General features: G+C 44.2%; 50 protein-coding genes (2 of these 50 cut by a window edge). 29 read left to right on the top strand and 21 right to left on the bottom strand.

Annotated features, from left to right (window positions below; translation table 11 throughout):
- From KUV50_RS13000 to KUV50_RS12985, 4 genes are all read left to right on the top strand, one after another.
- Positions 1-1,540, top strand: the 3' portion of a protein-coding gene (locus KUV50_RS13000) for a glutamine synthetase III (protein ID WP_222580594.1). The gene continues 653 nt to the left of window position 1, outside the view; 1,540 of the gene's 2,193 nt are visible here — the last part of the coding sequence; the start codon falls outside the window, past its left edge; it ends in the stop codon at positions 1,538-1,540.
- 420 nt (positions 1,541-1,960) lie between these two features.
- A complete protein-coding gene (gene tpiA / locus KUV50_RS12995; RefSeq protein ID WP_222580593.1) occupies positions 1,961-2,713 on the top strand; it encodes a triose-phosphate isomerase in 753 nt (250 codons plus the stop codon).
- 73 nt (positions 2,714-2,786) lie between these two features.
- Positions 2,787-3,650, top strand: coding sequence for a helix-turn-helix transcriptional regulator (locus KUV50_RS12990; RefSeq protein ID WP_222580592.1), 864 nt, complete (start codon positions 2,787-2,789; stop codon positions 3,648-3,650).
- On the top strand, positions 3,628-3,840 hold the full coding sequence (locus tag KUV50_RS12985) for a hypothetical protein (RefSeq protein WP_222580591.1): 213 nt from the start codon (positions 3,628-3,630) through the stop codon (positions 3,838-3,840). The genes KUV50_RS12990 and KUV50_RS12985 overlap by 23 nt, the downstream gene beginning before the upstream one ends.
- A 110-nt stretch (positions 3,841-3,950) precedes the next feature.
- Here the strand turns inward: KUV50_RS12985 and KUV50_RS12980 are convergent, their stop codons facing one another.
- Positions 3,951-4,844, bottom strand: coding sequence for a glycosyltransferase (locus KUV50_RS12980; protein ID WP_222580590.1), 894 nt, complete (start codon positions 4,842-4,844; stop codon positions 3,951-3,953).
- Between the two features lie 200 nt (positions 4,845-5,044).
- Between KUV50_RS12980 and KUV50_RS12975 the strand changes: the two genes are divergently transcribed.
- Together KUV50_RS12975 and KUV50_RS12970 are read left to right on the top strand one after the other, a co-directional pair.
- Entirely contained in the window at positions 5,045-6,532 is a 1,488-nt protein-coding gene (locus KUV50_RS12975) for a magnesium chelatase (protein ID WP_261395190.1), read from the top strand.
- A gap of 12 nt (positions 6,533-6,544) precedes the next feature.
- Entirely contained in the window at positions 6,545-7,162 is a 618-nt protein-coding gene (locus tag KUV50_RS12970) for an L-threonylcarbamoyladenylate synthase (RefSeq protein ID WP_222580589.1), read from the top strand.
- Positions 7,163-7,922: 760 nt separating this feature from the next.
- On the opposite strand, the gene KUV50_RS12965 is transcribed toward KUV50_RS12970, so the two are convergent.
- The 5 genes from KUV50_RS12965 to KUV50_RS12945 all read right to left on the bottom strand — a co-directional run bounded on the left by KUV50_RS12965 (position 7,923) and on the right by KUV50_RS12945 (position 12,084).
- On the bottom strand, positions 7,923-8,099 hold the full coding sequence (locus KUV50_RS12965; RefSeq protein WP_222580588.1) for a hypothetical protein: 177 nt from the start codon (positions 8,097-8,099) through the stop codon (positions 7,923-7,925).
- A gap of 198 nt (positions 8,100-8,297) precedes the next feature.
- Entirely contained in the window at positions 8,298-10,361 is a 2,064-nt protein-coding gene (locus KUV50_RS12960) for a T9SS type B sorting domain-containing protein (RefSeq protein WP_222580587.1), read from the bottom strand.
- Positions 10,362-10,455: 94 nt separating this feature from the next.
- On the bottom strand, positions 10,456-10,932 hold the full coding sequence (locus KUV50_RS12955) for a c-type cytochrome (protein ID WP_222580586.1): 477 nt from the start codon (positions 10,930-10,932) through the stop codon (positions 10,456-10,458).
- A complete protein-coding gene (locus KUV50_RS12950; RefSeq protein ID WP_222580585.1) occupies positions 10,929-11,588 on the bottom strand; it encodes an SCO family protein in 660 nt (219 codons plus the stop codon). Before KUV50_RS12950 ends, KUV50_RS12955 begins: the two co-directional genes overlap by 4 nt.
- A gap of 64 nt (positions 11,589-11,652) precedes the next feature.
- On the bottom strand, positions 11,653-12,084 hold the full coding sequence (locus KUV50_RS12945; protein WP_222580584.1) for a hypothetical protein: 432 nt from the start codon (positions 12,082-12,084) through the stop codon (positions 11,653-11,655).
- A gap of 87 nt (positions 12,085-12,171) precedes the next feature.
- Here KUV50_RS12945 and KUV50_RS12940 point away from each other — a divergent pair, with 87 nt between their 5' ends.
- Entirely contained in the window at positions 12,172-13,470 is a 1,299-nt protein-coding gene (locus KUV50_RS12940) for a deoxyribodipyrimidine photo-lyase (protein ID WP_222580583.1), read from the top strand.
- 17 nt (positions 13,471-13,487) lie between these two features.
- Here the strand turns inward: KUV50_RS12940 and KUV50_RS12935 are convergent, their stop codons facing one another.
- Positions 13,488-14,153 carry an ABC transporter ATP-binding protein gene (locus KUV50_RS12935; RefSeq protein ID WP_222580582.1) on the bottom strand — a complete coding sequence of 222 codons (666 nt, stop codon included), beginning with the start codon at positions 14,151-14,153 and terminating at the stop codon, positions 13,488-13,490.
- Positions 14,154-14,230: 77 nt separating this feature from the next.
- Here KUV50_RS12935 and KUV50_RS12930 point away from each other — a divergent pair, with 77 nt between their 5' ends.
- From KUV50_RS12930 to ribB, 3 genes are read left to right on the top strand one after another with little or no spacing between them, the layout of a single operon-like run.
- A complete protein-coding gene (locus tag KUV50_RS12930) occupies positions 14,231-15,466 on the top strand; it encodes a glycosyltransferase (RefSeq protein WP_222580581.1) in 1,236 nt (411 codons plus the stop codon).
- Positions 15,467-15,521: 55 nt separating this feature from the next.
- A complete protein-coding gene (locus tag KUV50_RS12925; protein ID WP_222580580.1) occupies positions 15,522-16,745 on the top strand; it encodes a glycosyltransferase in 1,224 nt (407 codons plus the stop codon).
- On the top strand, positions 16,717-17,829 hold the full coding sequence (ribB, locus tag KUV50_RS12920) for a 3,4-dihydroxy-2-butanone-4-phosphate synthase (protein WP_410000056.1): 1,113 nt from the start codon (positions 16,717-16,719) through the stop codon (positions 17,827-17,829). Before KUV50_RS12925 ends, ribB begins: the two co-directional genes overlap by 29 nt.
- Positions 17,830-18,201: 372 nt before the next feature.
- Here ribB and KUV50_RS12915 read toward each other — a convergent pair whose 3' ends face one another.
- Positions 18,202-19,266 (bottom strand): PorP/SprF family type IX secretion system membrane protein, encoded by a 1,065-nt coding sequence (locus KUV50_RS12915; protein ID WP_222580578.1) that lies wholly within the window; start codon positions 19,264-19,266, stop codon positions 18,202-18,204.
- A 167-nt stretch (positions 19,267-19,433) separates the two neighbouring features.
- Positions 19,434-20,804, bottom strand: coding sequence for a pyridoxal-phosphate dependent enzyme (locus KUV50_RS12910; protein ID WP_222580577.1), 1,371 nt, complete (start codon positions 20,802-20,804; stop codon positions 19,434-19,436).
- 487 nt (positions 20,805-21,291) lie between these two features.
- Here KUV50_RS12910 and KUV50_RS12905 point away from each other — a divergent pair, with 487 nt between their 5' ends.
- Entirely contained in the window at positions 21,292-21,633 is a 342-nt protein-coding gene (locus KUV50_RS12905; RefSeq protein ID WP_222580576.1) for a hypothetical protein, read from the top strand.
- Between the two features lie 415 nt (positions 21,634-22,048).
- Here the strand turns inward: KUV50_RS12905 and KUV50_RS12900 are convergent, their stop codons facing one another.
- Positions 22,049-23,071, bottom strand: coding sequence for a LysM peptidoglycan-binding domain-containing protein (locus KUV50_RS12900; protein ID WP_222580575.1), 1,023 nt, complete (start codon positions 23,069-23,071; stop codon positions 22,049-22,051).
- A 71-nt stretch (positions 23,072-23,142) separates the two neighbouring features.
- Between KUV50_RS12900 and KUV50_RS12895 the strand changes: the two genes are divergently transcribed.
- Entirely contained in the window at positions 23,143-24,501 is a 1,359-nt protein-coding gene (locus KUV50_RS12895; protein ID WP_222580574.1) for a hypothetical protein, read from the top strand.
- 617 nt (positions 24,502-25,118) lie between these two features.
- On the opposite strand, the gene KUV50_RS12890 is transcribed toward KUV50_RS12895, so the two are convergent.
- Genes KUV50_RS12890 through KUV50_RS12880 form a run of 3 tightly spaced genes read right to left on the bottom strand, consistent with a single transcriptional unit; the run spans position 25,119 to position 27,555 of the window.
- A complete protein-coding gene (locus KUV50_RS12890) occupies positions 25,119-25,739 on the bottom strand; it encodes a rhomboid family intramembrane serine protease (protein ID WP_222580573.1) in 621 nt (206 codons plus the stop codon).
- Positions 25,740-25,744: 5 nt separating this feature from the next.
- Complete coding sequence (locus KUV50_RS12885; RefSeq protein ID WP_222580572.1) at positions 25,745-26,209, bottom strand: 23S rRNA (pseudouridine(1915)-N(3))-methyltransferase RlmH; 465 nt, start codon at positions 26,207-26,209, stop codon at positions 25,745-25,747.
- On the bottom strand, positions 26,209-27,555 hold the full coding sequence (locus tag KUV50_RS12880) for a hypothetical protein (protein ID WP_222580571.1): 1,347 nt from the start codon (positions 27,553-27,555) through the stop codon (positions 26,209-26,211). The genes KUV50_RS12885 and KUV50_RS12880 overlap by 1 nt, the downstream gene beginning before the upstream one ends.
- 130 nt (positions 27,556-27,685) lie before the next feature.
- On the opposite strand from KUV50_RS12880, the gene KUV50_RS12875 reads away from it, so the two are divergent.
- The 4 genes from KUV50_RS12875 (at position 27,686) to KUV50_RS12860 (ending at position 30,736) form a co-directional block, all read left to right on the top strand.
- The gene (locus KUV50_RS12875; RefSeq protein WP_222580570.1) at positions 27,686-28,174 is read left to right on the top strand and encodes a SixA phosphatase family protein; all 489 of its coding nucleotides are present in this window, start codon (positions 27,686-27,688) and stop codon (positions 28,172-28,174) included.
- The gene (locus KUV50_RS12870; protein ID WP_222580569.1) at positions 28,167-28,508 is read left to right on the top strand and encodes a hypothetical protein; all 342 of its coding nucleotides are present in this window, start codon (positions 28,167-28,169) and stop codon (positions 28,506-28,508) included. The genes KUV50_RS12875 and KUV50_RS12870 overlap by 8 nt, the downstream gene beginning before the upstream one ends.
- A gap of 471 nt (positions 28,509-28,979) precedes the next feature.
- Positions 28,980-29,675, top strand: coding sequence for a response regulator transcription factor (locus KUV50_RS12865; RefSeq protein ID WP_261395189.1), 696 nt, complete (start codon positions 28,980-28,982; stop codon positions 29,673-29,675).
- A complete protein-coding gene (locus KUV50_RS12860) occupies positions 29,672-30,736 on the top strand; it encodes a sensor histidine kinase (RefSeq protein WP_222580568.1) in 1,065 nt (354 codons plus the stop codon). The genes KUV50_RS12865 and KUV50_RS12860 overlap by 4 nt, the downstream gene beginning before the upstream one ends.
- Positions 30,737-31,477: 741 nt before the next feature.
- On the opposite strand, the gene KUV50_RS12855 is transcribed toward KUV50_RS12860, so the two are convergent.
- The 8 genes from KUV50_RS12855 to KUV50_RS12820 form a co-directional block, all read right to left on the bottom strand.
- A complete protein-coding gene (locus tag KUV50_RS12855) occupies positions 31,478-32,239 on the bottom strand; it encodes an endonuclease/exonuclease/phosphatase family protein (RefSeq protein WP_222580567.1) in 762 nt (253 codons plus the stop codon).
- Positions 32,240-33,278: 1,039 nt separating this feature from the next.
- The gene (locus tag KUV50_RS12850; protein ID WP_222580566.1) at positions 33,279-35,060 is read right to left on the bottom strand and encodes a MutS-related protein; all 1,782 of its coding nucleotides are present in this window, start codon (positions 35,058-35,060) and stop codon (positions 33,279-33,281) included.
- Positions 35,061-35,388: 328 nt separating this feature from the next.
- Positions 35,389-35,862 (bottom strand): OsmC family protein, encoded by a 474-nt coding sequence (locus tag KUV50_RS12845; RefSeq protein ID WP_222580565.1) that lies wholly within the window; start codon positions 35,860-35,862, stop codon positions 35,389-35,391.
- Positions 35,855-36,217 (bottom strand): hypothetical protein, encoded by a 363-nt coding sequence (locus tag KUV50_RS12840; protein ID WP_222580564.1) that lies wholly within the window; start codon positions 36,215-36,217, stop codon positions 35,855-35,857. Before KUV50_RS12840 ends, KUV50_RS12845 begins: the two co-directional genes overlap by 8 nt.
- 283 nt (positions 36,218-36,500) lie before the next feature.
- Positions 36,501-38,273, bottom strand: coding sequence for a signal peptide peptidase SppA (sppA, locus tag KUV50_RS12835; protein WP_222580563.1), 1,773 nt, complete (start codon positions 38,271-38,273; stop codon positions 36,501-36,503).
- Positions 38,274-38,360: 87 nt separating this feature from the next.
- Complete coding sequence (locus KUV50_RS12830) at positions 38,361-39,011, bottom strand: deoxynucleoside kinase (protein ID WP_222580562.1); 651 nt, start codon at positions 39,009-39,011, stop codon at positions 38,361-38,363.
- Positions 39,008-39,550, bottom strand: a complete 543-nt coding sequence (gene folK, locus KUV50_RS12825) for a 2-amino-4-hydroxy-6-hydroxymethyldihydropteridine diphosphokinase (protein WP_222580561.1) — start codon at positions 39,548-39,550, stop codon at positions 39,008-39,010. Before folK ends, KUV50_RS12830 begins: the two co-directional genes overlap by 4 nt.
- Positions 39,551-40,001: 451 nt before the next feature.
- Complete coding sequence (locus KUV50_RS12820) at positions 40,002-41,627, bottom strand: alanine/glycine:cation symporter family protein (protein ID WP_222580560.1); 1,626 nt, start codon at positions 41,625-41,627, stop codon at positions 40,002-40,004.
- 236 nt (positions 41,628-41,863) lie between these two features.
- On the opposite strand from KUV50_RS12820, the gene KUV50_RS12815 reads away from it, so the two are divergent.
- The 13 genes from KUV50_RS12815 to KUV50_RS12755 form a co-directional block, all read left to right on the top strand.
- Positions 41,864-42,658: a thymidylate synthase gene (locus KUV50_RS12815; RefSeq protein WP_222580559.1), complete on the top strand. Its 795-nt coding sequence runs from the start codon at positions 41,864-41,866 to the stop codon at positions 42,656-42,658.
- 127 nt (positions 42,659-42,785) lie between these two features.
- The gene (locus KUV50_RS12810) at positions 42,786-44,198 is read left to right on the top strand and encodes a c-type cytochrome (RefSeq protein ID WP_222580558.1); all 1,413 of its coding nucleotides are present in this window, start codon (positions 42,786-42,788) and stop codon (positions 44,196-44,198) included.
- Between the two features lie 63 nt (positions 44,199-44,261).
- Positions 44,262-47,465 (top strand): 4Fe-4S dicluster domain-containing protein, encoded by a 3,204-nt coding sequence (locus KUV50_RS12805; RefSeq protein WP_222580557.1) that lies wholly within the window; start codon positions 44,262-44,264, stop codon positions 47,463-47,465.
- Positions 47,466-47,491: 26 nt separating this feature from the next.
- Entirely contained in the window at positions 47,492-48,925 is a 1,434-nt protein-coding gene (gene nrfD / locus KUV50_RS12800; protein ID WP_222580556.1) for an NrfD/PsrC family molybdoenzyme membrane anchor subunit, read from the top strand.
- Between the two features lie 20 nt (positions 48,926-48,945).
- Positions 48,946-49,470 carry a DUF3341 domain-containing protein gene (locus KUV50_RS12795; protein WP_222580555.1) on the top strand — a complete coding sequence of 175 codons (525 nt, stop codon included), beginning with the start codon at positions 48,946-48,948 and terminating at the stop codon, positions 49,468-49,470.
- A gap of 7 nt (positions 49,471-49,477) precedes the next feature.
- Positions 49,478-50,308, top strand: a complete 831-nt coding sequence (locus KUV50_RS12790) for a c-type cytochrome (RefSeq protein WP_222580554.1) — start codon at positions 49,478-49,480, stop codon at positions 50,306-50,308.
- A gap of 39 nt (positions 50,309-50,347) precedes the next feature.
- Positions 50,348-51,673 (top strand): hypothetical protein, encoded by a 1,326-nt coding sequence (locus KUV50_RS12785; RefSeq protein WP_222580553.1) that lies wholly within the window; start codon positions 50,348-50,350, stop codon positions 51,671-51,673.
- 13 nt (positions 51,674-51,686) lie between these two features.
- Positions 51,687-53,183, top strand: coding sequence for an OmpA family protein (locus tag KUV50_RS12780; RefSeq protein ID WP_222580552.1), 1,497 nt, complete (start codon positions 51,687-51,689; stop codon positions 53,181-53,183).
- An 18-nt stretch (positions 53,184-53,201) separates the two neighbouring features.
- Positions 53,202-55,052: a cbb3-type cytochrome c oxidase subunit I gene (locus tag KUV50_RS12775; protein ID WP_222580551.1), complete on the top strand. Its 1,851-nt coding sequence runs from the start codon at positions 53,202-53,204 to the stop codon at positions 55,050-55,052.
- Positions 55,053-55,086: 34 nt separating this feature from the next.
- Positions 55,087-55,980, top strand: coding sequence for a heme o synthase (gene cyoE, locus KUV50_RS12770; protein ID WP_222580550.1), 894 nt, complete (start codon positions 55,087-55,089; stop codon positions 55,978-55,980).
- Positions 55,981-55,992: 12 nt separating this feature from the next.
- Positions 55,993-56,574 carry a heme-copper oxidase subunit III gene (locus tag KUV50_RS12765; protein ID WP_261395185.1) on the top strand — a complete coding sequence of 194 codons (582 nt, stop codon included), beginning with the start codon at positions 55,993-55,995 and terminating at the stop codon, positions 56,572-56,574.
- Between the two features lie 10 nt (positions 56,575-56,584).
- Entirely contained in the window at positions 56,585-57,430 is an 846-nt protein-coding gene (locus KUV50_RS12760) for a cytochrome c oxidase subunit 3 (RefSeq protein ID WP_222580549.1), read from the top strand.
- Between the two features lie 15 nt (positions 57,431-57,445).
- Positions 57,446-57,671: the 5' portion of a cytochrome C oxidase subunit IV family protein gene (locus tag KUV50_RS12755; RefSeq protein ID WP_222580548.1), read on the top strand. 203 nt of this gene lie beyond the right edge of the window; 226 of the gene's 429 nt are visible here — the first part of the coding sequence; it begins with the start codon at positions 57,446-57,448; the stop codon falls past the right edge of the window.

The raw sequence follows: 57,671 nt of genomic DNA, 5'->3' as shown, positions 1-57,671 counted from the left end.
TGTGACCCTGGGATGGGAACAGGAGTATTTTTTGGTCGATGAGGCGTTGTTTTATGCCCGGCCTGACCTGATGTTGACGGGACGGACCCTGATTGGGAAAAATTCCCCGAAAGGGCAGCAACTGGATGATCATTATTTTGGATTGATTCCGGACCGGGTATATGCCTTTATGCGAGACCTTGAAAAAGAATGCCATAAACTGGGTATCCCGGTGCGGACCCGCCACAATGAAGTCGGGCCGGGTCAGTATGAACTGGCACCGATGTTTGAAGAGGTGAATGTGGCTATTGATCACAATCAGCTTTTGATGGATCTTATGGATCGGGTGGCTGCCCGACATCAACTGCGTGTGTTGTTGCATGAAAAACCATTTGAAGGGGTGAATGGATCAGGCAAACACAACAATTGGTCTTTGTCTACCAATACAGGGAAAAATCTGCTATCCCCGGGTACTTCACCGGGAAAAAGTCTTGAATTTTTATCGTTTTTCGTGACCACCATACGTGCGGTACATGAATATGCAGATATTCTCCGTGCCAGTGTGGCGTCTGCATCCAATGATCACCGGCTGGGCGCCAATGAAGCGCCACCGGCTATTGTTTCTGTATTTATCGGAGAGTTCCTGACCAAGGTGCTGAATGATATCGCCGAAGAAAAACTATCGGATGAAGATGGCGTCAAAGACATCATGGAGCTCTTGGCTAAAATTCCAGAACTCAAAAAAGATAATACGGACCGGAACCGAACTTCACCGTTTGCGTTCACCGGCAATAAGTTTGAAATCAGAATGGTGGGGTCCAGACAGAACTGTGCGGCGACGATGACCATTATGAATACCATCGCCGGACACCAACTGGTCGACTTTTATGGCCGGGTTAATGATCTTCTGGAGAAGGATATTCCCAAAGAAACTGCGATACTTAAAGTGATCAAGGAATACATCATAGAATCCAAAGCGGTTCTTTTTGAAGGGGATGGATACAGCGAAGAATGGCGGCTGGAAGCCGAACGAAGAGGTCTGCCCAATCTGGCTAAAACACCAGAAGCATTGCATTCGTACACCACGGAAAAATCGAAAAATTTATTTTCAGAAAGTGGTGTAATGACGAACAGGGAGCTGAAGGCTCACTATGAAGTGATGATAGAGAATTACATCCTGCAGCTTCAAATTGAATCCAGAACGCTGGGAGAAATTGTGATTAATCATATTCTGCCGGCAGCGATTAAATATCAAAGCGACGTGTTAACCAATATGGAAAAACTCAAAGGTTTGGGTTTTGAAGTTCAGAAAGCGCAAACAGAATTGGTCAACGATATTTCAGAAAATGTATCCAAAATATATGATTTGGTGCACGAAATGACCACGGTCCGTCGGAAGGCAAATGAACTCGATAAAGCTGAAGATATCGCCAATGAATATTGTTATAAGGTTGCTCCCTTGATGGAAGATATTCGTGTTCACACCGATCGATTGGAATATCTGGTTGCAGATAAAGATTGGCCAATGGTGAAGTACAGAGAACTCATGTTTATGAAATAGGGCAGGGACGCTGCGCTTTGGGTCGCTACGCTTTGGGACGCTGTGCTGTTATGGGATGGCACACTGCGATCCACTTTGTGCTGGATGAAAGACCTGAAGGGTCGATGTTATAATAGCGATGGGTGCAGCCCATCGGATAAGGTTAGCGAGGAAATTTGAGCCCTGAATGGGCGATGGATTCGCCGATAGTCGATTATCGATGGGTATTAATGAATGGACACCCCGTATAAAACCTGCTGTAACCCATAAAACTATATACTTTCATTCCCTCAGTGATTCACTTATTCATGCATTTACACCGGTCTGTTGCGAATGCAGCGATTGAAATGTCAGATCACTAAATCAGATTTCCAATCTGAATTTTATATCTTTGCTCCAAATCTTGGTAAGTCTACTACCTAACATCTAACAAATCAAATTATGCGTAAAAAAATAGTTGCCGGAAACTGGAAAATGAATACGACCCTGGAGGAAGGGCGCCGATTGATAGAAGCCATTGTGGATCAGGAAAAACCTGAAGATGTCACGTTAATTGTCGCTCCGCCTTATACGCATCTATCAATGGTGAACAATGTCATTGATGGACAGGAAGGGATTTTACTGAGTTCACAAGATTGTTATCTGAAGGAGTCTGGCGCATATACTGGCGCAGTAGCACCTGCGATGATCCGAAGTACGGGCGCGACGTATACCATACTGGGGCACTCAGAACGACGAAGTTATTTCCAGGAGGATAATGCCACAGTTTTTCAGAAAATGAGGGCTGCTTTTTCAGAGGGGTTGAAGGTGATTCTTTGCATAGGCGAAAAGCTGGATCAGCGTGAAGTTGGTGATCACTTTAAAGTGGTACAGAATCAACTGGAAGAAACGATATGTAAATTTTCAGCCAAGGAAGGGAAAGATGTCATCCTGGCTTATGAACCCGTCTGGGCAATAGGCACAGGAAAGACAGCTACCGCAGATCAAGCGAATGAAATGCATGGCTTTATACGTGAAGTTATTGCGCAAAATTTTGATAATCAGTTTGCCGAACAAATTCCGGTTTTGTATGGAGGAAGTTGTAAACCAGGCAATGCAAAAGAATTATTTTCACAATCCAATGTCGATGGTGGATTGATTGGCGGCGCCTCACTTAAAGCAGAAGACTTTCTGGCCATTGCAGGATCGTTCTGATGAATTTATTTGCATTTCAGGTTATTATATATTATAATTGTTCTTAAATTGCAAGAACAACCTGCCCAGCAACATGATAAGCGATGTAACCAAACGATTTATCCAGTGCCATGATTTTCTCAAAGAATCAGGGAAGGTACGGTCAAGTCGACAATTTGCATTGGAGATCAATTACCTTCCTCAGAATCTCAATAAGGTCTTGAAAGGCGAACGGGACATTCCTATGGAACCCTTGCGGTCTGCCGTCGAAGTATTCCGCATCAATCCAACTTTCCTTTATTTGGGAGAAGGAAAGATGTTTATGCGGTCCGAACAGGAAGAGCATTTTCGGTTGTTGACCGTAGTCACAGATGACAATAATGAGGAGAAAATTCTGCACGTTCCCGTTCCGGCCATGGCAGGATATGCCGCCGAAGTGATGGATCCTGATTTTGTCAGTGAACTGCCGTCATATCGGTTGCCCGGGTATGACTTTCAGTATGGCACATTTCGTTCCTTTGATATTTCAGGCGATTCCATGATCCCTTATCTGGAACCTGGTGATAAAGTGGTTTGCCGGTTTATTGAACCCCAAGACTGGATCACCAACATTCGTGACCACCATGTATATGTGATCGTATCAAGAGGCAATGTCGTGGTTAAAAGAGTAGTTAACAATCTTCACCGTCACCGGCATTTGTTATTGATTTCAGATAACAAAGAGTTTAAACCCTACCGGCTAAATGTGAATGATATTCGTGAAGTATGGTACGTGAAAAATCGGATTACGACCTTTGATCATTCCAGAAAGGATCAAAATACTGCCCTCCAAAACCAAATGGAAACCATGCAAACGGCATTTCAGAAGCAGCATGAAATGCTGAAAATATTGCTGGAAAAAGAAAAGCACCAAAACAGAGAAAATCACATGACCTATGAGAATCAGGGGAATAGTTAGATACATCACATTGGAGACCGGATTTTGGGGGATTGAATCAGAAGATGGAGAAAAATATATACCGGTCAACATGCCAGAACAGCTTAAAAACGAAGGACGTCAAGTAGAAATAGAAGCAGAAACGGTAGGCAGTATGAGTGGACTGCAGATGTGGGGTCAATATGTGAAAGTACTTTCGTTCGAGACATGATGTACAAAACATGGATCGGTGCGCTATGATCAGTGGAAGCCCTGTTAATCGGATTTGTGAAGAAGAAACCTTTTATCGGGGAGCCGATAGGAGTAGAAATATGAAGAGCCTCATTCATTATCTGAAATTACACTCAAAAGTTCATTCAATTTAAGTACATCCAGTAAGGCCAATCGATCCGGATATTGAAGTAACTTTCTGATACACCAGCGCTTTAACTTTGCATTGGGTAGCCATTTAGTTGCTACCGGTAGCTTATCAATCCGCTGAGCCCAACGGACTAATTGACTTCGGTATTGGGGGTATTGCACGATTACCTTTTGTAAATTCCGGACGGCCGTCAATTGTTTTTTAATAAAATCTTCGTTTGAGCTTAAGCCACCATGTACCGCTTTCATACCCGTACGCTGTACCGAAAATCCTTTTTCTTGAATCAATAATCCAAAAAGCGTGTCCTCATGACCATAGGACCGGATAGAAGAATCAAATTTTAGCGTTTTAGCCAGGACGGAATGCAAGGCAAATATCCCGGTCGAGAAATGGACATAAGGAGCTTTGTACTGTGCGGGAACTTCTCTTCGTCTACCATAGTTCCAATGCAATAGCAGGTTATCTGCTGGTACATCATGTTGATAGTAATGAATTCCGGTATAAATGATCTTCCTACTATGCAAAGACGAAATCATTTGGTTGATAAAATCAGAATTGGGAACCATATCCGAGTCGATCGATAGCATCCATCCTTTCGAGTCGTGATCCAGAATTTTTTGTCGCATCGCTGCCCGACCGACATTGGTCTGCCTTAATTCCCAATTAATGAAAGGGAAGTCGTATTTCTGGGCCATCTCATGAAGTAGTGGTTGATATTTTTCATCCGATCCATCGTCCCAAAACTTCAATTTAATATTTTCATTTCGGGGTAGAATTTGTTCTATCAGCCTGGATATAAGACGATCCGGAATGAAGTTGTGATTGAGAATGTGGATGGTGTAACTTTTGATCATGGATGGTATTCCTCCGTATATTAAAAGTCCAAATTACGATAAATTCAAAATAATTTCAGCGCATCCATTCAATTTCGTCCGCTATAAAGTGCTCAATCTGAAACCATAAAATTTTTTCAAAAATATATGGCTGGGAATTCGTGATTGTCATACAACAATGTGATATTTATTTGGTTCCTTCTTATAAGAAGTTGAATTTAATGACAGGAAATAATGGAAATAAGATGGATTTGAAGTCAAAGAATGAGATCACTACTCTGGGAGCGCTAAAGAAGTCAGGCTATCAACCCCGGAGTATTAAACAAGAAATAAGAGAAAACCTGATCCATAAAATCAAAAACGGCGAGTCGGTTTTTGAAGGCGTCGTGGGGTATGATACCACGGTAATTCCAGATGTCGAGCGAGCATTGTTAGCAAAACACAACATATTGCTACTCGGTCTGCGAGGCCAAGCCAAAACACGAATCGCACGACAGATGACTGCTTTATTGGATGAATACATGCCCGTCGTAGCCGGAAGTGAAATCAATGATGATCCCCTGGATCCTATCAGCCGGTTTTCCAAAGACCTGATCGCTGAAAAGGGTGATGACACCCCAGTGGAATGGGTTCATCGGTCTGCGCGATTTGTAGAAAAACTGGCTACGCCGGATGTGACCGTTGCGGATCTGATCGGAGATATTGATCCCATCAAGGCTGCTACGCTAAAACTGCCTTATTCGGATGAACGGGTTATTCATTTCGGACTGCTTCCAAGAGCTCATCGTTCTATCTTTGTGATTAACGAGCTGCCAGATTTACAACCCCGGATCCAAGTTGGACTTTTCAATATTCTTCAGGAAGGAGATGTTCAGATTCGGGGATTTAAGATGCGGTTGCCTCTCGATATTCAATTTTTATTCACCGCTAACCCGGAGGATTACACAAATCGTGGAAGTATCGTGACCCCATTAAAAGATCGGATTGGAAGTCAGATTTTGACCCACTATCCCCGTGATATTGAAGATGCCAAAAAAATCACAAAACAAGAAGCCCGGCTCAATGAAAACCGACCTGAAATAAAGGTACCGGAAACCATATTCAATCTGATTGAACGAGTCGGGTTTATCGCCCGAGATTCTGATATGGTTGATGAAAACAGTGGAGTTTCCGCTCGCATGCCCATCTCCGGTTATGAAAATATTATCAGCGCCGTAGAAAGACGGATGTTCAAGAACAATGAAACGTCCAGCACCGTTCGTCTGGCAGATGTATACGCCATGATTCCCGCCATCACCGGGAAAATTGAGCTGGTTTATGAAGGGGAACAGGAAGGACCTTATCAAGTCGCTGTCGATTTGATCGGTGAGGCTATAAAAGAAGAATTTAAAACCTATGTACCAGATCCGGCTGAAGCCTTTGACGGTGATCCGCATTTTGTGGAATTACGGGCATGGTTTTCGACCGGGCACATCGTGGAGCTCGAGAATGATGTGAACGATAAAGATTTTGAACGAGCTTTGAACGAGGTTCCTTATTTGGACGAGATCGTGTTTGATTATATTGATCAACCACAAGATCGTATTTTTTGGAAGGAGTTTATACTCCATGCCTTGTCTGAATACAATGTTTTAAACAAAGAAGTGTGGGATGGTCATATGAATTTCAATGACCTTCTTGCGAATATGCTTGACGATTTAGATGAATAAATGTAATAAAAAATGGTATTAAAAATTAACGCCGAGAACCCTCAGGGGAGTAAGATTCAAAAAGTGATTGATATCCTCAACGATGGGGGAATTATGATCTATCCAACCGATTCAGTGTATGCTTTAGCCTGCCTTGCCAACAATAAAGAAGGGCTTAAACGCATCCACAGAATCAAAGGAACACAGCGAAATCAGCATTTTATGACCATTATGAGTCCGGATATTAGTGTTTTGTCCAAATTGACCATGCCGATACCCAATGATGTTTTTAAGCTGATGAAAAGGAATGTGCCTGGACCATATACTTTTATTCTAAGAGCGAATAGTAAGGTTCCCAAAGTGGTGCAAAGCCGACGAAAAACCATCGGTTTCAGAATACCTGAGAATCCGATTGCCCTGGATATTATATCTGGGCTGGACAACTACCTGGCAAGTACTTCATTGAAAGTAGAAACTGATGAGGGACCGGAGGTATATTATTCTGATCCGGAAGAAATTCAAGAACGGTTTGGAAAACTGGTCGATGTAATTGTCGATGGAGGAATCCAGGAAACACATTTGTCCAGCGTTATTGATTGTACCGATGAAACGCCTGAGATTATCCGTGAAGGTGTCGCACCGGTGATATAAAAAACCCTGTCAGGTTGACCTGTCCGTGTTAATTGGGTTCAATAAAGGTATAGGTTTCACTGGGGTGAAGATTTTTGCCTTTTGAGAATCCGTGTCTGCACGGCCAGGTCTTTCCATTTATTGCGTGAGAATTGATCGGTTATTCCATGGGAGTGGACACTTCAGAGCACTGGTGGACGAACTCATTAATACTACACACAATCTATGAACAAAATTCTTTTTTTTCAGCTCTTCATTGTCAAGAGCCTGATCTCGCTTTATTCACCACGTCAAACTATTATGATGCATAACACGCAGTTTATCAATTGCTTAAATTCCAAAATTGGGCATATTGCATAGCCCAATTTTGGGTGACGTTTGACTTTTGATTCATACATTATCCTCGGGACAGAGCCCTCCCACAGCCAAGGCGGGGAATGTGGATTGACCACATTCGGTCTTGCCCTTGGCGATATTTTGCTCAGTCATACTGAACTTTCTGTCTCAGCTCGGCTTTACCGAGATGAGACTTTATTCGCTTCTATGACTAACTCCTTGAAATAGAATACTATTCCGGCAGCTATAAGATTATAGATTTTAAAGTGCAATGAATGCTTACCCGCCCGAAACAGGGATGTTTCGGTTCCTTCATCAGAAATCAGGGTTCGAACCCGGGGTGCTCGAATTCCATATGAAAAGGGGGCTCATCGGACCTTTAAACTCAGCATGGAGTAAAAGATTACGGCTCAAAAACATAGAATGATCGAGGAAAAATCAATTTTCATTGAGGCTTGCTAAATACCCGCTTGATTTTGGCATTTAGACCATTGGAGCCTGAAAACGGCTCTGTAAGCAACTCCAGTTGTTTCTTAAGAGTACGGGAAATTGTCTTGGGCAGACCAACTAGAACTTCTTTTTCTTTGGCATTCAGTACTGATATTTGTTTGGTTTTTTGCATTGGGATAAATGATATAAAAATGAGTTAGTGGTTACGTTCATATTAAGAACGAATTGGACGCACATTCGTTACGACTTTGACCGAAAATAAAATGTTAAATAACGTGAAAAACGGAGTTGGATTCAGATAATAAAAATCCGTATCACATCGATGACCAGGTTCATAGATCGCTCCTGTTAACAAAAATAAAACACGGAATTAATTGATAAGCGTCACCTCACTTGTTTCTTCGATTTTCTGACCGTCGGGCAATGTCAATTCGATCATGTACACATAGGTGTCCGAAGGCATTTTTTTGCCGTTTTGCGTTCCATCCCATCCTTCGCCGCTCTCATCCGTATAGATCAACTGACTCCAACGGGAGAAAATGCGCATGCGGTTCACAGTGATGTTGCCTTTGGTGATGACCCGAAAGATGTTATTGGATTGGGCATTGGGCGTAAAAGCATTCGGAATGGTATAAGATGGCGGGGTAGCATTGACCGTGATGGTGGCCATGACCGGACAACCGTCTTCTGTTCGTGCAGTGACAGTAATCATGTTTTCTTCAGAAGCCATAATCAAATTTGCTTTCATCGTCGTTTCGTCGGTGATGTCTCCGTTGACTTCCCATACAATGTCCGTAAACTCTTCAGATTCATCCGTTAGCAAACTAGCCGTGATGGTTTCACCCTGTGCAACCTCCAAAGGTTCGATGCCGATAGAAACGGCGGGTACCTGGTGGATCGAATAAACAAAATTCCCGGTGCCCAGACAGCCATTGGCGTCAACCGCTGTCAATGTAGCTGAATTGATTTCATCGGATTTGATCGTCGGATTGGGGCAGTCGGTACATGAAAAATCTACGGAACCGGCCCAGCTGAATGATTCATATTGTTCGCTTTCTACAGCCGTCAACTGAATGTCTTCGCCTGGACATACTGGTCCATCTCCCTGGATGGTGATGGGGTTTGGCGGTTTTACATTGATGTTGACGCTTGCGCTGGTGGGGCAATGCTCGGTTTTAAGGTTGAGTGTGATTGTCGAAGATTCTTGGACGGTGGCTTTTGTTTTAACGCATTCTGTGCAACTTACTTTTTCTTCGGGGCCCCATTCATAGGATTCGAAGCGTTCTGGGTTGAGAAGCTCGATTTCTACGGTTTGATTAGGGCATATTAAAGTATCTGTGAAGTTGAGCTGAATAGGTGGGTTGTCAACATTTAAGGTGACGCTGTCATGACTTATGCATGCATTGTTGGTGGTGGTCCGCACAAAAGTAATGGTGTCAGTGGTCGTCACTGTGAGATTTGCTTTTTTGACATCAGAAATTACGCCCGTTTCTGGAGACCACGCATAGGTCACGTCGGGATAACGGTCTTGTTGCAGTTTCATTCCGTAAATCGTTACGATCTCACCGGGACAATATGGATCTTTATTTGGAATGGTGTCGAATGTTATTTCAGGAAGACTGTCTACCTGGACATATACCGTGTCCGTGACCACACAACTGCCGGCTGAGACGGTCGCATAGAGCCAGCCAGACGACACCGGATTAATTTCGATGGTATTTCCGGCACCCTGGGCAAACTGAAAGCCTTGTGAAGCCCATTGGACCGTGTTGGTATTCGTTAACGTGGCCGTGACTATTTCCGGTGCATCTTCTTCGCAAAGATACAAAGTGTCCGCTGTGTTTATCTGAACGTTGACTTCAGATTCGATCGTGAAGTTAGCTGACTCCATGCAACTTCCCTGATTGGCGGTCACCGTCATTTCCGTGTTGTCCTGAAAAGAAAAAAGCAGCGTATCACTTACTACATTACCGGGCATCCAAGTGACATTTCCGTTGCTGGATGCCGTGAGAACAAGTTCGTCTCCGGGGCAAGCGGAAAAATCCTGCATCGCCGAAGCTTCGAGGAACAATTCGTCCTCCAGGCTAAGAGTTTCCTCATGAAGGATAGCATTTCCAGACGTGATCGTGATCGTGACGTATTCGTCCGATTCGATTTGATCATCCTTCACAGCCTCGATTACAAAAGAATAAGCTTCTCCGGGTTGGATGGTTACATTGGGCAAGACATCGGTTGATAAATCATCATCATCATAGTTTCCGTCCAACGAAATGGATAAATCGGCGGCGGTACTTCCTTCATTGGTCAGAATAAACTCCCCCTGCCCGCAGTCTTCGATCAATGTGTTCTGTGGTCGGTTCGACGACCAGGTAATATCCTGAGCCCATGAAGAAGCGGCCAGAAGTAGAATTAAGAAAATGAAGTTGATTCTCATAGAGTGATTGATTCTACCATAATAAAGGGCTAAAATAAATAACTTACTACAAATACCCGATTAATCACGGACAATTAATATTTGAAACTTCTTATCAGGGTTCGCACTTTTCGAGATTGCGCATGACAGATTCGATCGTATGCTGCGTTTGCTTCCCGAACTCCCAGGAGAGATAATTGACAATATTCAATACTTCCACGGAGGTCAGGTGTTTATTCTCAGGCATAAGAGGGTCTGCTGATTTGTGACTGTTCTGATCCAGAAAAGTACTTCCATAAACTATGACGCAGGCCAAATTTAGGTTTTTTTCATGCAGATAGGGTGATTCCCGGATCCCTGGATACAAATTCTCAAATCCTTGACCGTCCGAGCCATGGCATCGGCTGCAGTTTGCTTCATAAAGCGCCTTTCCCTGCGTAAATGGACCGGTACATCCATCAAATAAGAAGAAGATAAAAAATAGGGCGAAGATTGACCCAAAAGTAATTTTAATCCGGTTCAACCCGGGCGGTAATTCGTACGTCGATTTCCAGCCCGCTCTTACAATGGAGGAACCTCGGTTTGGTTTCATTGATGCGTGAGTTGGTTTTGTCTCTTCTTTTCTTCGTTCAACAACTGGGCGATATCCTTCATGAATTCATCGACCGATTCGGGATCGGTCCCATCGCAGAATGACCGGATATGACCCTGTGAATCGACGAGGATCAGTTTGCCAGAATGATCATAACCGCCGGGAGCATCTTCGTCCTCGTAAGCCACATTAAAATAGTCATTGGCCAGTGCATATATTTCTGATTTGTCACCGGTGACAAACCGCCATTTGTCATGGTTTATATTAAGTCGGTCTGCGTAAGCTTTCAGCACAGGTACACTATCGTGGCGTGTGTCAATCGAATGACTGAGAAACATCAACTTGTTTTCATGTTCAAATTGTTCATAAATCCGTTTCATTTGTCTGGTCATAATGGGACAAATGGATGGACAGGATGTAAAGAAGAAATCAGCCACATAAACTTTATTCTTAAATGTCGAATTCGTGACCTTGTTGCTATCCTGATCAACCAGGCTAAATTCCGGGATGGTATGAAACAAAGTATCTCCGTTTTTCTGAATTTCAGGAATCCCGAGAATGGGCAACGGGGCCTCTTGGTTGGATTGGCATCCTAGGATTTGGAAAAACAGCATACAAAAAATAAAAATCGATCCTTTCTCTGAAAGTAATTTCATGATATTTCGCCTTTTGTGATTCAATTTGGATTTAATCGCACGTGGTACTTATCCTGAGAACGGCTTATTGGGCAGGTTTATTCTCCAACTGATCTTCGGCCATTCCGATCCCGCCGAGCATCAGACCTTCCATGTGTTCCACTTGAGAAAATTGACTTTTAATATAATTTAGTTTTTGGTCCTCGGCCACTGTGTCCGGTTTGAATCCATTCATCCAATCAAACATGGCATCTTCAGCTTTGTTGAGTTCACCGAGTAATCTGTTGATTTTGCGAAATGTATTGGGGTCTGAATTAATGACGTCTTTACGTTCTTTTTTGAGTTGGCCCCGTAAATCTTCGATTTTACTCATCAAAGGCATGGTTCGATCGTGGATAACCATGATGCTGTCATAATAGAGATCGTACTGAATTTCAGCTTCTGATTTTTTTTCACCCTGACAGGCAAACACAGCCCAAATAGCCATGGAGAAAAATAAAAGTGTCTTCTGTGTCATCTTTCCTTGATTTTGATTGTAAATATAAAGGTCATAAAATGGATTTGTTGATTATTATATGTAATTTAGATCTATTATAAATAGAGTATGAAAAAAGAGTTAGCGATTTTATGGTTTCGCCATGATTTGCGATTGCATGATAATGAGGCATTAAAGGAAATATCAGCTGCTGCACAGACCATTTTACCGGTCTATGTAATAGACTCCAGGTTGGTAAATGGCGAATTGCCGGGCGGGATACCCCGGATGTATCGAACCCGGATTCAGTTTTTGCTGGAATCAATTCGTGATCTGCGACGCTATCTGAGGGAAATTGGGTCTGATCTTGTAGTGCGGGTTGGTAAGCCGGAAGATGTGATTTATAATCTCTCGGAAAAATACGGAGCTGCCGGTGTATACTGCAATCGGGAGCGGATGCCCCATGAATCATCGGTGCAGGATGCACTGGAAGAACGGTTGTGGAGCCTGGGCCAAGAGATGCATTATTACCGGGGCAAAATGTTAATACATACAGCGGACTTGCCCTTTCCCGTTCGACGAACCCCCGATAAATATGCCTCATTTCTCAAAGAAACAGAGCATTTCATCACGGTCAGGGATCCACTTCCTAGCCAGGATCAAATTCTTCCCTTTCCTGATCTGGATCTGGATCCGGGACCCATTCCCAAGCTATCTGCCTTTGGCTACGATGATGCTTATACCAATCTGGATTTTACTGGCGGACAAGTCGCCGGTGAATCCCAATTGATGAAAAGTCTTTATGAAATCACTAACCAGGGCGACGAACAGTTGCGGATATCACCGTGGCTTTCCAATGGAAATTTATCACCCAAATTTGTGTATCATCAAGTGGAGGCGCACGAAGGTCTGAGCAACTTATTCAAACAGACTTTCAAACGGAAATTAATTCTTCGGGATTATTATCGACTGACGGGTAAAAAAGAACCGAAAACGTTGTTCGCAAAGGGCGGTTTTCAACATAAACCAGGAAAAGCCGGAAATTGGGATATCGGGTTGTTTCATCAGTGGGTTGCTGGAAAAACGGGACACGACTACGTAGATGCATGCATGAAATGCTTATCAGAGACCGGTTATTTGAACCACCGCCAGCGGAAGGCTGTATCTTATTTCCTGATCGATGAAATGGAAGTGCACTGGTTGTTGGGAGCCAGTTATTTCCAAACGGTGCTTCTCGATTATGACCCGTGTTCCAATTATGGCAACTGGCAGCGTACCGCCGGACTCAGTTTGGACTTGAAAGGGCGGCACCCATTGAACTTTGAGCTGATTAGTGAACAAATGGACCCCGAAGAACAATTTAGATCTCAGTGGGCAGCATATGAAGTACCAATGGATAAATTGTTACTTCAGAAATCCGATATCTGATTTTTTGGAATGATCAATTAGTTTTCAATTCGTATAATTCGCCCATCTTCCATAAATGCGATCCGGTCACACGATCGGGCGAAGGCCTCGTCATGGGTCACAACAACGATGGTTTGGTTCAGCTTTTCCTGCAGATCCTGAAAAAGCGACAGCAGGTGCCGACTGTTTTCTGTATCCAGATTCCCCGTGGGTTCATCGGCCAGCAGATACACCGGATCATTCATAAGCGCTCTTGCAATGGCCACCCGTTGTTGTTCCCCACCAGAAAGTTCTCTGGGGTAATGGTGGATCCGATCTCCCAACCCCATGAAATCCAGTAGGCTGTGACTTTTTTCCTTGATGTCCGACTTTTTCATATGCCCGCCAATCAACGCTGGTATGTTCACGTTTTCCAATGCTGTAAATTCGTCCAGTAAATGATGAAATTGGAAGACAAAGCCCAGGTTTTGATTTCGAAACCGGGCTAATTCTTTTTCTGATTGGAGCCAAATATCCTGGCCTTCATACAATATGGTTCCCTGATCCGGACGATCCAATGTGCCGATAATCTGTAAGAGGGTACTTTTTCCGGCCCCGGATTTGCCTTGGATTGCAATGATTTCTCCCAGCCGTACGTCTAGGTCTACACCTTTAAGAACTTCCAGGTCGTCGAAACTTTTGTGTATATCTTTGACTTGTAACATTTAACAGTTATTATTTCAAATATCGGAATAATAATGCAATTTTTCCCGTTTCCTAATATATTTTACCTTTGAATTATATGAAAATACTTCAGCTCTGTAAAAAATTTCCATGGCCGATGAAGGATGGGGAGTCTGTGGCGGTTAACGCCATCAGTAAGGGACTGGCTGACCTTGGAGTAACTATGGATTTATTGGCCATGAACACTCAAAAACACTTTACGGCGGTTGATTCGGATGTTCTTGAATCGATGCCCCAATATCGGATTGTCAAATGGGTGCCGATAGATACTGGTCTTAGTGTTTTTCAGGCTTTGGGAAGTTTGTTGGAAGGGAGCTCTTATCACCTCAAGCGTTTTATTGCACCTGAGTTTGAAGCTGCATTGTGTGATATGTTAACGCAGCAAAGCGAAGACTATGATTTTATTATTTTAGAGAGTTTATATATGGTTCCTTATATCAGAACCATACAACAACATTCTCAAGCTAAAATTATTTTTCGTTCCCACAACCTTGAGTTTGAAATTTGGGATCGTTTATCGAAAAACAACCGCAATCCGATACTGAAATGGTATCTTGGAAAATTAGCTCGAAAATTGAAGGATTATGAATTTACGCGGATTCATGATATTGATTACCTGATACCGATCAGTCCGGTGGATAAATCCAAATATCAAGAACTGGGGTATCGGGGGCAACTCTATACCCTGCCACTCGGTATAGATCTGAGCCGGTACCCGATTCGGCAGTCTTCGCAGAATGGATGGATAGAGATTGGTTTTATTGGATCACTGGATTGGCGGCCCAATGTGGAAGGACTGCAATGGTTTTTATCCAAAGTCTGGCCGAAAATAGAAGTACGGCATCCGAATTTATTTCGGCTGCATATTGCGGGTCGAAATTTGCCGGACAAAATCAGGAATCAAGCATCACAGAGCATCATCGTTCATGGTGAGGTAGCGGATGCCATTGAATTTATTCAGCGTTATGACTACTTTGTCGTTCCGTTGTTCTCAGGAAGCGGGATGCGCGTTAAAATTCTTGAAGCGATGGCGATGGGTAAGATCGTGTTGAGTACTCAAATTGGAATCGAAGGTATTCCGGCAACCCCGGAAAAGGAATTTATCAAAGTAAACGACCAACAAGAATTTCTCAATGCTTTTGACCGGATGGCTAATCAGGATTTTAATATTCGAATTCTGGGGCGCAACGCGCGGTCTTTTGTGGAGGATAATTATGGATTGAATGAAGTGTCCCATGGGTTTTATGAATACCTGCATGATATCCTTCAAAAGTCGTATCACAAAGTGGATTAGAAGAAACAATTCAGGTTTATTTTCCGTGATACAGGAAAAGTAATACTTTTGCGGCGTGGAACGATTAAAACCTCGGTTGGCAGTTTTGGCATCCCGCTTTCCGTACCCCGTGGAAAAAGGGGATAAACTCAGACTGTATCATCAGTTGAAGGAACTGGCTTCAGCCTACGATATTTATCTTTTTGCCTTAACGGATGAATCTGTGGAAGATCATTATTTGAGCGAAGTTGATCAATATTGTACAAAGGTTTTTGTCTACAAAGATCGTAGCTTCACACGAAAAATGCGTGTTATCGGAAACTATATGCGTCGTTGGCCAGCTCAGGTCCGCTACTTCTATTCATCGGACATTCACACTGCTTTCCTAAAGGATTTTTTTTCCATAAATGCAGATATTATTTATTGCCAACTGTATCGCATGGTTCCTTATCTGAAGGGGATTTCAGCGCCAAAGGTTCTGGATGTAATGGATAGTTTCGGAGCCATAGCCACGCTGCATGCCGATCATTCCCGAAAATGGCTGGATCGATTGTTTTGGAGACGGGAACACCAACTGATCAAAGCATACGAACAACAATTACTCAACCAATTTGATCATTTTACAGTCATTTCGGAACGGGATGCTGAATCATTGGATTTTCAGAAGATGGGACCGGTCAGTATTGTCCGGAATGGCATTGATGTGGATTTTTTTCAAGGATATCCCAACACGGATGGGGAGCCCCGGTATGATATCGGCTTTGTTGGCAATCTGGACTATAAACCGAATCGGGAAGGCGTGCGCTATTTGGTTAAAGAAATACTGCCTGTTTTTCGACGCAACGACCATCGGATTACCATTCTGATCGGAGGGAAAGGCGCTGATCATATAAAAAGGATATATGGCGACGTCCCTGAAATTACTTATCATGATTGGTACGATGATATTCGGGAAGCGTATTACTCCGCACGGATCTTTGTGGTGCCATTGTTTTTAGGAAGCGGCATGCAGAATAAAGTGTTGGAAGCACTGGCGTGTAATCGTCCTGTAATCTGTTCTTCGCATGTCATCGATGGGATGCCAATGCTCCGGGATTATGTATCCGTAGCGAATCAACCTGAAGTGTTTTTTGAGAAATACATGGAACTTGTCCAAGAAGAATGGGGACAAATCAAACAATCCGGTACGCTATCTGTTTTGAAAAATGAATTGACCTGGAAGGCCCAGGGGACTATTTTAAATAAAATTTTAGATGATACAAGAAGAAATTATGAATGGGATTTCGCTCGATACGATTGAATCGGCACTGGAAGATATTCGACAGGGTAAAGTAGTGATTGTGGTCGATGATGAGGATCGGGAAAACGAAGGGGATTTTATCTGTGCCGCAGAGAAGGTTACCCCGGAGATTATCAACTTCATGGCGACGCATGGACGCGGGCTGATCTGTGCGCCGATTACAGAACAACGTGCCCGTGAGCTTGATTTGTACCCCATGGTTGGAACCAATACCTCCATGCATGAAACTGCTTTTACCGTATCGATCGATTTGATTGGCCGGGGCTGTACCACAGGGATTTCAGCTTACGATCGGGCGACGGGGATCAAACGAATGGTTGAAGCCGATGCGCGTTCTGAAGAATTCGCCAAGCCCGGGCATATCTTTCCATTGATTGCTAAAAATGGAGGCGTGTTGCGTCGTACCGGACATACGGAAGCCGCTATTGATTTGGCACGTCTGGCTGGATTTAGTCCGGCCGGTGTCTTGATCGAAATATTAAATGAGGATGGTACCATGGCCCGGCTGCCTCAATTGGCCGAAATTGCCAGAAAACACGATCTGAAATTGATCTCTATAAAAGATCTCGTTGCCTATCGCCTTCGCGAGGAAAAGCTGGTGAAGCACAAATATACAGAACAACTGGATACTCCCTACGGCTTGTTGGACTTCATCGTGTTTGAACAAATCACGACCGGTGATGAACACCTGGTGATTCGAAAAGGCCAATGGACAGAAGAAGAAATCGTTCCGGTCCGCGTTCAATCCTACATGGCTTGGAACGATGGAATTTTTGATCATGTGTTCAATAAGGAAACACTTGAAATAGAAAAGGCATTGCAGCAAATTCAAAACCTGAACAAAGGCATGCTTCTCGTGATGCACCACAAGGAGAAAACCAAGGACCCCATATCTATCATCAAAGAATATAAGTCCGGTGAATCCTCGACAGAAGAATTACACAGCCAACGCGATTATGGGATCGGTGCCCAGATTTTATTGGAGATGAACGTCCGTAAGCTCAACCTCATTACCAGTCATCCACGCAAGCGTGTGGCTTTGGATGGCTATGGCTTGGAGATCGTGGAGTTTTTACCGTTGTAGTTGAGCTGGGCCGCTCCGGTTTGGGGGCGTTGTGCTTTGGGACGCTGCGCCTTGGGACGCGACGCCTCCCTGCTTTGTGACGGGAGGTAAACTTTTGGGGCGAATCTTCGACTAATGCCAATGACGTACACTACCAGTTGTTAAATTTGCAGTATCCCCATATCGGCTCCAAATTCCATATGAGGCAAGCTGGTTTTAACAGCCGGCTGTGCCCAGCTCAAACGATCATTCCTTGTTCCATCCATTGAACCGCCCCATTTGATAAAATTCAAATTGAGATGATTCATATATAAGTATAAATGCTGTGTACTGGAACGGTCCGCTGTTGGGAAAGCAATCAAAAGTCTTAATTTTACAATCTGGAATCTAAAATCAAAACACCGGGCAGCCTGTTGCAGTATTGTCGGTCAAAAACCCAAAATAGGAGAGGGATAATTCAAAATTCCCGGGGTTGGATTTGAAATTGTACCGGTTCATGAGCCCTACATCATAACTCAATCCAACATTGAAAGCATTGAACTCGTAGCCCACAAGCACGCTGGTCGTATGCAGCTTGAAGTTTGCATCGAAAGTTTTTCCGGCTTGTAGAAATAGTCCAAGGTGAATAGCATTCTCATTTTGCCCGCCCGCAAGCCGGATTCGTGCAGTACTTCCAGCCATCGCCAGTTGATTGGGACCTTGTACTTTAGCGATCAGCCGCGGAGTGAGAGCCAGATCTCGGTTGATGGACGCCTGGTAATAAAAATGTCCGATGTATTTTCGGTAGAGTTGGTTCTTCGTTTCATCCAGCGTGTTTTCATCATTGTTGCCGAATGAAATATCGGGCGAATTTATATGAAACATGCTGAGTCCGGCAGAAACCAAATCTTCATCCCTAGCATATTGATAATGGATCCCCATGCCGACATCCAGTGAATTGATCGTATTTACAGGAAGATCCTCTGATGTGGATAGATTGAAACCCGTGCCGTCAAATTGATCCATGAATGTAACATTTTCATAACCGACAGAGTTTTGAAGAAAGCCCAATTGAGCGCCTGCAGACAAGACATGTTCGCCGTGAAAATCGAGCGCTTTGTGGTAGGCAGCATTAATATTGAAACTGTTTTTACTATAGTCAATTACGCCTTGATTCTCAGCTACAAAGCCCAATCCAATTCCAAAAGCATCTTTACTGGTGATCTTAAATGGAACTTTTGAGCGCAGATCGATGTACCCCCCAGCCATGGTGAATGGTTTGTCGACGGCTTTTACCCATTGGTTCCGATAGAGCATACTGGCTTTAAACTGACCATTGTGCAAGCCGGTCAAGGCCGGACTTAAGGTGGAGCTGTGAGCGAACACCTGAGTATAGCTAAAATCCTGGGCTCTTCCTCCGTACCAAAGGGTGACCAAGAGTAAAAATACAGCGACCGGTTTTATTACATTTTTTTCCATCAGGAATGGCTAAAGGTATTCTTTATATTTGACTTAATCCCTGCCTCTGTTTTGGCGGACAGGAATACATCATTTGTATCGGTTGCAGTAACATGCCTTTCATTTCATCATAACTGATCTGTGATCATAAAATAGAAAAACCATCTACTTACCTGGTTATCTAACGATCATTGCGCATTTAAATTTTTCAATAAATCATAGGATGTTATAATTTGGTACTTTCCACTTCGATCACGGGATAGCACCGCCGTATTGGTTTTGGAGAGCAGTTGCGCCACTTCATTGCCGGGGTAATCATACTCCACAACCGGAAAAGGCTTTTGCATAATTGACTTTACAGCATCGTCCAATTTATCTTCCTGACCCATGACATGATTTAAAATGTCAGTTTCATTGATCGAACCAATGGGATCTTCATCCTGGAATATGGGCAGTTGCGAAATGCCATTTGTGGTGATCTTATCTAGGACGGAGCGTAAATTGTCATCCGGTGCTGCCGTGATCAATTCCTCGCCTGCCTTGGCTTCCACGATGTGCCGGATGGTTCTGCCGCGGCTCAGAAAACCGCGCTCCATCATCCAATTGTCATTGTATATTTTGTTAATATAGCGACTGCCGTGATCGTGCAGGATCATCACGACCACATCATCTTTCGTGAGTTGGTCCTGAAGCTGAAGCACAGCCTGTAGGGCCGAACCGGATGAATAACCCACAAGCAAGCCTTCTTCACGAGCCATCCTTCTGGTCATGACCGCAGCATCTTTATCCGTAACTTTCTCAAAAAGATCAATTAGGTCAAAATCGACATTGGCCGGAATGAGATCTTCACCAATCCCTTCCAGTACGTACGGATAGATTTCTTTTTCATCAAAAACCCCCGTTTCTTTATATTTTTTGAATACAGAACCATAGGCGTCAACCCCCCACACCTTTATATCCGGATTTTGCTCTTTAAGGTATTTCGCAGAACCGGAAATGGTGCCACCGGTACCGGTGGGTACGACAAAATGTGTAATTTTGCCTTCGGTTTGATCCCATATTTCCGGACCGGTCGAATCGTAATGTGCTTCCCGGTTACTCAGGTTGTCGTATTGATTGCACCAGTAGCTGTTTGGGATTTCCTTGTTTAGCTTTTCAGCCACTGAATAATACGATCTCGGATCATCGGGGGCTACTTCGGTTGGACACACAACCACCTCAGCGCCAAGTGCACGCAGCACATCCAGTTTTTCTTTCGATTGTTTATCGTTTGTGGTAAAAATACAGTGGTAGCCTTTGATAATGGCGGCTAGGGCCAGTCCCATACCCGTGTTTCCGGAAGTGCACTCTATAATGGTGCCACCCGGTTTTAGGTCTCCTCTTTTCTCGGCATCTTCCACCATACGCAGGCCGATCCGGTCTTTGATGGAATGTCCCGGGTTGAAATATTCGACCTTGGCGTAGATTGTAGCCGGACAGTCGGAAAGGATATTGTTGATGCGGACCAAAGGTGTATCACCAATGGTCTGAAGAATATCGTCATAAACTTTATTAGCCATCTGTGTAGTTCGTTGATTTAAGCGCGCAAAGGTAGGAAAAAATTAAGTAAATAGTTGAAGGGGCGCCTCCTACATCTAAACTTCGCTTTTAGGAGTTAAGTTAGGAGGGAGAAACATTCATTCCGAGTCAATAGCGCCAATAGTCTGTGGGGAGTCCGCTCCTATTTTGTATTTTAACCAATATTCAGTATGTTTAATCTGAAATTTAGTCAATACTGAAAATTAATGTATGGATTATTGTGGTTGTGGTCTACAAATGATTGTAGTCGTTTAATAGGGGAGACTTTTGTCGGAAATACATTAAGATGAAAATCGGAATGAAAAGGCGAATAGAGAAAGCAGAGATATTCTTCTGGGGTATGGTTTGGGGGATTACTGTCACAGGATCAGATCGTTCGGGTGGGTTAATGATTGCTTTGGCTGCGCTCTGTGTTATAGTGTGGGTTTTCTATATATATTATCCACCACCTTATAAAAAGTAAAGGGAATGATCATCATCTCGGACAAAAAGAAAATACCCGATAATCCCTGGGTCCGGTACCGTGTCAAGGATCAACGGTGGCGACTTATTTTTAGAATGGGTCAGGTGCTGTTATTGGCGGGCGGTGTTTTATCCATCTTCAGTAGATTCCTGTGGGACGAAAACGAATACATATCCGATATGGGAATGCTTTTAATTATGCTTGGTTTAGTGCCTTTGATTGCGGGAAGCCGATCGGAGAACGAAGATGAATACGGTAAAATACTAAGAAAGGGGATGATGGTATTTTGTATCCTGGGCGTGATCGCCCTGCCGGTGATGTATATCATTTCAATGGTTTGGCAGTGAGAATGCTTCTTGGGAGATATTTTACGGAGTAAATTTATACGTTAATTGAGGCATAATCAATTCTTATGGCGTGGACGAAAGCGGAGAAGATCAGTTTAATTGTCAGTGGAGCTTATTTGCTCATGGTGGTTGCAAGCGATGCAGTGCCCAGTGTGTAAAAAATCGCTTTGGTTGTATTAGTAGTTATTATCGCATTAATGGGCTTGATGATCCGGTGGATCACTAAGGCGTTTGATGAGGAATAAACACCGCAAAGACCCTAATTTCGCCAAGCATTTCAAACTTCAGATTCGTCGAGAATACGGCAAAGCACATTTTCTTTTGATATTCCAACTAATTTTAATCAGGAGTATGAGCCAGACTTCCGGGTTGATCACGCTGAGGTCATACCGTCAATCTGTGCCAAAATAAGCCATCATAAATCCAATTCCGGATAAGTAATCTTCGTATAGAACTTCTGATCTATTGCTCCCAATGCTCGGGCCACTTCTGTGGTCACTACGAGACTGATTTCGGGCGCATAGATGTTATCGGGTATTTTTCCGACGACTTTGGCCAAAACGGTTTGATTCGTCACCGGATTAGTGATTCGGATCATCGTGTTGGTCGGAAGGGTTTTATGCAACAAATAAAATCCTTTTTTGGAGCTTTTGTTTTTGTTCCAGTATGCCGTAGCTCCTAGTGAAATGAGCTTTCGGTGATCGGGATTGAACGCGGGGGAGGCATCCATTTCCTCTTCATAGATGCGTTCATTGTTTCGCTCGTTCCGGGTCCCGATCCCTTCCAATACGGCATTGACTTCTGCCGCTTTATCATCCTTCATGGTCAGCAACACAGGCTCCGGTTCGGGATGGAAGTCCGACTCAATATCCGGGCTGGCATCGGAAGCTTCTTCTGTGATCTCAGCTTCCTGAGGGGTGACCTGGACAATGGCTTCTACTTGTCGGGGACTGAGATACGAGTGCCATTCATCGGTGTAAGGCAACCAGCCAATGGTCAATACCTGATTGTCCGAAAGGATCGTGGTACTCATGTGGTTCAGCATTTTAAGTTGTTCCACGGACGTATCAAAATAAATCCGGGCTATTCGAAACAAGTTGTCTTTCCGCTGTGCGGTGTAGTAGATGGGTATTCTGCTGGTTGTATTACAATCCATGGGGTTGTAGCAAATTTTCTTCTTATCAATGGGGACAACAATATCCTGACCGATTTTCAGATCATCTACTGTGTTGCCCGGAAGTTGTGCAATCAGGCTACCAAGATCTACATCGTAGGACTTGGAAATCCCATATACCGTTTGACCCTGTTCCAGTGTGTGATGGATAATGGGTTGGTTCTGATTGTTTATGGATACCTCCAGACCCGGCTTTTGAGCCAACGCCGGAATGATTAAAAACGGAGTAAGTAGTAAAAACAGGAATAGTCGTATCTTTGTCATAACTGATGTGTTTCCTCAAATATAATACATTATGATTAAATATCATTTATTAATGACTGAAAAATATAGATTTGTCTTTTAGGGCAGCCATCAAGGATAATTTTCACCGGCGATGGAAGGACTCGGTATTTGCGTTGCAATTCTTCAATGTAATGCGGTTTGCAGCTTTTTTTATCGTGTCCATTCTTCTGGTCCGAATACCTCTTTCGGTCGATCAGATCGCTTCTTATGAATACGTCCTATTTCTGAGTTCTATTGTGACCGGTTGGTGGATTCATGGATTTATTCAAGGATTTATGGCAGACGGCGGACAGACGAAATCCGTAGACAAGGGTGTGTTGTTTCGAAGTTACAGTCGGTTGTTTTTCGTGTTTGGCACCGGAATGTTCGCCGTTGTTAGCGGAGGCATTGAAGTCCTGGCCTTTTACGGTGTATTGAGCAAACCCCCTACGGGCTTCTACTTTTACTTATTATTTCATTTTTTGTTGCAAGGACTTATTCTCCTGATTTATTATGCCCACCAAAAAGGTTGGAAGAAGTTTATTTATCTGTTTTCGATTTATTTTTTCTTAATCTATGTTGGGTCATTCTTTGTCTTGTTGAAGGAGGGCGTGCTATTGGATGTTGTATACCGGTATTTGTTGGTTTTCGCGCTACCGGTTGTGGCGGTGTGGTTTTATTTTTATAAAAAATCGGAGCAGGGGAGTCCCAGGCAACCATTTCTTCCTCACGTTCCTCATTTGACGATACTGATGCTGATCCAGGGTATTGGGTTTTTGAGTGTGTGGTCCGATGGATTTTGGGTGCAATACTTTTATGGAACCGGGGAAGTGTTTGCATTTTTCAGGTATGGAGGCAGAGAACTTCCGTTTTTTGTGATTTTGACCACTACCTTCAGCACGGCTATGATTCATGCCAGTTCCACAGGACAGGGATTGGATCGAATCAAAAAGGGAAGCCAACGGTTTATACGACTGTTTTTACCATTGAGCCTGATTCTGATGCTTTCGAGCCATTTTTTATTTTCATGGGTATACAGCGATGCATTTATACCGGCTTCGTTTGTATTTGATTTATATGTCCTGCTGATCCTGGTACGGGTATTATTTCCCCGGCCCATTCTTATGGCGCATCGGTTATTCCGCCCCTTGCTTTGGGTATCTGTGGGGGAACTCGTGATTAATGTGGTAGTGAGTGTGGCTCTGTATTGGTCCTTGGGTGTTTTAGGCTTGATCTTGGGAACCCTGGCAGCTCATAGTTTTGAGTTGGGAGCCAGTTTGTACCTGGTACGTACGAGATTGCGTATAACCATGCAGAGGTACGTTCCCGTGCGATTGTATCTGACTTTTGCAATCACAGTGGTATTGGCTTTTGTGATAAAATATGGGCTGTTCTCTGGAGACTGGGTGGAGATGCTGATTTCTCCCTGAAAAGGGGACGTGCAACCAAATCCGACTTGGGTGAAGTCCATCGTTTGATGCGGTGATTTAGTGGTTGTCGAAAGCTATTGGTTGTGATTGTCGTGAAAAGTGGTTGTCTTTTGGGTAGCGTGTATGGAGATGATAGAGTATTGAGTTGTAAATTCAATATCCGGGGTTAAAAAAAATTGTCGTGTCTATCGTGTTCATCAAAGGCATCCTGTTCAGACCTTGATGGCGCGACCTGTCTAGGTTACTTTCCATAAATTTTCTCAACTTCTGAATGAGGTTTTAATACCATTTGAATTCATAATTGCCGCCTATATTCTGACCTATTCTTCGATGCTCTTCGTCAAAAATACTCGGAGTAACTACAGTAAAACCTCCGTTTTTTTCCTCGACAATCTTTGAATGTCTACTGAATCTTATACGGAATTGTCCAACACAATGTGACAAATCTGAATGACAAGACTCGGGTTGGTGATAAAATACCTGCGATTGTAAGCTCTCAGGCAATACAATATCCACATTGAGCCCTTAAGAATCAATAGCGAATCAGCGATGAATCCCGACCTTTCATTGGGGTCGAGTAAAATAAGGCAGTACTTCGAATTCTGGCTATTTTGTTGTTATCCTAATACAGACAAAAGTTCATTTATAAAATGGGATACCACCGGAGGATAGACGATAATCGTAAAAACTAAACCGGTGACGGCACCAAAGAAGTGTGCATTGTGATCGATTCGGCCTCCTTCTTTCTTGGACGCGTAGTTGGAATACCACAAATACAATACGGCAGCAATAATTCCGGGAATAGGAATGATGCCATACAAATACAGATACTCCAATGGATAAAAGAGGACGTAGGCAAACATGATCCCCGAAATGGATCCGGAGGCACCGACCGAGCGAAAATTGGGGTTGTCACTGTATTTCCGGTAGGTAAATACATCAGCCAGGACACCAGATAACACAAACAGTAAAATGAAATTGATCTTTCCCAGGACCGGACCAAACAAATGGCCAAACTGATATTCTATCGCCTCTCCAAAAGTGTAGAACACAAAAAGGTTGACCAGCAAGTGAAGCCAGCTTCCGTGCAGAAAGATCGATGTGAATAAGCGGTAATAGGACTTATCGCGCGCCTCCTGATAGGGGAAGTGCATGAGGTTATGAAACAGGGCTGGTGAATTGAAACCCCAGAGCGAGATGCCAAAAATAATCGCACAAAGTATCAGTGTTATACTCATAATATTCAGTGGTGGTAGGGTGAATGATTTAATATGGAAAAAGCCCGGTAGAGCTGCTCGACGGTCATTAACCGCGCCAGATCATGCGGAAAAGTCATGCCGGAAAGACTGATCTTATGCTGTGATCGATCATAGACCGATTGATCAAATCCGTGTGCTCCGCCAATGAGAAATACGATTCGATTCACCGGCTTCATGACTGCTTTTTGAAGAAATTGGGCAAACTTGGTCGAGGTGAAGGATTGACCGCCTTCATCCATCAATATCAAATGATCACCCGGCGTTAACCGGGAAAGTATCTTGTCAGCTTCCGCTTTTTTGAGAAAATCCGCATCTGTGGACTTGGCCCGGATGGATATTTCTTCTATGCGGACGTTTTGATATTTGCGCAGCCGCTTCAGGTACTGTTCTATATTGGATGCCAGAGCCTTATTTTTTAATTTTCCGACCGCCCAGATTTCTATTTTCATTAAACGAGCTCTTTCATCAGTTTTTGGAAATGCTTCCGGTGGCCAAAATTATGACGAATTTTCCGGATCAGGTAATCATGTAGATCATAATGACCGAGCCGATTGATCTCGGCCAGGACATTGTTCAGATAGTTGATGGCCGGACGTCCAAAATGTGATGTAAGATAAATCTCGATCAGATGGGTTATCTTGTTTTGAATCTCTGCTTTATATTCCGGATAGACCGCCCCAAGAAAGGGTAGTATTTCAAAGATGTTTTCTTCGTAGAGTAACTGGTCTTTGAGTAAGTCCGGCCGCTCCAGAAATTTGTACGCTGAGTACAAATGAAATTGCTCGATCTCTGGTTTGGTCGTGATATACTCTTCCAGGTAACGGACCAGGGTGGATTCATCCCAAATTGGTTGTTGAACCAGATCTTCTAATATCGCGAAATCTCCCGATTGAAAAAATTCCTGAAGTGCGATATCGATCATTCCGTTCTTTTGGGCATCGCGTTTTTTAAGAATGTGGTAGATCTCATTTTTGATCTGGCGGTTGGATTGAAGCTGGTATTGTTCTTTGAGACAGGACAAGAGGTTATTTTTTAAGGCAGTTTTTGGAAGGTACCGATTAAAGGTTTGGTAAATTACCTGGTCGTCTGCGTGGTTTTGGATTAATTCGATCAAGTCGTCCTCCTTTTCCTGATCAATCAAAATTTGAGTTTGCTGTGAAAGCCAGAGTCCGCGGTATTCCGGATTTTCTTTAATTTTTAGGTTTAGAGTATCGATCAAAAACGAACCGGTTGCTGTTTTGATTTCTTTCTCCCAGTCCAGAAGAAGCAAATATGGATTGACCTGTTCGTCAAATGGAATGGCTTTTCCCTCCTGGATGATTTTTCTCAGGAAGGATCGCATGGTTGATTTAAGCGATGGAGCAGGACTTTCCTGATAAATATGGTCCAGCAGTTGATAGCTTTTCTTTTGAAGTTTTTTAAAACCGAATTTCTCCGGAATTATATCTGTGTACGCGTCCAGTAGTAGAATCACGTGTGAGATAATGACGTATGCCTGCCGGAAATTCTCTCTGGAATGACAATCCCGGGTTTGCTCCATGAGATTCTGAAGATGTTTTTTGACGGGATTGGCTTTCCGGTGGGACAGACTGGCCAGCCGGCCGGGGAGCATTTTATGAATGCGATCTGTGATCAGGTGAAATTCTGTCTCATCAAGTTCAAATGTCGATGCAAAATGGATAAGGAAATCGTTGGTCAGTGATTTGTTTTTGGCAAAACAATTCTTTAAAAAGTGGACCAGGTCCTCTTTTTTGCTTGCCTCGAGTAATGACTGGACGTCCAGTCTTTTTTTCATATCAGATTTTCATTAAAAAACTCACTAATTTGTGGTAAAACATTCTGTTTTGAACCATAATCCAGAAATAGTGTCTTATTTTTGAGACTTCCGGACAAGATCTTCAAAGATAGGAATAAATAGAGGAACGATGAAAAGGATATTTATAATACGGCATGCGAAGTCAAGTCACGGCGCAGAATACCGATCGGACTTTGAACGCCCCCTCAACGCACGTGGGCGTTCGGATGCCCGTAAAATGGCCGGTGAATTAGTGAAAAAGGTGGGGCGCCTTGATCGGATCCTGGTGTCTTCGGCAGAAAGAACGCGGCAAACCGCCGCCTTCTTTATCGATGCGTTCGAGTTGGATGCCGATCAGATTGATTTTACGAAGGATTTGTATTTGCCGGAAGAAAGAGACATCTGGAAAGCAATACAAAAGTTGGACGATGACAGTGAAAATACAGCGGTCATTACCCACAACCCGGCGGCTGAAGATCTCTTGCAACGATTTCGTCCCGGAACAGCACTGCCTACCTGTAGTATCGTAACATTGCATTATGATGGAATCGCGTGGAAGGACTTGCATCCTGACGAAGTTCAGTTTGTCTCGCACATTTATCCCGGGCTGTATGATTAACGTGAAACATGTCTGGTGGGTTTTACCCGTTTTGCTCACGACGATCTTCTCCTGTCAGTCGACGATTACCGACCGCTACACCGAAGATGAATTGGTGCAGATCATGCTCGATGCGCATACGCTGGGATTAATTTACAATCGACAAGAGGAACGAACGGATTCCCTGAAACTGGAATATTACGATGTCTTGGAGGATCGGTATGGGCTGACTCGGAAAGAATTTCAGGAATTGGTCAACGGTCTAATTCTTAATTCCAAATTGTACGATAAGGTGTACGACCGCATGATGAAAAAAGCAGAAAGAGCGGAACATCTGGAGATGCAGGGGCTTTAGTTAATTGTTAATTGTTAATTGTTAATTGTTGATGGCCTGGTATGGTATATTTTGTTGTTTGGTTCCCAAACTCCAAATTGGTGCAGCGCCCTGGGAAAACGGAGCTCCAGCTCCGTTCACACATGATACCATATAAACTTACATTTTATCAATTAAAGTCAGAGCAGGAGCTCTTACTTCCAGGGACACGTAAAACAGGTACTGAAGATCTGTCAAATTTATGTTCCCTCTCAACCCCCATTCACTCTATCAACCTAATCCTCTCCAACCTTCTAAACGCCCTTCAATCCGCCCAACTCTTTACAAGCTCGAATTAAAAATTCAAAACTAAAAACTAAAAATTCAGTCTCCTCTTAACCCTCTAAACTACATCGACTCCATAAACCTTATCAACCCGCTCAACCATTTATCCTCATCAATTAATATTCGCTTAACAATGAAACCCTTATTTTTGCCAGACAAAAGTGAGCTATGAGTATATACACCCCCCGGATATTAATCGTGGATGATGAAGAAGATATTTTGGAATTCATTTCCTACAACCTGCGAAAAAACGATTACGAAGTTTTCACCGCCTCCAATGGAAAGGATGCGCTCAAACTGGCCCATCGGGAAAGGCCGGACCTGATTATTCTGGACATCATGATGCCGGAGATGGACGGAATCGAAGTCTGCAAAAGGTTGCGCAACGAGGAACAATTCCAGGAAACTATCATTGCATTTCTCACTGCCCGCCATGAAGATTTTGTTCACACCAATGCGCTGGATGTCGGCGGCGATGATTTTATTACGAAGCCCATCAAACCCAGCGTGCTGCTGAGTCGTATCCGGGCGCTGCTTCGTCGCTCTACCCACCTGAAGGCACAACGAGAGAAGCCGGTGGTTCTGAAAGCGGATGATCTTACATTGGATGAAGGGCAATTTATGGTCACTCAAGATGGACGGCAGATTGAACTCCCCCGGAAAGAATTTCAGATACTGGCGCTGCTGATGTCCCAACCCGGTCATGTGTTTTCGCGGAAAAAGATTTTTCGAGAAGTGTGGGGGAGTGATGTCATTGTGGGGAATCGCACGATTGATGTTCACATTCGAAAACTGCGGGAAAAGATCGGAGATAGCTACATAAAGACGGTGAAAGGAGTAGGTTATAAACTCGATCCGAAATGAAATTCAAAAACACCACCCCGCGCCAGCTGGCTCTCTTGACCGCATTGGTGATTTCCGTGATGGAGGTCGTCATTTTGATGATTTTGCGACTGGTGTTTGATTTGGAACAAAGTGGTGTGATTTTGTTGTTGTTGTTTGTGCTTACCTTTGTAGTCTCCTATATCATTGTACTCTGGGTAATCCGTCGGTTTATATTCCGAAAGATTAAATTGATATATAAAAATATACGTGATTTCAGGGTGGGGAAAATCAATAAAGCCACGGATCGGGAAGTCGATGTAGATTCCAATGTATTCGGAGATGTGGAGGAGGAAGTTAAAGAGTGGACCGAACTGAAACAACGGGAAATCGATGAATTGCGGACTTTGGAGAATTATCGGCGTGAGTTTATAGGAAACGTATCCCATGAGCTCAAGACGCCCGTATTCAATATCCAGGGATATATCCATACCCTGATTGATGGCGGGGTCCACGATCCTGCCATCAATGAGAAGTATCTCCACCGCGCCGCCCAGAACATCGACCGGCTGATCACCATCGTAAAGGACCTGGAAGTCATCACCCGACTGGAATCCGGGGAGTTGATCCTTGAAAAACAAACCTTTGATATCCACGGATTGGTGGAAGAGGTTTTTGAAGATTTGGAGTTGATGGCTGCCGAAAAAGAGATCACCCTGAAATTTAAGGATGGTGCGGCCAACCGTTTTATGGTGTATGCCGACAAGGATGCGATACGGACCGTGATGATGAACCTGATCAGTAACTCACTGAAATACGGCCGGGAGGGCCGGAAAACCAGCATTGGATTTTACGATATGGACCATCATGTACTGATTGAAGTGTCCGATAAAGGGATCGGTATCGAACAAAAGCACCTGCGTCATCTTTTTGACCGCTTCTACCGGGTGGATAAAAGCCGGTCGCGGAATGAGGGCGGATCCGGATTGGGTCTCGCTATCGTAAAGCACATCCTCGAAGCACACAATGAACCGATCAATGTGCGGTCTACGCCAGGGGTGGGGACGACGTTTGGGTTTACGTTGCCGAAAGAGGGGCAATAATGGTTAATTGTGGATGGTGAATGGTTGAAGAGGCGTTCGATTTTCGAACCAAAGTAACGTCGTTTTTTACTTCATTGAATAAACATGAACAGCAATCAACAGAAGATTTTCGATTAACGTATGCCAGCTTGGGCAAAACAGAGGAAATTGGAGATTGTCTCTTTGTAGCGTATGATTTGGGTCATACCCCGAGAAAGCACACCGAGCAGACCCAATGGCCGCAATAAAATGGATGGAGTTTATGGAGTGGCACAGAGGGATACCGAGACTGCCCAGATCTGATCTCTTATTCCGTGTGTCCAAAACCATAGAAATGAACCATATTCATCGATGTACGGGTTGGACCGACCAACTTTTTTACTCATTAACCCGCTTTATTCACCACGTCAAACTATTAGGATGCATAAATTCCAGTGCAACAATTGCTTCGTTTCCAAAATTGGGCATATTACATAGCCCAAAATTGGGCGACGTTTGACTTCTGATTCATACATTACCCTCGGGATAGAGCCCTCCCTCAGTCAAGGCGAGGACGGGTCGGTGCTCTCATCCTGCACACCCAAAATGAGGACATTTTGGTTCCTTCACCGAATGTGAATTGACCACATTCGATCTCGCCCTTGGCGAGATTTCGGTAAAAACCACTGTTACAGCGGTTCAGGAGTTGTATAAGTCAACTTTTTGCCAAAATTTAGTAGAAGTTCAATGGTTAAGGGACCTGCGGTTGGAGGTTTGTGAGGTTCATTGCCATTCCAACGTCGCAGTCACCGGAAGATGGTCCGAATACGGGACGTGATTCACCACCTCATTCACAATTTTAAGATCCGAACCTTTTTTCAAAAGTATAAAATCGATTCGTCGATCGGGCTCTTCGGCCGGGAAGGACGGGGGTAATTCACGATCCGTTTTAAATTGATCAAAATACCGGGCCAGTTTCTGCATTTCCGGTGAATCGGGGTATGCGTTGAAATCACCCATCAACACCAGGTTCTTGATGCCATTTAAAGAGTCCAAAAGAAGGTCAATCTGATGCATACGGGATTCCGAAGACCGATAATCCAAATGCACCACAGCCACTGTAAGTTTTTTACGATCCGAACTTTTTATGTCCGCCACCAAAACAGAAACTTCCTTTTCATCTTCCAGCGGGAATACCGGAAGACGCAGATTGTACAGACGCGTCACCCTCTGAGTGGTCAACAACCCCTGCCCATAAGCGCCACCCTGATAAGGGAAATGGCGGGTAAAGTAAGCATCCATTCCGGCCAAAGCTCCCAACCGGACTGGTTGATCAATCGCCCCGGATCGGTGGCAGACGCTATCTACTTCTTGCAGCCCAACGATATCGACCACTGACTCCTGGATGAAGTGCCCCATGGAATCCAACGTGGATTGGTTATTGACATCGGCCCCATGATGAATGTTATAGGTCATTATTTTGAATTGCTGAGCAGTGGCCAGGTCTGAACACAGTAGTAAAACCAGTCCAAATAATAATTTCAAATCCATATTTTTAATTTAGCCCGGTGAAAAATCGGTAATTCTGATTATGTAAATTTCGCGCTCCTGTGGAACCAAATGATAGAATTTTTCAATTGAGTTATGAGCAATTTAGTCAAGTGATGTGAATGCACCATTGTTGCATGAAATGGTCAAATATACAAAAGATAAGTACGTGGATTCCTATTGCATTTGAGAATGTTTATGTTTTGAACCCCATAGGTATTCAACCTGGCCATCTTATTATTCCTCTCAAAACCAGAGATCGTCTCTGATTCGATATCCTTAAACAACCAAAATGTCGTTTACATTGAACCCCATTCGGGGTTTTGAGCAGTATTGGTCTTTGTTTCTTATGTAATTTCAATCTTTACTGTCTCCTATTGAACAGAATTAGAATCAACTAACGCCGGAGGTGTTGAAGACGAATAACCCCGAATAAGCCGGAAGGCGTATTTTGGGGAAAGTTAGGAATGAATTACTGTTAAATCTAGCGATTGGTATGGTTATATGTTTTCATGCCGTCTACCTCCGATAGGACTGAATTTCCGTCAATTAATAAGGATTGATCTACCTTTTGTAATATGATTTATGGCAGAATAATTTTGCTTAATCTTAAATCACAGACAAATTTTGAATCTAAGTATGTGGTCAATACAATTTTATACGCCATAATAAACCTTACACTTTTAGACGAGCTGATTTTCTAAAAGTCAGCTCGTCTCGAGCGACTAAAGTCGCCGTTACAGGGGTGTAGTGGTTGTTTTTATGGTACAAAGGCAGTATGTCTTTGTGGGAAGTGAAGTGTTTGCAAGCAAAATAAACTAATCGCTCAAATTCTTTGAATTTATTCGCCGTCTTTCGGCGGTTATGACACGGTCATCCCCATGGGGAAACCGCTGCTACGGGGGTTCAGTGGCTTTTTAAGTCAATTTCTTGCCAAAATTTGGCAGAAGTTCATTGGTAAGGTACATAACAGGACAGTTTACCTAACCCCTAACAGCGAAGCGTCCTAACTCCTAACAACCCAGCGCCCTAACCCCTATGTAATGATCCCCATCTTCTCCATCAAAAATGTCGCATTCTTATTAACCGCCACGCCCTGGTGCAATTTATAATCAAAATGCAATTCACCGTCCCGGATCTGACTTTCGAAACTGTAATTTTGAATGACCGGACCATGGTCTTCTTCCAGTGAGGCCAGGGCAATGTCATGAGTCGCCAGCATGGTCATGGCGGATTGTTCTTTCAGACGAAGCAATACCTGCTTGCTGCCGTAGTATTTATCGTCGGAGTTGGTGCCACGCAGGATTTCGTCCAACAGGATGAGTACCGGACGTTCTGAAGTTTCCAGTGTAGTGATGATGTGGCGCAATTTTTTCAGTTCGGCATAAAACAGGGAGGTGTGTTCCTGGATCGAATCGGCCTTCCGGAAGGAGGTCTGGATGTCGTACAATCCGGTGTGAAAACGATCCGCGGCCACTACACTGCCCGTCAAAGCCAATACCTGGTTGACCCCAAGGGAACGCAGGAAAGTACTTTTTCCGGACATGTTGGAACCGGTCAGTAAAATCACTTTGAGTGGGAGCGTATAGTCGAGTGCATTACCCACATTCTCCTCGTCGGGAATAAATGGGTGACGGATGTTCTCGCCGTCCATACCCATGGATCGATTCAGCCTGGGAAACGTGTAGGCGGGGTTATTGTACGCAAAGGTGCCGAGCGAGAACAAGGCTTCAAACCAGGCGATTTCCTCCAGCCAGCCCGGAATCTTAGAAGCGTTTTCATCATACCACTTTTTTAGTAAGCTCAATGCTATAAAATCATAACCGAAAAATCCGTTGAGCAAGAGGCCCATCAGAAGGTTGTTCCGGTTTTCGAGCAGGTTGTATCGTTTCTGTAATACGGATAAATTATGATGGATGTCTACCAGTTTTTCTTTTCGTAGGTCCAATAATTGATTTTGGTAGTCGGGGTTGATTAGCACCCGCAGGGGCTCATTGTAGTTTTTTAGATTTTTGAGGGTATGGTCTGCGCGTTGCATGACCTGCATGGTAGACTTGAGGAACATACCAGTGAGTATGATATTGAGCAGAAATCCGTACAGGATCATATTGGAATTACTGAGAATAAGGGCGCCTACAATGCTTAGGAGCATGATCACCGGCGGAATCCATCGAATGATTTTTATTTTTCGAAAAGTGGACGGGGTGATCAGTGGTTTGTCAGGAAAAAATTTCAGGTCTTTTTCAGTGAATTGTGCCAGTCCGTGCGCCAACAAATCTTGGCGAAGATTGATCTTATCCTTGATTGCTGCTACTGCGGCCTGGCGAGATTCTATGGAGGCCTGGTCAAAAGCAGGATGAAGGAACCAGCCAGCCAGCTTTTTTCTTCCCGGTTCACTGAAGCATCGCTGGATCAGATGGTAGAGGGAGCGCGGACCGAAGATATCCAAATCTGCGGAATAAGAGTCTTCTTCGTGGTAGGAGGTGCCATCGGGCAGAAAAGAGGCTTCTTGCCGGAGCACGGCAATTTCGTTCTCGTTGATCTTGACTCGATTTTCGACAATGGATTGGCGGTATTTGATGTTGGCGTGCACCTTGACAAAGTACAAGAACAAGGCGACCACGGCCACTGAAATCAGCAGGAGCATCCATGGGTAGTCTTGCCGGACATAAAAATAAACACTAAAAACCAAACCCACAAATAGTACAAACCGCACCATGGAATAGGAAAAGGCTTTTCGCTTTATCTGGTGGAGCTGAGTTTTTAGGTCGGTGACGCGTTCCTGGTATTGCTCGATGATCGTATGGGGTGTCGACATTATTGGTGGTTAATGGTTAAATGATGATGATTAATGGTTAATTGTCGATGGTAAATGATTGATGATGAATTTTTAATGCAGCATGTACTAATGGTCTAAATCAGGCTAATTGATCATTAAATCATTATGTTTTTCTGGTCATTTATTGAAGCAGCAAATGTATAAATTCTTATGATATCAATATTGGACTGCATTAAAATGACTGGAAGTTTACCATCTTCCTGGACAACCTTGACCTCGCTCTGTGTTTTACCTTTTTACCTTCGACTTTGAGCGTGGTTCTCTCCGATTATTTTGTCCGTCAAACTTATGCAATCATGTATGAGCATCAGCTATCTATAATAATTGACGGATTGAGGATAATCTCAAAATTCACGCCCTTGGCGATAAAACAACTCTCGTGCGCTTTCTGATGCATCGCCATCGCCCGATCCCGTTGTTCCTCTGATGCGATGTGAACGACCGGTGACAGCGTGACCGACCGGATATCACCGTTCCCAAATTCTTTGATATCCATGATCATCGCAGGCTGGTCGCGATAGTCCAGCACAACCACATCGTGCGCTGCGCACATGTGCAGATACCACAGCATATGACAGGAGGACAGCGAAGCCAGTAACAGTTCTTCGGGACAATAGCGGTCGTTATTCCCCCTAAATGCCGGATGGGAGGAACCGAGAATCTCTGGTCGGGATACTCCACGAGTTGTGAATTCACGATCGTAAGAGGTGTAGGTCATGGTACCGGCGCCGCGGTTACCTTGCCAGACAAGGTCCAGTTTATAGCTTTGTGTTTTAATCATTGGCATTACTTTTTTTATGTTTCCCTTTCATTCTGCGTATCTGGAATCGGTCGATTAACCACACTGTTAGAAATGTTAGCATCAGGACGACTGCGATACCTACTAAGATATACAGTCCAATAGATAGGTCGCCTTCCCTGTGATAAAGCCGGTAGCACACCCAGGCTATGATCAGCCAGGCGGCACTATGAAAATAGTGTAATATAAATTTTTTGAAAATCCAGTTGCTCGGATCACGTGGTAATGCAAATGGAGGAACCCGGATAAATAAGGAAACAAGCGCAATAAGAAAGGCGAGAATGGCCCAATATAGATAAGATATTCCCAATAACCCTGCCAAGTAAAATGCGCCCATATAGTCCTCAGTCCTTTTTATGAATAGTCACGGGTATAAAAGTAAGAAAAGAATTTAGATTTCAGATTTCAGATTTCAGATTTCAGAATTTGGCTGTTGGTCATGAGGGCCCTATGCTTTTGGAACGCTGGCGCTTTGGTCGTTGGGACGAATCGCTGTTGGGGAGTATCCGACGAACTGTGTCAATGGTCGTGGAAGTGTACTCGCTCAACAAGCGGACGGTTTCCCGGCCTCGGTCAGCTTTTCAGAAAAGCACACGGCTTCCAAGCTTCAGCGGCCATCTTCAATTGTAAATAATGTCCATCGGCATGCGCGCCTGCGGTTGACTCCACGTTTTAAGCTCTGATTTGATTTCAGAATGAAGCAGATCAACTGGTTTGGTCCGGAGAAATTTTAATTTTGCATCAAACTTTTCACCGGTTAACTCTTCAATCAATTGATAAAGAGGGTCTTTGATATGTGGATAGGGGACTGTCCGGTATTCATCAATATTGGCCAGTTCGGCAGCTTTTTTAATGGTAGAGCTGAGATTGCCCAGTTGATCGACCAACCCTCTGTCCAATGCTTGCTTTCCTGTCCATACCCGGCCCTGTGCCACTTCATTGACTGCATCGCGACTCATATTCCGTGCTTCGGACACACGTTCGAGAAACACCTCATAAATTTGGTCCACTTCACTCTGTAGTATTTTCTGTTCATCGGGCGATGATGCAAAAAAAGGGGTGAAAGAAGCGCTGTATCGATTGGTGCGGACGGTGTCCACATTGACACCCAACTTGTCATTCATGAGTTCATCGACTTTGGGCAGCAGTATAAATACACCAATGGATCCTGTAATGGTAGTGGGTTCCGCTTCGATATACTGCGCTCCACTCGCTATATAGTATCCGCCGGATGCGGCATAGGTTCCCATGGAAGCGACGACAGGAATCCCATCTTCACGAATTAACTTTAATTCTCGCCAGATTTTTTCCGAAGCCATGGCGCTGCCGCCCGGCGAATCAATCCGCAGCACGACCGCTTTGACATCTTCATCGCGTCGTATTTTTCGAAGAATTTTGACGTATTGGTCACCGGAAATCGTACCGGCTTGTTCCGGACCGTCATGTATGTTTCCTTCTGCGTAGACCACGGCAATTTTATTTTTTTCTGACAATTTGTTCTTCAGTGGTTCGGATTTGTAGTAGTCACTGAGTGAAATAAAATTAATTTTCTCATCCTTGTCCAGTCCGAGTTTGTCTTTGATGAGTTGCAGCATTTCATCTTCATAGACGATCTGGTCCACCAGGCCATGTTCTTTGGCAGTTCGGGCATTCCTCGACGCATAGGTGTTGATGATGTTCTGCAGGGTCATACTATCTATGGAGCGATTTCGAGTGATGTCGCTTAGAATTTCTCCATAAAGTGATTGCAGGTAGGAGTGTGTTTGCAGTTTATTGGCGTCGCTCATGTGATCCATCCGGAAAGGTTCCGTGGCGCTCTTAAATTTTCCGGCAAAATAGGTTTCAAAATTGACACCGATCTTATCCGACAATGTTTTGAAATGAGGAACGATCGCTGCGGTTCCACGCAGATCGATCCCGCCATTGGGGAATATGGCCACTTTGTCTGCCAGACTGGCCAGATGATAGGCCGGACCCGTATAAAATTCACTGTAAGCATAGATAAATTTTCCGCTGTCCCGAAAGGTTTTTAATGCCTCTTCCAATACTTCCCGTTTGGTTTGGCTTACGGCCATTAATTTGGGTGCAAAATAGATGCCTTTGATGTTTTTGTCACTGGCTGCCCGAACGATAAGATCAGCGTAGTCATGAATGCTCAGAATCTTGTTTTGATCCATAAGACTGGAAAAACCCTTTTGACCGGAGTTATTGGTAAGCTCTGGCAGGTTTTGGTCCAGGGTAATGCGGAGGACGGTATTAGCCTTAACGTCGGGGGTGTCTTTCCCGGCTGAATAAAAAGAAGAACCTATTCCGGCCAGCAGAACAAAAACCACTAGGATGGCCAATAAAACACCGAGACAGGATCCTAATATAGATTGGAAGAATATGCGCATAGATTTTATTTTGTATTTATCAGAACAAAGATAATTTTTTCCATGGAGATGCAAGAATGTCTTAGACCAGTTGTTGGTCTACATAGATCAATGAATGAAACTAACCCTATGAATACCTTTGGAATAGTTTCGATTGAGAAGTTCAGTTATTTTGTGAAAATCAGCCTCCGATTCTGTGAAGTTTAGATGTTCGACGTTGACGATCACGACCGGAAAATCCAAATCCAACCGGAAGTAATCAAAATAAACATCCTGGATGGAACGAAGATATTGTTGTGAAATCTGCTGTTCGTACGTGCGTCCTCTTTTATTGATATTGGCTTTAAGTTGTTCCACCGGTCTGTGTAAGTAAACCAGGAGGCCGGGTGGACGAAGATGCGGAGCCAAGGTGTTATAAATCTGGTCAAAGAGTTTGAATTCCATGTCATTGAGATTGTTGCGTGCAAACAGCCTGGTTTTATCAAAAAAATAATCCGCTAAAACCAAGGAAGAAAATAGATGACCGGACTGCACATTTTCAGATAATTGATTATAGCGTTCTGTCATAAAAAAGAGTTCAACGGGAAGCGCATACCGGGTAGGGTTTTCATAAAAATGGGGAAGAAACGGATTGTCTGCAAACTCTTCAAGAATGAGTTCGAGGTCATAATGTTCGGCCATTTTTTGACAAAAGCTGGTCTTCCCACTACCTATATTGCCCTCAATGGTGATGTATTGATATGGAAATTGTGCGTTCATAGAGATCGGCGATTGTCAGGATATAAAGTAAGGGTATTGCTGTCGGTGCACTGTTTTAGAGCAGCCTGGATGGATTCTCCCGTTTCGGGATCCACAAATGTGCCGGCAATTTCTGCCAGCGGAACCAAAACAAAATTACGCTCCCGGACATATGGGTGCGGTATCTGAAGATCAGGGGTCTTTACGATCTGGTCGCTGTAATACAATATATCGAGATCGATCTCTCTTTGATGCCACCTTTTTCTTTCCTGTCGCCCGAGTCTTTTTTCGATCACTTGAAGGCGGTCCAATAAATCTATTGGTGACAACCGGGTGGAGACTTCTACGGTCTGATTCAAAAAAGCGGGCTGATCTTCATACCCCCAGGCTTCGGTTTCGTACAAGGCAGATTGTTGGGTTACTTTGATTCCTTCTTTTTCCATTTCTTCCAACGCACGCTGGAGTTGGTGTGCCCGATCGCCCAGATTAACCCCAAGTCCTATATATATGTTTGTGGTCGGGGCGGATGTGGATGAAGCTGGTTCTAGGTCGTTGGTCATAAGCTACTGAGTTGTCAGTTAATATGTTATCGGTTACTTCGTCTGCGTTCGACACCGGTCTTGGGCCCACTATACCCACTATAACAGAGCGATCCCAAAAACCTTATAGAGCTTGCAGCCCATCGCGTGGGGTGGTACTCCATACCACTGACCTGATCGGTTGACACGCAATCCAGGAGTGTGATCTGTGATCCATTATCTGTGGTCAAATTTTCCACTTTCAATTTTCAACTTTCCATTTCCAGCACCTCGACTCCGCTCAGTGTACCACCTTCTTGCTTTGAGCTTTGAGCTTTGAGCTTGAGTCCTTGAGCTTTTATCTTTGAGCTTCTTAACGTACTATTATATTGATATCTTGCTGCCGCTTTGTGCACCGCTATCTTGCTTTGAACCCTGAGCTTGTGACCTTGAGCTTCTCTCTTTCAGCTTTGAGCTTGGTCCTTTCAATTTCCTAATGGCTTTTATTGAAGCGTTCGTTTATGGCGATGACGTAGTTGCGGACCTCTTTTTTTACCTGAGGTGACAGAAGGATCAAACCCACCATATTGGGGAAAACCATCGCAAGAATCATCGCATCTGAAAACTTGATTACGGCGTCCAAAGTCGCAGCAGAGCCGATAATGATAAACAATAAAAACAATACTTTGTAGGTAACGTCAGCTTGTTTTGTCCGTCCGAACAGATACTTCCAGGCCTGAAGTCCATAGTATGACCACGACAACATGGTAGAAAAAGCAAACAGAAATACCGCAAAAGTCAAGACATAGGAAAAACCTGGAATTTCAGTTTCAAAAGCCAGCGAGGTAAGGTCTACTCCCCCAATTCGCTGGCCTGTTTCTGTAATCATCACATTGGAAGCTACATCGAGATCTCCGTAGATAAACTGTCCATCCATATTGAAAAAAATGATTACCAACGCAGTCATTGTACAGATCAGAACAGTGTCTATAAACGGTTCCAGTAAGGAGACAACACCTTCACTGGCTGGGTGTCTGGTTTTTACGGCAGCGTGTGCGATCGCCGCCGAACCTACGCCGGCTTCGTTGGAAAATGCGGCCCGCCTAAATCCTGTGATGAGGACACCCACCAGTCCGCCTAATCCGGCGGTGGGGGTAAATGCTTCGTTCATGATCAGCTTAAATGCAGGCACAATAAGTTCATAATGTGTCCCGATAATCAACAAACAAGCCAGCACATACATCCCGGCCATGAAGGGAATGACTTTCTCGGTGACGGTACCAATCCGTTTGATACCACCGATAATAACCACGCCGACGAGCGCAGCCAGGAACAACCCCAGCAGACTTTTAACAAAATTACCCTCGATGTGGAATTGTGTCATGACCTGGGCCACTGCCTGGTTGGCCTGAAAAGCATTGCCTCCGCCAAACGATGCCCCGACACACAAAACCGCAAACAGCACCGCCAGGGTTTTACCTGTCCTTGAATAGCCGATGCTTTTCAGGCCTTTGGATAAATAGTACATGGGACCTCCGAAAACCACTCCATTTTCCACGTCCCGGTACTTTACGCCCAGTGTACATTCCACAAACTTTGACGACATCCCCAGGAGCCCGGCGATAATCATCCAGAAAGTGGCACCTGGTCCCCCCATCGCAATAGCGACGGCAACGCCGGCAATATTCCCCAATCCGACCGTCCCCGATACCGCTGCCGTCAGCGCCTGAAAATGGGTGACTTCTCCTTCCCGGCCTTCGATCTTGATGGTTTCTACGATATCATCATCCCGTGTAATCATGTCTTTTCCTGGCTGAACCTCTTCAGCATCTTCCTCTAAAAAGTCGTATTTCCCCTGAACAACCCGAATGGCAAGGGGGAACCGGCGTATGTTTACGAAGTTAAAGTAAAACGTAAAATAGGTCGCCCCGCCGATCAGTAGGATCAAGACAATGGGTACATTTATATCGGATGTAATAGGAATGGATGTTAGCACGAGTGCTTCCCAGGCATCTGCAATGGGGGTGAATAAATCATTGATGCGTGCATCGAGACCTTGAGCGCGGGTCAGGACTGGGCAAATCAAAGCACAAAAGACTAAAATCTGTTTCATGGTCATGTAGTTGACTTAAGGGTGTTTATGGAATGTTAAATTGATTATTTCGGATCTTGTGAAAATTGTCGTAATTTTTAGCCGGCAACGATTGAGATGCAATATGATATGGTGATTTTCTTCAATCAATGATACGTAGTTGTCGATGAATTTGAGAAGGGAAAATTAAAGATATTTTCTGATTTGAGTGAATAATTGTGAAATATGTTCGATCCTTTCTGATATATTATATCTTTGCCCATATGAAACAATACCATCAATTACTTTCACACATACTGGACAACGGGGTCGACAAGGACGACCGGACGGGGACCGGTACCAAAAGTGTTTTTGGGTATCAGACCCGTTTCGATTTGTCGGAAGGATTCCCACTTCTGACGACCAAGAAGATGCATTTGAAGTCCATCATTTATGAATTGCTTTGGTTCATCAAGGGGGATACCAATGTGAAGTATCTCCAGGACCATGGCGTTCGGATATGGAATGAATGGGCCGATGAAAATGGAGACTTGGGACCGGTCTATGGTGAACAATGGCGGTCCTGGAAAACAGCCGATGGACGGGTTGTCGATCAGCTTTCCCATGCCATGGAACTTATTAAGAATCAGCCCGATAGCCGGCGGATAATAATCAATGCCTGGAATGTGGGAGATCTGGATAAGATGGCTTTGAGTCCGTGCCACTGCTTGTTCCAGTTTTATGTACGGGAGGGCGAGTTGTCCTGTCAGTTGTACCAGCGTTCTGCGGATGCATTTTTAGGCGTTCCGTTTAATATCGCATCTTATGCGCTGCTGACAATGATGATCGCCCAGGTTTGTGGGTTGAAGCCGGGTGATTTTGTCCACACATTTGGAGATCTCCATTTGTACCACAATCATCTGGATCAGGCACGGCTGCAATTGGGCCGGACCCCTCGGGCATTGCCACGGATGAAAATTAATCCAGACATTTCATCCATTTTTGATTTTAACTATGAGGATTTTACCCTGGTTGATTACGACCCATATCCTCATATTAAAGCGAAGGTAGCGGTCTAAATTAGAACCGATCTAAATAATCGACTTTCGATCATTTGGGTTTGTTTAAAGTGGAGTTAATCGTACTTTTGCCAGAGCATATTGAGCGTTAAGAAAAGTTTACTATAAAATTAAAAGCCATAATAGAATGTATCGACCATTCAAGTACATTTTAGCAATTCTTGCCCTGATTCTGGTTTGTGGTCAAACGGGAATAGGTCAGGAAGCCGATATCGAGTTGGGGAAAAACCTCTTCCGTGCGAACTGTGCCCAGTGTCATAACCGGGATATGAAAAGTGATCTCACAGGGCCTGCACTTGGGCCTGGACTGGAAGCATGGGCCGAGTATCCCGAAGAAGATTTATACCATTGGATCCGGAATTCACAGGAGATGATCGCGGAAGGACATCCTCTGGCTGTACAGATATGGAATGAATGGAAACCGACGGTGATGACACCGAATCCCAATTTGACCGATTCTGATATTGCTTCAATTCTGGCTTATGTAGAAGGGGTGTATGAAGGAACAATTGGTGGGGGAGGTGCTCAGCCTGCAGGTCCGGGCACGACTGCCGAAGCACCGGGTTCGGGCGGACTTAATACATACTGGGTCGTTGGTGGCCTGGGTGTGGCGTTGGTGTTTCTTTCACTAATCTTGTGGAATATCTTGGGCAAACTGCGGCAAGTAGAGGCCATGCAAGAAGGGCAGGAGCTCGATAAAAGAACTTATAAAGATTTGTTTACCGGTCGAACGGCCATTGGTATATATGTGTTGCTGTTTATCATATTGGGCGGCTACTTTACGGTGAACAGAGCTGTGGATCTGAATCGGCAGCAAGGGTATCAACCGGATCAACCGATCAAATTTTCTCATGTCACGCATGCGGGGCTTCATAAGATTGATTGCCAGTATTGCCACGATGGGGCACGACGAAGTAAGCATTCCGTCATTCCGGCTACGAACACCTGTATGAACTGCCACCGAGCCATCCGGAAAGGATCGACTTACGGGACCGGCGAGTTGACCAAAATTTATGCTTCAATCGGGTACAATCCTTCTGAAGATGCGTACATCGAAGATTATGAAAATCTGACTCAGGAAGAAGTGAAGGAAATCTATACCAAATGGATTGCTGATCAGTATGAAAGCGATAAAGGAGAAATGGACAGCCGCGGGGAGCTTTTGGTGGAGGAGCAGTGGAATCACATCGTGGAATCTTTAACCAATGACGTCAAGAAAACTGTTCAGGGTCCTATTCCCTGGGTGAAAATACACAACTTGCCTGATCACGTGTTCTTTAGTCACGAACAACATGTGTCTGCGGGAGGTGTCGCTTGTCAGACCTGCCACGGACCGGTCGAAGAAATGGAAACGGTCGAACAATTTTCTACCCTGGCCATGGGGTGGTGTATCAATTGTCACCGGCAGACGTCTGTTAATTTTAATAATGAATATTATGAGATTTACACGCATTACCACGATGAAATAAAAGACGGAACGCGGTCCCAGGTTACCGTGGAAGATATCGGTGGGACAGAGTGTCAGAAGTGTCACTACTAAGATCTGAACTGTTTTAAAAGCTGTAAATCAAACAATCAAGGAATAAAGCACTCAAACATGAGTATGAATAAGAAAGATATGGTATGGAACGGGGCAGGAGAAACCCGTAAAGACAAAGCTTACCGCCAGGAGCGCGAAGAGTTTTTTAATCTACCTATTCTCAATGAGGCCTCAAACGAGCATGCAGATTCTGAATCCGGCCAGACGAATAGACGAGATTTTTTGAAATACGTGGGTTTCAGTGTCGGAGCAGCAGCGATTGCCGCCAGCTGTGAGACACCAATCCGTAAAGCCATACCTTATGTCACCAAGCCCGATTCGATTGTGCCTGGTGTGGCTACCTACTACGCCTCTTCATTCTATAGTGGCGGTCAATTTTGTCCCGTATTGGTCAAGACCCGCGAAGGCCGGCCGATTAAAATCGAAGGAAATGGCTTGTCCCCGTTTGCAGGAGGGGGGACCAGTGCCCGGGTCCAGGCTTCCGTTTTGGACCTTTATGATCAAAGCCGATATCGAAAGCCTTCTGTAAAAGATGAATCCGGTGCATGGGCTGAAACTTCCTGGGAAGAACTGGATAAAGAAATCACAAAAAAATTGAAAGCCAGTCAGAATATTCGGCTGGTAACCAATTCGATCATAAGTCCGTCCTATAAAAAAGCCATAAGGCATTTTGAGTCTACTTTCAATGCCCAAACGGTGGTCTATGATCCGATCTCCAGTTCCGCCATATTAAAAGCCAACGAAGCTGATTTTGGCAAGCAAATGATTCCTGGATACGACTTTTCTAAAGCAGATTATATCGTTAGTTTTGGCGCAGATTTCCTGGGTACATGGATCTCTCCGGTTCAGTTCGCCAACCAGTTTGGAAAGGGACGCAAAATAAAAGATGTATCCAATCCGGTGATGAATAAGCTGGTTTCCATAGAATGTGGAATGTCGCTTACGGGTAGTAATGCAGATCAAAAGGTGTTGATCAGACCCTCTGAACAAGGGATGGCTATTGCCACTTTATACAATTTGCTCAATGCCGGCCCGCGGGTGAATGTGTCTGGGTCTTTTGCCAATGAAAAGGCTTCTGGTCAATTGGAAACACTGGCGCAGGAACTGCAAAAATCGAAATCCTCTTTGGTGGTGTCAGATTCCAACAATACCACAGAGCAACAGCTCATTAATCGTATAAATAGAAAACTGGGTAATTATGGACAAACCATATTGCCAGCCAAGCCGATGTATGTAAAACAGGGCATTGATTCGGATTTACAGAACTTTACAAAAGAATTGCAAGGTGGCCGGGTGGACGCCATAATTTTTCTGGATGACGCCAATCCCATCTACGACACTCCTTTCGGTCGTGAAATAGAAGAAGCTCTCCAGTCGGTGAAGACTATAATCAGTTGTCAGTACTCTAAAAATGAAAGTGCAGAAGCCGCTCATTATCTGGCACCTGTGGATCATTATCTGGAAGCCTGGTCCGATGCCAATCCGAGTGCCGGATACCATGCGATCGTCCAGCCCACCATTCAGCGGATTTTTGACACCCGTAGTGGTGCAGAATCCTTGCTGGTATGGTCTGAACATGACCTGGCTGACACGATTCAAAAGAGCAACGAAGAAAAACGCGGATATTATGAATTTATCCGTTCGAATTGGGAAACCGATATCTTCTCCAATCAAACCGTGTATAACACATTTCAGTCTTTTTGGGACAATGTGGTCCACGATGGATTTATCCTTCAGGACGATTGGACCGAGCCATATGGTGAGTTTGGTGGCGGAGCCGTGGATGTTCGTGGAATCAATGAACCGGTATCTGACGGTTTGGAAATGAAATTATTTGAGCCGATAGGTGTTGGTGCTGGTAATTTTGCCAATAATCCCTGGTTGCAAGAGATGCCTGACCCCATCACCCGGGTAGTCTGGGATAATACACTACAAATTCCACTGCACTGGAATGGTACTGATGATTTTGAAGTATTTAATGATCTGGATGAAGATGGTTCATTGGTCGAAGTGACCGTCGGTGATTTTAATTCTGATCTCCCGACGATCAAACAATTCGGGCAATTTGAAAATACCGTATCGGCAGCTTTGGGATATGGAAGAAAAGTGTGTGGCCGTGCCGGAACGGGCGTAGGTGTCAATCTCTTCCCGATTCTTCCGGTGGATCCTGAAGGGAACATTCAGTACTATGTAACCTCAGTCGGAGTCGGAAATAAAAAAGGGTCGCAAGAACGCTTCGCAATGGTGCAGTACCACCATACGATGGGGGTGACCGGTCCCGATGAATCGGAAGGAGGTAAAACAATTAATGTCGATGAAAAAGCGATTACAGATTTCTTCACCGGTTTTCAAGGTGCGCTGGTAGATCGGACTGTGATTCGTCATTCAGCTTTGCCTGATCTTCAGGAAAGCATGGAGGAATTAGCCGAAGAACGTGCCCACGCGAAATACCTTAACGATAAGACCTTGTATCCCTCGTATGATTATGAGTACAACCAAGGCCATCATTGGGGGATGTCTGTGGATATGTCCGCATGCATTGGTTGCGGGGCTTGCCAGGTGGCTTGTGTAGCGGAAAACAATGTTCCGGTGGTGGGTAAGAAAGAAGTCAATCGTCACCACGAAATGACCTGGTTGAGAATCGACCGCTACTATTACGGAGACGTCGAAAATCCCCGGGTGGTTTACCAGCCGATGATGTGTCAGCATTGTGACAATGCACCGTGTGAAAACGTATGTCCCGTAGCGGCTACTGTTCATAGCTCGGAAGGGATTAATCAGATGGCCTACAACCGATGTATTGGTACGCGGTATTGTGCGAACAACTGTCCATACAAAGTGCGCCGATTCAACTGGTTGGATTATACGACAGCGGATACGTTCCCGGCCAACGAACCCACGCCCTACGGCGATGAGAATTTCTATACGGATGATTTAGTTCGGATGGTTCTGAATCCCGATGTGACCGTTCGTTCCCGAGGTGTCATGGAAAAATGCAGCATGTGTGTGCAGCGCATTCAGGAGGGCAAGTTGAAGGCCAAAGTAGAAGGTCGGGCGCTCCAAGACGGAGAAGTCAAGACCGCCTGTCAAACGGCCTGTCCAACCGGAGCAATTGTATTTGGAGATATGAATAATAAAGATGCAGAAGTGAATGAATTGCTTGAGAGTCCTTTGACCTATTATGCCCTGGAAGAGGTGAACACGCGTTCTTCTGTGGGATATCGCATGAAAGTGTCCAATATTCCTTCGCCTGAACATAATATATAAAAAAGTAACTACTAAGAATAAATCATATGAGTGCCATAGTTTCACCCGTAAGACAACCTTTAATTACCGGTAGTAAGACGTACCACCAAATTACAGAAGACATCTGTGCGCCAACAGAGAAGACCCCTAGTCTGACCTGGATCATAGCTTTTGCTGTGTCGGTCACGCTGCTTTCGTTTGGTGTATTTTGTATTATCTGGACGATTTGGTTTGGTATTGGAACCTGGGATCTGAACCGAACCATTGGTTGGGGATGGGATATTACAAACTTTGTGTGGTGGGTTGGAATTGGTCACGCCGGTACCTTGATCTCCGCTATCTTGTTGATATTTAGGCAAAAATGGCGGACCGGAGTGAACCGAGCCGCGGAAGCGATGACCATTTTTGCCGTATTATGTGCCGCTTTATTCCCGGGAATACACGTTGGACGAATCTGGCTGGTCTTTTATTTCTTTCCGGTACCCAACACTCGTGGACCGCTATGGGTTAACTTTAACTCCCCGTTGCTGTGGGATTTGTTTGCGATCAGTACATACTTTGCGGTTTCCCTGTTGTTCTGGTACATGGGACTTATACCTGACTTTGCAACGATGCGGGACCGGGCGACCGGAATCCGAAAAAAGATATACAGTACCTTGTCCTTTGGATGGGTGGGTTCGGCCAAACACTGGCAACGATTTGAATCCATGGCGCTGATCCTGGCTGGTCTAGCGACACCACTTGTATTGTCTGTGCATACGATTGTTTCCTTTGACTTTGCAACATCAGTGATTCCCGGTTGGCATACCACCATTTTTCCACCGTACTTCGTTGCAGGTGCGATCTTTTCAGGATTTGCAATGGTATTGACTTTGATGATTATTACACGTAAAGTACTGGGGCTGGAAGACTATATTACGATTGCACATATTGAATCGATGAACAAAGTGATCCTGGTGACGGGAACCATGGTCGGAACAGCCTATATCACAGAGCTGTTCGTCGCCTGGTATTCAGGCTATGTATATGAGCAATTTGCCTTTTTGAACCGTGCTTTTGGGATTTATTGGTGGGCGTACTTTGCTATGATGGCATGCAATGTTATCTCCCCCCAGATATTTTGGTTTAAGAAAATGCGACAGAGCATTTTTGTGACCTTCATCATGTCGATCTTTGTGAACATCGGGATGTGGTTTGAGCGCTTTGTGATTATAGCCACGAGTCTTGCCCGGGACTACCTGCCTTCGAGCTGGAGTTATTATACACCTACATGGGTAGAGATCGGTATCTTTGTTGGAACCTTAGGCATCTTCTTTACGTGTTACCTGGTGTTTACGAGAGTCGCACCGGTCGTAGCCATTGCTGAAGTCAAATCGATCCTGAAATCTTCCGGTGATCAGTACCTTCAGGTAAACAAAGAGCACTACGAACAAGTGCTCGAAGAAGAAGTTCGGAATAATAAACAGACTGTTGACGCATAAATTAAGAATAACGATCCACTATGGAAAATAAGAAAATATTATTTGGTTTATACGACGATGAGCAAATCCTTTTGGATGCTGTGAAGGAAGCCAAGGACGGACAGTTGGACATCTACGATGTTTATACGCCTTTTCCGGTGCACGGATTGGATCCGCTGCTGGAACTGAGTGAATCCAGGCTTCATATTGTGGGGTTCTTTTTTGGCGTGGTCGGAGCATTAACCGCTTTTTTGGGAATGACCTGGATTTTTACGGATGAATGGCCGATGATTATTGGTGGAAAACCGTATTGGTCGGTGCCTGCATTTATACCGATCACCTTTGAGTTAACTGTATTGTTTGCAGCCTTTGGGATGGTTTTTGTGTTTTATGCGGTCAACGGGTTGTCTCCACGAGCGCATACGGAGGTGCTACACCCGCGTCTGACTGATGATCGATTTGCTATAGCATTTGATACCAGTGTATCTTCAAATGAAGAGATATCTCGATTGGAAAAATTCTTTGAACGAAGTGGCGCCGAAGTCCACATTAAAAATTTAAAGTGATCATTGTATGAGTCTACAAAATTATAAATATTGGATTGCACTGGGATTGGGGCTTTACCTGCTCAGCGGATGTAAACCGGCCGGAGGAAATCACCCGGGAAGCGAATACATGCCGGATATGTTCCATTCGATTGCCTTTGAGGCGAATGTATATGATTATTATTACTACAATACCTGGAGTTCACCAGAGGAGTATTATCAGCATGCACAACCCCGTACACCGGTTGCCGGTACCATTCCGTTTGGTCAGTCTGGTATGAAAGACGGGGCCTATTCTGAGAATATGGCGGAAGTCATCAAAGATCTTCCTCAGAGCGGTTCGGTTCCATTTAACTATGCGAACACACCGGCCGGAAGAGAGCAGGCGATTAACGAAATCAGAACCAATCCATTCCCGATTACAGAGGAAGCTTTGAATACTGGCAAGTCTCTATATACCATCTATTGTGGAATTTGCCATGGGCAGAAAGGGGACGGACTGGGATATTTGGTGCGTGAGGACGGCGGTAAATATCCGGTAGCTCCTACAGATCTGACCTCGGATCGGTTTGTGGATACCAGTGCTGGGGTCTATCTTGCGGCGATCGTGCACGGAAAGAATGTAATGGGGTCTTACGCCGACAAACTCACATACAAGGAACGATGGGATGTGATTCATCACATCCGTTCCATGCAAGCGGAGAATGCCGGATTGAAATATACCCCGGAAATAAACAACTTTCTACCGGAGGAAGCGATGACAGTGGACCAGAAGGAATCGGCCATGGCTACTCTGGGAACTTCACCTTCCAATGCAGATAACGCTATGGAGGAAGGATCGACAGAAGACGAACAGTAAAAAGAAAAAAAGGAATTTCTTAAGATAGAAACGGATATAATGAAAGAAGCTATTCAATTTGAGTTTACCAGTAAGCAAAAGAACCTCTTATTTGGGTTTATGGGGCTGGGAATATTGTGCATGATTATCATCTTCTTTACAGATGATGCGCTTGCACCGAGGTTCTGGTCCAACTTTTTGCTTAATAGTGTCTTTTTTACAGGGATTTCATTCATCGCACTTTTTAGTATAGCCTCTATGGTCACAGCATATTCAGGATGGCAAGCTGTCTTTAAGAGAGTGTGGGAAGCGTATGCCCAATTCCTGATTGTAGGATTAATTCTTATGGTGATTATCATCATAGGCATGTTCGGTGGGTTTCATCATTTGTACCACTGGGCCGATGCGGATTCCGTGGCTGCGGATGAGATCCTCCAGGGCAAATCCAGTTTTTTAAATAAAGGACTGTATACAGCGGTCACAATAATAACATTGGGGGTTTGGTACTTTTTTGCCCGAAAAATGCGCGATTTGTCTATTGAAGAAGATCAGCTGGCCATCGGTGATTTTTCAGCCTATCGGCAAATTAAAAAATATTCAGCTGCGTTTTTACCAATTGCTGCGGTGACATCGGCGATGGTGGTCTGGCTGTGGGTGATGTCGTTAAACGCGCACTGGTATAGTACTTTGTTTGCATGGTACGCCACATCTAGTTGGTTTGTTGCCATGCTATCCATGACCATATTAACCTTGATATATCTGAAGTCGGTGGGCTATTTTTCCAAGGTGTCTGTGGAACATTTCCATGACCTGGGAAAATTCCTATTTGGGTTTAGTATTTTCTGGACCTACTTGTGGTTTTCTCAGTATATGTTGATCTGGTATGGGAATGTTGGTGAAGAAACCATCTATTTCCATGATCAAAGAACCAACTACCCGGTCCTGTTTTATGGCAACCTGGTCGTTAATTTTGTGGTTCCGTTTTTTATTCTTTTGAGAAATGATACCAAACGAAAAGTGGGTACGCTGGTATTGACGTCAGCGGTGGTCTTTATAGGCCATTGGATGGATTTTTTCCTGATGATCAAACCCGGTGTATTGCACACCTACCATGAAATCATGGGCCACGGTGGAGGCGGACATGCTGTGTTGGATAATATGGCCGGACAATCCGCCAAACTGGTAGCTGATGCCGGTGGTCACGGAGCAGAAGCGGTGTCTACCTTTGTAAACGGGTTCACGTTTCCTGGACTGCTGGATGTCGGTGTATTTTTAGGTTTCCTTGCCTTTTTTCTGTATTTTGTTCTGGTTCAATTGGCTAAAACCCGATTGGAGCCGGTGGGGGATCCTTATATTGGAGAAAGTATTCATCATCACGTTATATAAATAAATAGAGATCATGACAATATTGATCGGATTATTACTATTTGCGTTACTTATTATCGTCCTGATTCAGGTGAGCCGGATCACTGAGATTACCCGTGCACTGCGGGGCGAAGAAGATTGGAAATGGGTTAATTCCAAAAGGATTGGGATATGGCTGCTTGTGTTTGGGGTAGTATTTATTCTTCTCACCGTAGGTTCGGCCTATTACTATAAGAATTATATGATGGGCTATGGGCCCCACAGTTCGGCTTCAGAGCATGGACATGCGATTGACAGCTTGTGGAACCTGACAGTCTTCTTTACGGGGATCGTGTTTGTGGTCACCCAATTTTTGTTGTTTTATTTTGCCTGGAAATACAGACAAAAGAAAAGCAGAAAAGCAGAATTTATTCATGATAACATGAAGCTGGAGATGATCTGGACGGTCATCCCTTCTGTGGTATTGGTGATTTTATTGCTGAAAGGACTCATTGCCTGGAACGATATTATGGCGGACGTCAAAGATGATGATGAATTCCTGGAAATTGAAACCATGGGAATGCAGTTTAACTGGATACTGCGCTATCCGGGTGAAGATGGGAAGATCGGAGCCCGTGATTTCCGTTTGACATCGGCAAGCAATCCCCTCGGACAAGATTGGACAGATCCGAAGAACCTGGATGACTTACAACCCAGCGATATTGTTCTGCCGGTCGGAAAAAAGGTACGCTTTCGGATTTTGTCCCGAGATGTATTACACAGCTTTTTTCTTCCGCATTTCCGGGTGAAAATGGATGCAGTACCCGGGATGCCGACCTATTTTGTTTTCACACCGAGCACGACGACGGAAGAATATAGAAAACAGCTGAGTGAATATCCTGAATATCAGGTGCCGGCCGATCCGGACGATCCAGAAGGACCACAGAAATGGGAGGTATTTGATTATGAATTGGCTTGTGCAGAATTGTGTGGAAACGGGCACTTTTCAATGCGGAAAGTGGTTCGTGTCGTAGAGCAAGAAGAATATGAGGCCTGGTTAAAAGAACAAACTCCTTATTACTTTGGCTCCATACGTGGAAAAGATTCCGATCCCTATAAAGATCAGCTTTTTGATTCTGAAATCGAAGACCGAACGAAGAATTTTGAAAATGATATGTACGAAGCGATGTACAAAGAACTGGAAGAAGGAGAGAAGCGGGTGTATCAGCTCGACAACGTACAGTTTCAGTCAGGCTCTTCCGAATTAACTGAATTATCGACCTATGAATTACAGAATTTGGCGGACTTTATGAAAGAGAATGATGAACTCCGGATTGAAATTCAGGGACACACCGATAATACAGGTGATGAAGCCGACAATATTACATTGTCGCAGAACCGTGCTGATCGGGTTGCTGAATTCTTGCGGAATGCAGGTGTATCTCCGGATCGATTTAGCAGCAAAGGGTATGGTTCCAGTATGCCTGTCGAATCAAATGATACGGCTGAAGATCGAGCTATGAACCGACGCGTGCAAATTGAAATTTTGTAAAGGGTAAATTTATTTAAAATGGCAACTACAGATATAAAAGATTACGATTTAAGAGCCGAAGAGCTGATCCGGGATCACGGCGTGGATGATCACTTTCATGAACATCATGAAGGAGATAAATATCAATCAAGCTTCTTTTCCAAGTATGTGTTCTCATTGGATCACAAGATGATTAGCCGGCAATTTCTGATTACAGGTATTATCTGGGCTGTTATCGGCGCAGGGATGTCTGTGATTTTTCGGATCCAACTCGGTTATCCGGAAGCGGACTTGCAATGGTTGCAACCATTATTGGGAAAGTGGATTAATATCGATAGTGCCGGTGTCGGAACCCTCGATCCGGAATTTTTCTATTCCCTCGTGACGATGCACGGTACCATATTGATCTTCTTCGTATTGACGGCCGGATTGAGTGGAACATTTGCGAACTTTTTGATTCCTTTGCAGATTGGCGCCCGGGATATGGCATCTCCCATCATGAACATGTTATCTTATTGGTTTTTCTTTTTGGCCAGTATCGTTATGTTCTTTTCATTGTTTCTCAGCACAGGACCCTTTGCCGGAGGTTGGGTTGCTTACCCGCCGTTAAGTGCTTTACCACAGGCCTCTACGGGATCTGGAGCAGGAATGACGCTCTGGCTGGTCGCCCTGATACTTTTCGTCATCAGTACTTTGCTGGGAGGAATTAATTACATTACTACGATATTTAACCTGCGAACGAAAGGGATGACTTTTTGGAGGTTGCCTTTGAGTATTTGGTCTTTATTGATCACGGCTATTGTCGGTTTGCTTTCATTCCCTGTGTTGGTGACCGGCTTTTTACTGCTGTTTTTTGACCGGAGTTTGGGAACAAGTTTTTATCTCAGCGAGATCTTCATTGGTGGAGAAGCATTGGATCACGTCGGTGGAAGTCCCATTCTGTACCAGCATTTGTTCTGGTTCCTGGGACACCCTGAAGTTTATATTATTATTCTTCCCGCTATGGGAATTGTTTCCGAAGTACTTTCCGTACATAGCCGAAAACCAATATTTGGGTACCGGGCGATGGTTTATTCACTCGTAGCCATCGGATTTTTGTCTTTCCTGGTTTGGGCGCACCACATGTTTATGTCTGGTGTGAATCCCTTCTTGTCCAGTATCTTTACCACTTTTACGATGATCATTGCAGTACCATCTGCTGTGAAGGTGTTTAACTGGCTTTCTACGATTTTTCGAGGAAGTATCCGGTTTAATTCGGCCTCTCTGTTTGGGATCGGTTTTGTATCGATGTTTATATCAGGTGGATTGACCGGTTTGTTTATGGGAAATTCAGTCTTGGACATTCAGATACATGATACCTATTTCATCGTAGCACATTTTCACCTGGTGATGGGCGTGGCGGCGATATTTGGTATGCTGGCCGGGATCTATCATTGGTATCCAAAGATGTTCGCTCGTCATATGAATGACACTCTTGGTCAAATTCATTTCTGGGGAACCATTATTTCTGCTTATATGGTATTCTGGCCAATGCATTATCTGGGTATGTTTGGTGTGCCCCGACGATATTATAGCTTTGATGTCTTTGATGCTTTCCGTGATTTTGGAGGATTGAATGAATTTATTACGATCGGTGCTATTATTGGATTTTTAGTTCAGTTTGTGTTTATCGTCAACTTCTTCTACAGTATGTGGAAAGGACGTAAGATGACTTCCAAAAATCCGTACAAAGCAACGACACTTGAATGGACGACACCCATTGATACGCCGCACGGAAACTGGCCTGGAAAAATACCTACCGTAGAACGCTGGGCGTACGATTACAGTAAGAATGGAGAAGATTATGTTCCGCAGGTGATTCCATTGCGAGAGGGCGAAGAAGCGCACTAAACATTAACTCGAACCTAAAGAAAATAAATATATTTTGAACTCGATACAACATAGCGTTCACATCATACGCGATAGCGTCTATGATTTGGGATTGTTGGTTAAGTTTAAACTCAGCCTGTTGGTAGTGTTTACGTCATCACTTGCCTATATCATGGTGGGGGGGTGGCAGTTTGGGTTGCACTCACTTGTTATTTTTGCTTTGGGTGGATTTATGATCTCAGGCGCTGCCAATGCCATGAATCAAATATTGGAAAAAGACTACGACAGTCAGATGGAACGCACGCGGAACCGGCCTGTGGCATCCGGACGGATGGCGACACCAATCGCTGTATTGTTGGCCGGATTGCTTTGTGTGGGTGGCTTGCTGTTATTGGCTTATTTTAATCCATTAACAGCCCTTTTAGGAGCGGTTTCTCTGATCAGTTATGCCTTTGTATATACGCCGCTTAAGCGGTATTCACCAATAGCTGTATTTGTAGGTGCTTTCCCGGGTGCTTTACCTGTCCTGGTGGGCTGTGTAGCTGTCGATGGTACCATAACCACATTTGCTATTTTACTGTTTGCACTTCAGTTTTTCTGGCAGTTTCCCCACTTTTGGGCTATAGGCTGGTTATCATTTAAAGACTACAAAAAAGCCGGGTTTCACATTGTACCCGTCAATGAAGACGGTTCCATCGATTCAGAAATCGGATTGCAATCATTGATCTATACGGTATTGATGATACCTGTGGTTGGTCTCTTTTTTTACTTTAATATGATTGGGGTGTTTGGACTGGTATTTTTGATGGGGGGAACCTTTTATTTTATATATAAAGCTTATCAGTTCTACACGGGACCCTCGGACCTTTCCGCCCGTAAACTTATGTTCGCTTCCTTATACTTTTTGCCGATAATGTTTTGTGTTCTACTATTTAATCAATATTTGTAAATGCAAACTAATATGGAAACGACAATGATAGCTAACCCTGGAAATCATTCGAAAATACATCCACAAAAATTTGGCTTGTACCTGGGTATTGTGAGCCTTATCATGGCTTTTGCCGGCTTGTCTAGTGCCTACATTGTGCGGCAGTCGGCTGGGAATTGGCTTGAATTCAGGTTGCCCACGATGTTTTTTGTCAGCACGGGAGTAATCGTACTTAGTAGCCTATTTGTGTGGTTGTCTTCACGTGCTTTTAATCAACAGAAAGAATTAGCCTATAAAACCTATATGGTGGGTGCTTTTGTGATGGGGTGCGCCTTTATAGTAACCCAATACCTGGGATGGATGCAAATGTATTCCAGCGGAATTGATCTGAAAGGGAATCCTTCAGGCTCTTTCGTTTATGTGATGACCATCTTGCATGTCTTTCACGTGTTGGGGGGACTGGTGGTTCTGACTGTAGCCTTGTATCATGCCTTTGTATTACCATTCGAGCTGACGTATAAACGGCGGGTGCGACTGGATCTCACCAGCATATATTGGCATTTTGTAGATATCCTGTGGATTTATTTATTATTATTTTTCATCTTGCAAAGATAAATCGTTGAAAATGGCCGAAAAATTATTAACAGAAGTAAGTAAAGATCAGACCATAAATGAGGATTGGTCGGGAGGTACACCTCCAATGAAAGCCAGTTTTGGCAAACTGATGATGTGGTACTTCCTGTTATCGGATGCTTTTACCTTTTGTGGTTTCCTGATTGCGTATGGAGCGCTTCGCTTGAGCGTACCGACCTGGCCCGTTCCGGATTTTGTATTTCAAAGTTTCCCGGGGGGCTTCACCAACATGCCATTGATTTTTGTAACCGTAATGAGCTTTGTGCTGATTGCAAGTTCAGTCACCATGGTTCGTGCGGTTCAGGAAGGAAAACGTGAAAACAGAAAAGGGGTGGTTTTTTGGTTAACCCTGACTGTGATCGGTGGTTTTACATTTTTGGGTTGTCAGGCTTATGAGTGGTATAACCTCATAGCAGTGGAAAACATGACGATCTTTGAGAACCCTTTTGGTACACACACCGTGGATGGGATTTATCTCGATGAAAACGGTGCTCAGCAAGAGGCTTTTCGAGCCGGCGACTCCTACCTTGTTCATAAAGTGGATGGCGAATGGCATTTCAGGGACTTCCAGATTACATCCGGGGAAGACAGTGGTAAAATCGCGCGCGAGGCAATGGGACCTCAAACCTTTGGTTCCTTGTTCTTCTGCATCACGGGATTTCATGGATTTCACGTTAGTATCGGAGTCTTGTTATTGATTATTGCGACGATCAATTCTGCAAGTGGATTGTATGACCGAAAAAAGACCCAATACGAAACGGTTGAAAAAATTGGGCTGTATTGGCACTTTGTTGACTTGGTCTGGGTTTTTGTTTTCCTTGTATTTTACTTACTCTAAAAAAGAAATCGAATTATGCAACATCATAGTCATGAAGAAGCAGTCCGACTAGCGTATTATGGGTTGAAAATGCTCGCAGTCGTTACTGTCATTGAAGTTATAATTTCATTATTTGGAAAAGGGTACCTCGGCTGGGAAGAAGCGTATTACCTGACCTGGGTTCATTATGTAGCAGGTACAATAATTATCGTGCTCTCTCTGTATAAAGCTTACTTTATCGTTTTTCATTTTATGCATTTAG

Source organism: Membranihabitans marinus, assembly GCF_019802045.1.
Lineage (GTDB): Bacteria > Bacteroidota > Bacteroidia > Chitinophagales > Saprospiraceae > Membranihabitans > Membranihabitans marinus_A.
This window is presented reverse-complemented; position numbering and strand designations above follow the sequence as displayed.

Bases quoted from the DNA above. Each gene is read 5' to 3' on its own strand.
- tpiA (WP_222580593.1), top strand. From the start codon at position 1,961: ATGCGTAAAAAAATAGTTGCCGGAAACTGGAAAATGAATACGACCCTG.
- KUV50_RS12990 (WP_222580592.1), top strand. From the start codon at position 2,787: ATGATAAGCGATGTAACCAAACGATTTATCCAGTGCCATGATTTTCTC.
- KUV50_RS12985 (WP_222580591.1), top strand. From the start codon at position 3,628: ATGAGAATCAGGGGAATAGTTAGATACATCACATTGGAGACCGGATTT.
- KUV50_RS12980 (WP_222580590.1), bottom strand. From the start codon at position 4,844: ATGATCAAAAGTTACACCATCCACATTCTCAATCACAACTTCATTCCG.
- KUV50_RS12975 (WP_261395190.1), top strand. From the start codon at position 5,045: ATGACAGGAAATAATGGAAATAAGATGGATTTGAAGTCAAAGAATGAG.
- KUV50_RS12970 (WP_222580589.1), top strand. From the start codon at position 6,545: ATGGTATTAAAAATTAACGCCGAGAACCCTCAGGGGAGTAAGATTCAA.
- KUV50_RS12965 (WP_222580588.1), bottom strand. From the start codon at position 8,099: ATGCAAAAAACCAAACAAATATCAGTACTGAATGCCAAAGAAAAAGAA.
- KUV50_RS12960 (WP_222580587.1), bottom strand. From the start codon at position 10,361: ATGAGAATCAACTTCATTTTCTTAATTCTACTTCTGGCCGCTTCTTCA.
- KUV50_RS12955 (WP_222580586.1), bottom strand. From the start codon at position 10,932: ATGAAACCAAACCGAGGTTCCTCCATTGTAAGAGCGGGCTGGAAATCG.
- KUV50_RS12950 (WP_222580585.1), bottom strand. From the start codon at position 11,588: ATGAAATTACTTTCAGAGAAAGGATCGATTTTTATTTTTTGTATGCTG.
- KUV50_RS12945 (WP_222580584.1), bottom strand. From the start codon at position 12,084: ATGACACAGAAGACACTTTTATTTTTCTCCATGGCTATTTGGGCTGTG.
- KUV50_RS12940 (WP_222580583.1), top strand. From the start codon at position 12,172: ATGAAAAAAGAGTTAGCGATTTTATGGTTTCGCCATGATTTGCGATTG.
- KUV50_RS12935 (WP_222580582.1), bottom strand. From the start codon at position 14,153: ATGTTACAAGTCAAAGATATACACAAAAGTTTCGACGACCTGGAAGTT.
- KUV50_RS12930 (WP_222580581.1), top strand. From the start codon at position 14,231: ATGAAAATACTTCAGCTCTGTAAAAAATTTCCATGGCCGATGAAGGAT.
- ribB (WP_410000056.1), top strand. From the start codon at position 16,717: ATGAATGGGATTTCGCTCGATACGATTGAATCGGCACTGGAAGATATT.
- KUV50_RS12915 (WP_222580578.1), bottom strand. From the start codon at position 19,266: ATGGAAAAAAATGTAATAAAACCGGTCGCTGTATTTTTACTCTTGGTC.
- KUV50_RS12910 (WP_222580577.1), bottom strand. From the start codon at position 20,804: ATGGCTAATAAAGTTTATGACGATATTCTTCAGACCATTGGTGATACA.
- KUV50_RS12905 (WP_222580576.1), top strand. From the start codon at position 21,292: ATGATCATCATCTCGGACAAAAAGAAAATACCCGATAATCCCTGGGTC.
- KUV50_RS12900 (WP_222580575.1), bottom strand. From the start codon at position 23,071: ATGACAAAGATACGACTATTCCTGTTTTTACTACTTACTCCGTTTTTA.
- KUV50_RS12890 (WP_222580573.1), bottom strand. From the start codon at position 25,739: ATGAGTATAACACTGATACTTTGTGCGATTATTTTTGGCATCTCGCTC.
- KUV50_RS12885 (WP_222580572.1), bottom strand. From the start codon at position 26,209: ATGAAAATAGAAATCTGGGCGGTCGGAAAATTAAAAAATAAGGCTCTG.
- KUV50_RS12880 (WP_222580571.1), bottom strand. From the start codon at position 27,555: ATGAAAAAAAGACTGGACGTCCAGTCATTACTCGAGGCAAGCAAAAAA.
- KUV50_RS12875 (WP_222580570.1), top strand. From the start codon at position 27,686: ATGAAAAGGATATTTATAATACGGCATGCGAAGTCAAGTCACGGCGCA.
- KUV50_RS12870 (WP_222580569.1), top strand. From the start codon at position 28,167: ATGATTAACGTGAAACATGTCTGGTGGGTTTTACCCGTTTTGCTCACG.
- KUV50_RS12865 (WP_261395189.1), top strand. From the start codon at position 28,980: ATGAGTATATACACCCCCCGGATATTAATCGTGGATGATGAAGAAGAT.
- KUV50_RS12860 (WP_222580568.1), top strand. From the start codon at position 29,672: ATGAAATTCAAAAACACCACCCCGCGCCAGCTGGCTCTCTTGACCGCA.
- KUV50_RS12850 (WP_222580566.1), bottom strand. From the start codon at position 35,060: ATGTCGACACCCCATACGATCATCGAGCAATACCAGGAACGCGTCACC.
- KUV50_RS12845 (WP_222580565.1), bottom strand. From the start codon at position 35,862: ATGATTAAAACACAAAGCTATAAACTGGACCTTGTCTGGCAAGGTAAC.
- KUV50_RS12840 (WP_222580564.1), bottom strand. From the start codon at position 36,217: ATGGGCGCATTTTACTTGGCAGGGTTATTGGGAATATCTTATCTATAT.
- sppA (WP_222580563.1), bottom strand. From the start codon at position 38,273: ATGCGCATATTCTTCCAATCTATATTAGGATCCTGTCTCGGTGTTTTA.
- KUV50_RS12830 (WP_222580562.1), bottom strand. From the start codon at position 39,011: ATGAACGCACAATTTCCATATCAATACATCACCATTGAGGGCAATATA.
- folK (WP_222580561.1), bottom strand. From the start codon at position 39,550: ATGACCAACGACCTAGAACCAGCTTCATCCACATCCGCCCCGACCACA.
- KUV50_RS12820 (WP_222580560.1), bottom strand. From the start codon at position 41,627: ATGACCATGAAACAGATTTTAGTCTTTTGTGCTTTGATTTGCCCAGTC.
- KUV50_RS12815 (WP_222580559.1), top strand. From the start codon at position 41,864: ATGAAACAATACCATCAATTACTTTCACACATACTGGACAACGGGGTC.
- KUV50_RS12810 (WP_222580558.1), top strand. From the start codon at position 42,786: ATGTATCGACCATTCAAGTACATTTTAGCAATTCTTGCCCTGATTCTG.
- KUV50_RS12805 (WP_222580557.1), top strand. From the start codon at position 44,262: ATGAATAAGAAAGATATGGTATGGAACGGGGCAGGAGAAACCCGTAAA.
- nrfD (WP_222580556.1), top strand. From the start codon at position 47,492: ATGAGTGCCATAGTTTCACCCGTAAGACAACCTTTAATTACCGGTAGT.
- KUV50_RS12795 (WP_222580555.1), top strand. From the start codon at position 48,946: ATGGAAAATAAGAAAATATTATTTGGTTTATACGACGATGAGCAAATC.
- KUV50_RS12790 (WP_222580554.1), top strand. From the start codon at position 49,478: ATGAGTCTACAAAATTATAAATATTGGATTGCACTGGGATTGGGGCTT.
- KUV50_RS12785 (WP_222580553.1), top strand. From the start codon at position 50,348: ATGAAAGAAGCTATTCAATTTGAGTTTACCAGTAAGCAAAAGAACCTC.
- KUV50_RS12780 (WP_222580552.1), top strand. From the start codon at position 51,687: ATGACAATATTGATCGGATTATTACTATTTGCGTTACTTATTATCGTC.
- KUV50_RS12775 (WP_222580551.1), top strand. From the start codon at position 53,202: ATGGCAACTACAGATATAAAAGATTACGATTTAAGAGCCGAAGAGCTG.
- KUV50_RS12765 (WP_261395185.1), top strand. From the start codon at position 55,993: ATGGAAACGACAATGATAGCTAACCCTGGAAATCATTCGAAAATACAT.
- KUV50_RS12760 (WP_222580549.1), top strand. From the start codon at position 56,585: ATGGCCGAAAAATTATTAACAGAAGTAAGTAAAGATCAGACCATAAAT.